Source organism: Micromonospora sp. NPDC048063 (genome assembly GCF_043202855.1).
Lineage (GTDB): Bacteria > Actinomycetota > Actinomycetes > Mycobacteriales > Micromonosporaceae > Micromonospora.
In genome coordinates, this window is sequence record NZ_JBIDBG010000002.1 from 431,892 (window position 1) to 487,689 (window position 55,798).

At 75.0% G+C, this 55,798-nt stretch carries 50 protein-coding genes and 3 pseudogenes (2 of these 53 only partly in view); 31 read left to right on the forward strand and 22 right to left on the reverse strand.

The features are described 5' to 3' along the window. From ACGFZ2_RS06780 to ACGFZ2_RS06840, 13 genes and pseudogenes are all read left to right on the forward strand, one after another. Window positions 1-631 (forward strand): annotated as a pseudogene (locus ACGFZ2_RS06780) (lysophospholipid acyltransferase family protein) (its annotated part extends 242 nt beyond the left edge of the window); the annotation flags it as partial. Between the two features lie 330 nt (window positions 632-961). After that, a complete protein-coding gene (locus ACGFZ2_RS06785) occupies window positions 962-1,792 on the forward strand; it encodes a DUF4097 domain-containing protein (protein ID WP_393450862.1) in 831 nt (276 codons plus the stop codon). Then, a complete protein-coding gene (locus tag ACGFZ2_RS06790) occupies window positions 1,789-2,406 on the forward strand; it encodes a PadR family transcriptional regulator (protein WP_393450865.1) in 618 nt (205 codons plus the stop codon). The genes ACGFZ2_RS06785 and ACGFZ2_RS06790 overlap by 4 nt, the downstream gene beginning before the upstream one ends. Before the next feature lie 75 nt (window positions 2,407-2,481). Next, entirely contained in the window at window positions 2,482-3,183 is a 702-nt protein-coding gene (locus tag ACGFZ2_RS06795; protein WP_091103329.1) for a response regulator transcription factor, read from the forward strand. Continuing rightward, a complete protein-coding gene (locus ACGFZ2_RS06800; RefSeq protein WP_393450868.1) occupies window positions 3,180-4,736 on the forward strand; it encodes an ATP-binding protein in 1,557 nt (518 codons plus the stop codon). The genes ACGFZ2_RS06795 and ACGFZ2_RS06800 overlap by 4 nt, the downstream gene beginning before the upstream one ends. Before the next feature lie 62 nt (window positions 4,737-4,798). After that, the gene (locus ACGFZ2_RS06805; protein ID WP_393450871.1) at window positions 4,799-6,466 is read left to right on the forward strand and encodes a S1C family serine protease; all 1,668 of its coding nucleotides are present in this window, start codon (window positions 4,799-4,801) and stop codon (window positions 6,464-6,466) included. 173 nt (window positions 6,467-6,639) lie between these two features. Then, the gene (locus ACGFZ2_RS06810; protein ID WP_393261166.1) at window positions 6,640-7,311 is read left to right on the forward strand and encodes a BON domain-containing protein; all 672 of its coding nucleotides are present in this window, start codon (window positions 6,640-6,642) and stop codon (window positions 7,309-7,311) included. 187 nt (window positions 7,312-7,498) lie between these two features. After that, window positions 7,499-8,560 carry a glycosyltransferase family 4 protein gene (locus tag ACGFZ2_RS06815; protein ID WP_393261675.1) on the forward strand — a complete coding sequence of 354 codons (1,062 nt, stop codon included), beginning with the start codon at window positions 7,499-7,501 and terminating at the stop codon, window positions 8,558-8,560. Between the two features lie 125 nt (window positions 8,561-8,685). Beyond that, entirely contained in the window at window positions 8,686-9,519 is an 834-nt protein-coding gene (locus ACGFZ2_RS06820; RefSeq protein WP_393261163.1) for a patatin-like phospholipase family protein, read from the forward strand. Next, entirely contained in the window at window positions 9,519-10,535 is a 1,017-nt protein-coding gene (locus ACGFZ2_RS06825; RefSeq protein WP_393261161.1) for a 1-acyl-sn-glycerol-3-phosphate acyltransferase, read from the forward strand. The genes ACGFZ2_RS06820 and ACGFZ2_RS06825 overlap by 1 nt, the downstream gene beginning before the upstream one ends. Before the next feature lie 9 nt (window positions 10,536-10,544). Then, on the forward strand, window positions 10,545-10,865 hold the full coding sequence (cutA, locus tag ACGFZ2_RS06830; protein ID WP_350703705.1) for a divalent-cation tolerance protein CutA: 321 nt from the start codon (window positions 10,545-10,547) through the stop codon (window positions 10,863-10,865). A gap of 47 nt (window positions 10,866-10,912) precedes the next feature. Then, entirely contained in the window at window positions 10,913-14,665 is a 3,753-nt protein-coding gene (locus ACGFZ2_RS06835) for an SCO7613 C-terminal domain-containing membrane protein (RefSeq protein ID WP_393450874.1), read from the forward strand. A 153-nt stretch (window positions 14,666-14,818) separates the two neighbouring features. Next, window positions 14,819-15,868 (forward strand): fatty acid desaturase family protein, encoded by a 1,050-nt coding sequence (locus tag ACGFZ2_RS06840; protein ID WP_393261156.1) that lies wholly within the window; start codon window positions 14,819-14,821, stop codon window positions 15,866-15,868. 56 nt (window positions 15,869-15,924) lie between these two features. Here ACGFZ2_RS06840 and ACGFZ2_RS06845 read toward each other — a convergent pair whose 3' ends face one another. Continuing rightward, window positions 15,925-16,692, reverse strand: coding sequence for a hypothetical protein (locus ACGFZ2_RS06845; protein ID WP_393261154.1), 768 nt, complete (start codon window positions 16,690-16,692; stop codon window positions 15,925-15,927). 186 nt (window positions 16,693-16,878) lie between these two features. Between ACGFZ2_RS06845 and ACGFZ2_RS06850 the strand changes: the two genes are divergently transcribed. Together ACGFZ2_RS06850 and ACGFZ2_RS06855 are read left to right on the forward strand one after the other, a co-directional pair. Beyond that, complete coding sequence (locus ACGFZ2_RS06850) at window positions 16,879-17,172, forward strand: 4a-hydroxytetrahydrobiopterin dehydratase (RefSeq protein ID WP_357459411.1); 294 nt, start codon at window positions 16,879-16,881, stop codon at window positions 17,170-17,172. After that, complete coding sequence (locus ACGFZ2_RS06855) at window positions 17,169-18,314, forward strand: FHA domain-containing protein (protein ID WP_393261151.1); 1,146 nt, start codon at window positions 17,169-17,171, stop codon at window positions 18,312-18,314. The genes ACGFZ2_RS06850 and ACGFZ2_RS06855 overlap by 4 nt, the downstream gene beginning before the upstream one ends. A 62-nt stretch (window positions 18,315-18,376) precedes the next feature. On the opposite strand, the gene rocD is transcribed toward ACGFZ2_RS06855, so the two are convergent. From rocD to ACGFZ2_RS06870, 3 genes are all read right to left on the reverse strand, one after another. Further along, window positions 18,377-19,591 (reverse strand): ornithine--oxo-acid transaminase, encoded by a 1,215-nt coding sequence (gene rocD, locus ACGFZ2_RS06860; protein WP_393450877.1) that lies wholly within the window; start codon window positions 19,589-19,591, stop codon window positions 18,377-18,379. After that, on the reverse strand, window positions 19,588-20,403 hold the full coding sequence (gene ddaH / locus ACGFZ2_RS06865) for a dimethylargininase (RefSeq protein WP_393261672.1): 816 nt from the start codon (window positions 20,401-20,403) through the stop codon (window positions 19,588-19,590). Before ddaH ends, rocD begins: the two co-directional genes overlap by 4 nt. 367 nt (window positions 20,404-20,770) lie before the next feature. Then, complete coding sequence (locus ACGFZ2_RS06870) at window positions 20,771-21,568, reverse strand: thrombospondin (protein WP_393450880.1); 798 nt, start codon at window positions 21,566-21,568, stop codon at window positions 20,771-20,773. A 138-nt stretch (window positions 21,569-21,706) separates the two neighbouring features. Here ACGFZ2_RS06870 and ACGFZ2_RS06875 point away from each other — a divergent pair, with 138 nt between their 5' ends. Continuing rightward, complete coding sequence (locus tag ACGFZ2_RS06875; RefSeq protein WP_393450883.1) at window positions 21,707-22,516, forward strand: Fpg/Nei family DNA glycosylase; 810 nt, start codon at window positions 21,707-21,709, stop codon at window positions 22,514-22,516. A 12-nt stretch (window positions 22,517-22,528) separates the two neighbouring features. Here ACGFZ2_RS06875 and ACGFZ2_RS06880 read toward each other — a convergent pair whose 3' ends face one another. Further along, the gene (locus ACGFZ2_RS06880; protein WP_393450886.1) at window positions 22,529-23,407 is read right to left on the reverse strand and encodes an aminoglycoside phosphotransferase family protein; all 879 of its coding nucleotides are present in this window, start codon (window positions 23,405-23,407) and stop codon (window positions 22,529-22,531) included. A gap of 89 nt (window positions 23,408-23,496) precedes the next feature. Here ACGFZ2_RS06880 and ACGFZ2_RS06885 point away from each other — a divergent pair, with 89 nt between their 5' ends. After that, window positions 23,497-24,018, forward strand: a complete 522-nt coding sequence (locus ACGFZ2_RS06885; protein WP_393450889.1) for a SigE family RNA polymerase sigma factor — start codon at window positions 23,497-23,499, stop codon at window positions 24,016-24,018. Beyond that, window positions 24,015-25,274 (forward strand): hypothetical protein, encoded by a 1,260-nt coding sequence (locus ACGFZ2_RS06890; RefSeq protein ID WP_393450892.1) that lies wholly within the window; start codon window positions 24,015-24,017, stop codon window positions 25,272-25,274. Before ACGFZ2_RS06885 ends, ACGFZ2_RS06890 begins: the two co-directional genes overlap by 4 nt. A 65-nt stretch (window positions 25,275-25,339) precedes the next feature. Here ACGFZ2_RS06890 and ACGFZ2_RS06895 read toward each other — a convergent pair whose 3' ends face one another. The 5 genes from ACGFZ2_RS06895 to ACGFZ2_RS06915 form a co-directional block, all read right to left on the reverse strand. Beyond that, a complete protein-coding gene (locus ACGFZ2_RS06895; RefSeq protein WP_393261136.1) occupies window positions 25,340-26,761 on the reverse strand; it encodes a WGR domain-containing protein in 1,422 nt (473 codons plus the stop codon). A 182-nt stretch (window positions 26,762-26,943) separates the two neighbouring features. After that, window positions 26,944-28,323, reverse strand: coding sequence for an FAD-dependent oxidoreductase (locus tag ACGFZ2_RS06900; RefSeq protein WP_393450895.1), 1,380 nt, complete (start codon window positions 28,321-28,323; stop codon window positions 26,944-26,946). A 13-nt stretch (window positions 28,324-28,336) separates the two neighbouring features. Then, the gene (locus ACGFZ2_RS06905; protein ID WP_393450898.1) at window positions 28,337-29,485 is read right to left on the reverse strand and encodes a glutamate--cysteine ligase; all 1,149 of its coding nucleotides are present in this window, start codon (window positions 29,483-29,485) and stop codon (window positions 28,337-28,339) included. Between the two features lie 332 nt (window positions 29,486-29,817). Further along, window positions 29,818-30,165, reverse strand: coding sequence for a hypothetical protein (locus ACGFZ2_RS06910; protein ID WP_357698929.1), 348 nt, complete (start codon window positions 30,163-30,165; stop codon window positions 29,818-29,820). 38 nt (window positions 30,166-30,203) lie between these two features. Next, window positions 30,204-30,671: a hypothetical protein gene (locus tag ACGFZ2_RS06915; RefSeq protein ID WP_393450901.1), complete on the reverse strand. Its 468-nt coding sequence runs from the start codon at window positions 30,669-30,671 to the stop codon at window positions 30,204-30,206. A 313-nt stretch (window positions 30,672-30,984) separates the two neighbouring features. Between ACGFZ2_RS06915 and ACGFZ2_RS06920 the strand changes: the two genes are divergently transcribed. From ACGFZ2_RS06920 to ACGFZ2_RS06935, 4 genes are all read left to right on the forward strand, one after another. Then, window positions 30,985-31,278 (forward strand): DUF6412 domain-containing protein, encoded by a 294-nt coding sequence (locus tag ACGFZ2_RS06920; RefSeq protein WP_393261128.1) that lies wholly within the window; start codon window positions 30,985-30,987, stop codon window positions 31,276-31,278. A gap of 95 nt (window positions 31,279-31,373) precedes the next feature. Further along, window positions 31,374-32,123, forward strand: a complete 750-nt coding sequence (locus ACGFZ2_RS06925) for a YidC/Oxa1 family membrane protein insertase (protein ID WP_393450904.1) — start codon at window positions 31,374-31,376, stop codon at window positions 32,121-32,123. 72 nt (window positions 32,124-32,195) lie between these two features. Further along, complete coding sequence (locus ACGFZ2_RS06930; protein ID WP_393450907.1) at window positions 32,196-33,608, forward strand: carbohydrate-binding protein; 1,413 nt, start codon at window positions 32,196-32,198, stop codon at window positions 33,606-33,608. 128 nt (window positions 33,609-33,736) lie between these two features. Continuing rightward, window positions 33,737-35,098: a chitinase gene (locus tag ACGFZ2_RS06935; RefSeq protein ID WP_393450910.1), complete on the forward strand. Its 1,362-nt coding sequence runs from the start codon at window positions 33,737-33,739 to the stop codon at window positions 35,096-35,098. Window positions 35,099-35,108: 10 nt separating this feature from the next. On the opposite strand, the gene ACGFZ2_RS06940 is transcribed toward ACGFZ2_RS06935, so the two are convergent. Then, complete coding sequence (locus ACGFZ2_RS06940) at window positions 35,109-35,780, reverse strand: DedA family protein (RefSeq protein WP_393450913.1); 672 nt, start codon at window positions 35,778-35,780, stop codon at window positions 35,109-35,111. A gap of 88 nt (window positions 35,781-35,868) precedes the next feature. Next, on the reverse strand, window positions 35,869-36,471 hold the full coding sequence (locus tag ACGFZ2_RS06945; protein ID WP_393450916.1) for a DUF1349 domain-containing protein: 603 nt from the start codon (window positions 36,469-36,471) through the stop codon (window positions 35,869-35,871). Between the two features lie 89 nt (window positions 36,472-36,560). Between ACGFZ2_RS06945 and ACGFZ2_RS06950 the strand changes: the two genes are divergently transcribed. Then, window positions 36,561-38,213: an alpha-amylase family protein gene (locus tag ACGFZ2_RS06950; RefSeq protein ID WP_393450919.1), complete on the forward strand. Its 1,653-nt coding sequence runs from the start codon at window positions 36,561-36,563 to the stop codon at window positions 38,211-38,213. 49 nt (window positions 38,214-38,262) lie between these two features. On the opposite strand, the gene ACGFZ2_RS06955 is transcribed toward ACGFZ2_RS06950, so the two are convergent. Then, complete coding sequence (locus tag ACGFZ2_RS06955; RefSeq protein ID WP_393450922.1) at window positions 38,263-39,852, reverse strand: DUF4139 domain-containing protein; 1,590 nt, start codon at window positions 39,850-39,852, stop codon at window positions 38,263-38,265. A gap of 143 nt (window positions 39,853-39,995) precedes the next feature. On the opposite strand from ACGFZ2_RS06955, the gene fabG reads away from it, so the two are divergent. Further along, window positions 39,996-40,754 (forward strand): 3-oxoacyl-ACP reductase FabG, encoded by a 759-nt coding sequence (fabG, locus tag ACGFZ2_RS06960; RefSeq protein WP_393450925.1) that lies wholly within the window; start codon window positions 39,996-39,998, stop codon window positions 40,752-40,754. Between the two features lie 72 nt (window positions 40,755-40,826). Here fabG and ACGFZ2_RS06965 read toward each other — a convergent pair whose 3' ends face one another. Both ACGFZ2_RS06965 and ACGFZ2_RS06970 read right to left on the reverse strand, forming a co-directional pair. Beyond that, on the reverse strand, window positions 40,827-41,246 hold the full coding sequence (locus tag ACGFZ2_RS06965) for a hypothetical protein (RefSeq protein WP_393450928.1): 420 nt from the start codon (window positions 41,244-41,246) through the stop codon (window positions 40,827-40,829). Beyond that, a complete protein-coding gene (locus ACGFZ2_RS06970; protein WP_393450931.1) occupies window positions 41,239-41,634 on the reverse strand; it encodes a hypothetical protein in 396 nt (131 codons plus the stop codon). Before ACGFZ2_RS06970 ends, ACGFZ2_RS06965 begins: the two co-directional genes overlap by 8 nt. Before the next feature lie 338 nt (window positions 41,635-41,972). Between ACGFZ2_RS06970 and ACGFZ2_RS06975 the strand changes: the two genes are divergently transcribed. The 4 genes and pseudogenes from ACGFZ2_RS06975 to erm all read left to right on the forward strand — a co-directional run bounded on the left by ACGFZ2_RS06975 (window position 41,973) and on the right by erm (window position 47,031). Next, window positions 41,973-43,343 (forward strand): glycosyltransferase family 2 protein, encoded by a 1,371-nt coding sequence (locus ACGFZ2_RS06975; RefSeq protein WP_393450934.1) that lies wholly within the window; start codon window positions 41,973-41,975, stop codon window positions 43,341-43,343. Window positions 43,344-43,474: 131 nt separating this feature from the next. After that, window positions 43,475-44,698 carry a glycosyltransferase gene (locus ACGFZ2_RS06980; protein ID WP_393450937.1) on the forward strand — a complete coding sequence of 408 codons (1,224 nt, stop codon included), beginning with the start codon at window positions 43,475-43,477 and terminating at the stop codon, window positions 44,696-44,698. Between the two features lie 103 nt (window positions 44,699-44,801). Continuing rightward, entirely contained in the window at window positions 44,802-45,707 is a 906-nt protein-coding gene (locus tag ACGFZ2_RS06985) for a Gfo/Idh/MocA family protein (RefSeq protein WP_393450940.1), read from the forward strand. A gap of 525 nt (window positions 45,708-46,232) precedes the next feature. Continuing rightward, window positions 46,233-47,031: pseudogene (gene erm, locus ACGFZ2_RS06990) on the forward strand (ErmE/ErmH/ErmO/ErmR family 23S rRNA (adenine(2058)-N(6))-methyltransferase). A 43-nt stretch (window positions 47,032-47,074) separates the two neighbouring features. Here erm and ACGFZ2_RS06995 read toward each other — a convergent pair. Beyond that, window positions 47,075-47,266: a DUF2795 domain-containing protein gene (locus ACGFZ2_RS06995; RefSeq protein ID WP_393261101.1), complete on the reverse strand. Its 192-nt coding sequence runs from the start codon at window positions 47,264-47,266 to the stop codon at window positions 47,075-47,077. Window positions 47,267-47,441: 175 nt separating this feature from the next. Here ACGFZ2_RS06995 and ACGFZ2_RS07000 point away from each other — a divergent pair, with 175 nt between their 5' ends. After that, a complete protein-coding gene (locus ACGFZ2_RS07000) occupies window positions 47,442-48,698 on the forward strand; it encodes an erythromycin esterase family protein (RefSeq protein ID WP_393450943.1) in 1,257 nt (418 codons plus the stop codon). Between the two features lie 24 nt (window positions 48,699-48,722). Here ACGFZ2_RS07000 and ACGFZ2_RS07005 read toward each other — a convergent pair whose 3' ends face one another. The 4 genes and pseudogenes from ACGFZ2_RS07005 to ACGFZ2_RS07020 all read right to left on the reverse strand — a co-directional run bounded on the left by ACGFZ2_RS07005 (window position 48,723) and on the right by ACGFZ2_RS07020 (window position 52,118). Further along, window positions 48,723-49,637: an MMPL family transporter gene (locus tag ACGFZ2_RS07005; RefSeq protein ID WP_393451452.1), complete on the reverse strand. Its 915-nt coding sequence runs from the start codon at window positions 49,635-49,637 to the stop codon at window positions 48,723-48,725. A 42-nt stretch (window positions 49,638-49,679) separates the two neighbouring features. Next, window positions 49,680-50,927, reverse strand: a pseudogene (locus ACGFZ2_RS07010) (MMPL family transporter); the annotation flags it as partial. Between the two features lie 37 nt (window positions 50,928-50,964). After that, a complete protein-coding gene (locus tag ACGFZ2_RS07015; RefSeq protein WP_393450946.1) occupies window positions 50,965-51,510 on the reverse strand; it encodes a TetR/AcrR family transcriptional regulator in 546 nt (181 codons plus the stop codon). Window positions 51,511-51,686: 176 nt separating this feature from the next. Further along, window positions 51,687-52,118: a winged helix-turn-helix transcriptional regulator gene (locus ACGFZ2_RS07020; protein WP_393261096.1), complete on the reverse strand. Its 432-nt coding sequence runs from the start codon at window positions 52,116-52,118 to the stop codon at window positions 51,687-51,689. 77 nt (window positions 52,119-52,195) lie between these two features. Here ACGFZ2_RS07020 and ACGFZ2_RS07025 point away from each other — a divergent pair, with 77 nt between their 5' ends. Both ACGFZ2_RS07025 and ACGFZ2_RS07030 read left to right on the forward strand, forming a co-directional pair. Beyond that, window positions 52,196-53,659: an MFS transporter gene (locus tag ACGFZ2_RS07025; RefSeq protein WP_393450949.1), complete on the forward strand. Its 1,464-nt coding sequence runs from the start codon at window positions 52,196-52,198 to the stop codon at window positions 53,657-53,659. Between the two features lie 262 nt (window positions 53,660-53,921). Then, complete coding sequence (locus ACGFZ2_RS07030; protein WP_393450952.1) at window positions 53,922-54,881, forward strand: DNA polymerase domain-containing protein; 960 nt, start codon at window positions 53,922-53,924, stop codon at window positions 54,879-54,881. A 147-nt stretch (window positions 54,882-55,028) separates the two neighbouring features. Here the strand turns inward: ACGFZ2_RS07030 and ACGFZ2_RS07035 are convergent, their stop codons facing one another. Together ACGFZ2_RS07035 and ACGFZ2_RS07040 are read right to left on the reverse strand one after the other, a co-directional pair. Then, window positions 55,029-55,691: a response regulator gene (locus ACGFZ2_RS07035; RefSeq protein ID WP_393450955.1), complete on the reverse strand. Its 663-nt coding sequence runs from the start codon at window positions 55,689-55,691 to the stop codon at window positions 55,029-55,031. Further along, window positions 55,688-55,798 carry the 3' portion of a sensor histidine kinase gene (locus ACGFZ2_RS07040; protein WP_393450959.1) on the reverse strand. 1,056 nt of this gene lie beyond the right edge of the window, so only the last 111 of its 1,167 coding nucleotides appear in the window; its start codon lies beyond the right edge, outside the window; its stop codon occupies window positions 55,688-55,690. The genes ACGFZ2_RS07035 and ACGFZ2_RS07040 overlap by 4 nt, the downstream gene beginning before the upstream one ends.

Consider the following 55,798-nt stretch of genomic DNA (forward strand, 5'->3'; position numbering starts at 1 on the left):
GGTGCGCGGCCGGGCACCGCGGCGGCCGGCGTTGCTGGTGGCCAACCACGTCTCCTGGCTGGACGTGCTGGCGCTGCTGGCCGTCGCACCGGCCCGGATGGTGGCCAAGCGGGAGGTGCGGTCCTGGCCGCTGGTCGGGCTGCTCGCGACCGCGGCCGGCACCGTCCTGGTCGACCGGGCCCGGCCGCGCGACCTGCCGGCGACGGTGGCCCGGGTCGCCGCCACCCTGCGCGCCGGCCGCCCGGTGGCGGTCTTCCCGGAGGGTACGACGTGGTGCGGGGCCGCCGACGCGGTCGGCTGCCGCCCCGGCCGGGGGTTCCGCCCGGCCCTGTTCCAGGCGGCGATCGACGCCGGGGCGCCGGTGGTGCCGCTACGGATCGGCTACGCGTGCGCGGCGACCGGCGTGCCGACCACGGCCGCCGCCTTCGTCGGTGACGACAACCTGCTCCGCTCGCTGGGTCGGGTGCTCGCCGCCCGCGACCTGGAGGTCCGGGTGACCGTCTCCGCCGCGCTGCACCCCGCGCGGGACGCCGACCGTCGGCTGCTTGCCCGGACGGCCGAGTCGGCCGTGCACCTCGTGCCGCCGCCGGCCGGGGCGGCGGCCCCGGGCGCGCCGGTCCCCGTGCCGGTGCTGTCCCCGCCGGTGCTGTCCGCGCCGGTCCCTGTGCCGGTGCTGTCCCCGCCGGTGCTGTCCGCGCCGGTCCCTGTGCCGGTGCTGTCCCCGCCGGTGCTGTCCGCGCCCGTCGCCGTGCCGGTGCCGTCCCCGCCGGTCGCCGCGCCGTCGGAACCGGGGCCGCCCGCCGGGCCGGCCGGACCGGAGCGGAGGCTCGACCTGGCCGCCTGACCCCCGCCGGCGAGGACCGTCCGCCGTCCGGCGGCCTCGCTTGCCATATCGCGATGTATCGCGTTACTGTCCTGCCGTGGTACGCGCCGGGCCGGCGCGTCACCGGAGGGAGGACCGATGACCGGCTGGACCGTGGACGCCCCGCAGCGGCTCACCCTGGACGGGCCGGTCACCCGGCTGGACGTCCACCTGCTCAGCGGCCGCCTCAACGTGGTGGCCGCCGACGGCCCGGCCCGGGTCGACGTCACCCGGGTCGGTCGCCGGCCGGTCCTGGTCGAGCACCGGGACGGTCGGCTCTCCGTACGCCAGCAGCGGCGCCGGCGGTGGTCGGAGTTCGTCTGGTGGGTGGGGCCGCTGGCCCGGCTGGCCCGGGTCGACGTCTCCGTCGCGGTCCCCGCCGACGTGCTGGCCGACCTCGAACTGGTCGAGGGCTCGCTGGTCGCGTCGGGCCTGCGCGGCCGGACCCGGGTGGAGGTGACGGCGGGGCGGATCACGCTGATGGGGCTGCGCGGCCCGACGTCGGCGAAGACCACGTCGGGCCCGGTCGAGGCGCTCGGCGTGTCCGGCGACCTCGACCTGGAGACGGTCTCGGGCGAGGTGACCGTCGCCGACAGCGCGGCCGGGCAGGTGCGCGCGACCACCGTCACCGGCGCCATCACCTGCGATCTGGACAACCCCCGACGCAGCGACATCCGGCTCAGCACGATCTCCGGCGGCATCACCGTCCGGGTCCGCGAGGACAGCGACCTCGCCGTGCGCCTGCACACCACGTCGGGCCGGATCACCAGCGGCTTCGCCCAGGTGCGGGGCAGCGCCGCCCCCGGGGCGGTGGTCGACAGCGAGGGAGTGCTCGGCGCGGGCGAGGGTAAGCTCTGGGCTTCCGCCACCTCGGGCAGCATCGCGCTGCTCGCCCGCCGGGTGGACGACCAGGAAGAGGAGCTGCCGTGACCGCCGTGTTCAGTCACGGGCGGCTCCGGCTCTACCTGCTCAAGCTCCTCGACGACGGCCCGAAGCACGGCTACGAGCTGATCCGCCTGCTGGAGGAGCGGTTCCTCGGCCACTACGCGCCCAGCGCCGGCACCATCTACCCCCGGCTGCAGCGGATGGAGGCCGACGGGCTCGTCACCCACACCGCCGTCGGCGGCCGCAAGGTCTACGAGATCACCGAGGCCGGCCGGGCCGAGCTGCGCCAGCGGGCCGGCGAGCTGGCCGCCCTGGAGTCGGACATCGCGGCCTCGGTCGAGGACCTGTCCGCGCTGGCCGGGGAGATCCGCGACGAGGTACGCGGCTCGGTCCGCGACCTGAAGCGGGAGCTGCGCGAGGCGGCGCGGCAGACCCGACGGGCCCGCTGGACGCCCCCGGCGCCCGGTCCGGCGCCCGCCCCCGGCCCCGCCCCAGGGCCGGGAACGACGCCGCTCGCCGAGTTCGACCAGCGGCTGGCGGCCTTCGCCGTCGAGGTGGGCGCCCTGGTGCGGGCCCGCAGGCTCACCGATTCGCAGCTGCGTACGGCGATCCGGCTGCTCGACGGCGCGTTGGACGGGCTGCGGCGGCTCCTGCGCTGATCACGACGGTCGGCTCACAGGCTTTTTCCAGGAAGTGCTCAGCGCGGACGCAGCGAGAGCGCGGATGATGGGCGCATGGCCGCTACCCAGACCGAGGCGCGACTGCTCGTCGTCGAGGATGACCCCAACATCCTCGAACTGCTCTCCGCGAGCCTGCGCTTCGCGGGCTTCGACGTGGCCACCGCGACGAGCGGCAGCGCCGCCCTGCACGCCGCCAAGGACCACCGGCCCGACCTGGTCGTGCTCGACGTGATGCTGCCCGACCTGGACGGCTTCGAGGTCATCCGGATGCTCCGCGAGGGCGGCACGCGCACGCCCGTGGTCTTCCTCACCGCGCGCGATGCCACCGACGACAAGATCCGCGGGCTGACCCTGGGCGGGGACGACTACGTCACCAAGCCGTTCAGCCTGGAGGAGCTGACCGCCCGGATCCGGGCGGTGCTGCGGCGGACCAGCACCGGCGAGCAGGCGCCCTCCCGGCTGACCTTCGCCGACCTGGAGCTGGACGAGGAGACCCACGAGGTGCACCGGGCCGGCCAGCGGGTGCAGCTCTCGCCGACGGAGTTCAAGCTGCTGCGCTACCTGATGCTGAACGCCAACCGGGTGCTGTCGAAGGCGCAGATCCTCGACCACGTGTGGAACTACGACTTCCGGGGCGACGACAACATCGTCGAGTCCTACATCTCCTACCTGCGCCGCAAGGTGGACAACACCCAGCCCCGGCTGATCCACACCCTGCGGGGCGTCGGGTACGTGCTACGCAAGCCGGCGGCGTGAACCCGGTCCACCAGGGGAAGGCATGGCTGCGCGGCGTCCCGCTGCGGGTGAAGCTGGTCGCCGCGGTGCTCGCCCTGGTCGCCGCCGCCCTCCTGGTGATCAGCGCACTGACTGCCTTCTTTCTCCGCGATTACCTGGTCGGCCAGGTCGACGCCCAGATCAAGTCGGCCAGCCAGGGGCTCGGGCAGGCGCTTCCCGGGCTGCGCACCGGTCAGGTCCAGGCGATGCTGCCCAGCAGCTACGTCGTCTCGCTCGCCGACGAGGAACGGGTGTACCGGCCGGTCTACGACGACATCAGCCTCGACCCCGAGCAGCTGCCGAACTTTCCCACCGACCTGAGCGGATTCGTCGCGCTCGAGGGCGAGCCTGTCTACGTCTTGTCCCGGGACGGTCACACCCGCTGGCGGGTGGTCTACGCGGGACAGGAGGACGGCTCGGTACTGGCCGTGGGGCAGCCGCTCACCCAGGTGGATCGCGCCGTCAAGCAGCTGATCTGGATTGACCTGCTGGTCGGCGGGTCGGTGCTGATCCTGCTCGCCTCGATCGGCGCGGCGATCGTCCGGACCAGCCTGAAACCGCTGGTGGAGATCGAGCGTACGGCCGCCGCCATCGCCGGCGGTGACCTCACCCGGCGGGTGCCCGACCCGGAGGAGGGGCAACCCGTACCGACCTCGGAGCTGGGCCGGCTCTCCCGGGCGCTGAACGCCATGCTGACGCAGATCGAGGCCGCCTTCACCGCCCGGGCCGCCTCGGAGACCGCCGCCCGGGCCGCCGAGACCACGGCGCGGGACGCGGCTGGCGCGGCGCGGGCGTCCGAGGCGCGGGCCCGGCGCTCGGAGGAGCGGATGCGGCAGTTCGTCGCGGACGCGTCGCACGAGCTGCGGACGCCGCTGACCACCATCCGGGGCTTCGCCGAGCTGTACCGGCAGGGCGCGGCGAGCGCGCCGGAGCAGACCGCCGACCTGCTGCGCCGCATCGAGCAGGAGGCGGCCCGGATGGGGCTGCTGGTGGAGGACCTGCTGCTGCTGGCCCGGCTGGACCGGGAACGGCCGCTCGCCCTCGCCCCGGTGGAGCTGCCCGTGCTGGCCAGCGACGCGGTCGAGGCCGCCCGGGTGGTAACGCCGGAGCGCCGGGTGGAGCTGGAGATCGAGCCCGGGTCCGGCCCGCTGGTGGTCTACGGCGACGACGCCCGGCTCCGTCAGGTGATCGGCAACCTGATGACCAACGCCCTCACGCACACCCCGCCGGACGCCTCGGTGACCCTGCGGCTGCGGGCCGAGCCGGGCAACCTGGCCGTGGTGGAGGTGGCGGACACCGGCCCCGGGCTCACCCCGGACCAGGCGGAGCGGGTCTTCGAGCGCTTCTACCGGGTGGACGCGGCACGTACCCGGCGGGCCGGCGGCAACACCGGCACCGGGCTCGGCCTGGCCATCGTGGCGGCGCTGGTGCGCGCGCACCACGGCACCGTCGAGGTGGCCGAAACCCCGGGCGGGGGCGCGACCTTCCGGGTCCGGCTGCCGCTCGTGCCCGACATCGAGGGTGATGGCGAGTGACTTTCAGCCAACATTCAGGCCGGTTCCAGGCTGGTCGCAGTGGCCCGAGCGAAGGTGGATCCATGACCGAGTACGAGTCCGACCCGCAGCGCCGGCCGGCCGCCACCGACGCCGAGCCGTCGCACCCCACCGCCGAGCTGCCGCGCGTCGAGCGCGCGCAGTCCGACTCCCGCCCCGACCCCGCCCCGGCCGCCCTCGGGGACACCGCCGCCCCGGCGTCGGCCGCATCCGCCGCCCCGGCGTCGGCCGCACCCGAAGCGACGGGCGGCGACGCCTTCCGTACCGCCGAGCCGGACCGGACCACCGACGCCCCGGTCGCGGGCGACGTCGCAGCGCGCGCCCCGGAGCCGGCCCGCGCCCCCGAGGGCGTCACCGCCCCGGACGCGGTCCGTGGCCCCGGCGTCCCGGCCGGGCAGCCCACCCCGGCGGGACCGTTCCCACCCGCCACGGCCGCCCCGCCCTACCCCGTGTCCGGTCAGGCGCCGGGCGGCCACCCGCACGCGGCCGGGCAGCCCGGCCAGCCGCAGGGCACGCCGTACCCGGGCGCGCCGTGGTACGGCCAGCAGTCCGGCTGGAGCGGGGGACAGCCGGGACAACTGGGTGCGGGCTACGGCCAGCACCCGCACCACCCGGGCCAGCCGGTGCCGCCCTGGGCCCCCGTGCCGGCGGTCGGCCCCCGGCCGGGCCGGATCGCCAAGCTCGCCGGCGCCGGCGTCGCGGTCTTCGCCCTGATGCTCGGCTCGGGCGTCGCCGGCGGGGCGCTCGCGCTCGCCGTGGACGGCGACTCCGGGATCACCCGCACCTACTCCGCCGCGCCGGTGATCAACAGCGCCGACCTGCCCCGGATCGCCGCCGCCGTGCAGCCCAGCGTCGTCTCCATCGCCACCGACAGCGGCGAGGGCTCCGGCGTGATCCTCACCGCCGACGGCTACGTGCTCACCAACAACCACGTCGTCGCCTCCGCCGGCCAGGACAGCGTCCGGGTGGTCTTCGCCGACGGCAAGACCGTCCAGGCCCGGATCGTCGGCACCGACCCGAAGACCGACCTGGCGGTGGTGAAGGCCGCCGGCGTCAGCGACCTGAAGCCGGCCACGTTCGGCGACAGCGACGCGATGCAGGTCGGCGACCAGGTGCTCGCCCTCGGCAGCCCGCTGGGCCTCCAGGGCTCGGTCACCGCCGGCATCCTCAGCGCCCGCGACCGCACCATCCAGGCCGGCAGCGGCCAGCAGCGGCAGGAGCCGGGCCAGGGCGCCAGCTCGATCGCCGGGCTGCTCCAGACCGACGCGCCGATCAACCCGGGCAACTCCGGTGGCGCGCTGGTCAACACCCGGGGCGAGGTGATCGGCATCAACACCGCGATCGCCACCGCCGGTCAGGGCAGCACCGGCAACATCGGCGTCGGCTTCGCGATCCCCAGCAACAAGGCCGAGGACGTGGCCGGCAAGCTCCAGCGGGGCGAGAAGGTCAGCCACCCGTCGCTCGGGGTCAGCGTGACGGCCGCCGAGGGCGGCGGGGCGCTGGTCGCCGCCGTCACCTCCGGCAGCGCCGCCGAGAAGGCCGGGCTCCAGCGCGGCGACGTGATCACCCGGTTCGGCGACACGGTGGTCAACGACTCGGACGACCTGGTCGGCGCCGTGCAGGCCGGCAAGGTCGGCGACCGGGTAGCGGTGACCTACAAGCGCAACGGCGCCGAATCCACCGCAACCGTGACGCTCGCCGAGACGTCGTAACCCGTAACCGAGACTTTCCTCCTCCCTCCGGCGGCGGGTGGCGGGGCCAAGGGGGTTGGCTCCGTCACCCGCCGCTTCCTCTGACGGCGGTTCGCCCGGTGCGGGTGAGCCGCCGTCACCCGTCGGGCCGGCATCGTCGGTGGCAGACCGGCGATGGCGTACGGAGGGATGCGATGACCACGGCAGCGGCCGTCCGGACCGACGATCGGATCCAACGGGACGTGCTCGACGAGCTGGCCTGGGACGCCCAGGTGCAGCCGAACGACATCGGGGTGACCGTCGCCGACGGCGTGGTCACGCTGACCGGTTGGGTGGACGGCTCTGCCCGCAAGTGGGCGGCGCAACGCTGCGCGCAGCGCGTACGCGGGGTGCGGGCGGTCGCCGACGACATCGAGGTGCGCCTGCCCGGCGAGGCGGGGCGTACGGACGCCGAGATCGCGATCGCGGTGAGCCGGGCGCTGGAGTGGGACAGCTTCGTCCCCGCCGAGCTGCTGGACGTCACGGTTGCCAACGGGTGGGTGATGCTGCGCGGCGAGGTGGAGTTCGGCTGGCAGCGGCGTACCGCCGAACGGGAGGTGCGCCGGCTGCGCGGCGTGCGCGGGGTGACGAACCTGGTCGAGGTGCGCCCCGCCGCCCGTCCGGACGCCGAGCGGATCCGGCGCGACCTGCAGCGGGCGCTGCTGCGGGGGATCGGCACCGAACGGGTGACCGTCGAGCTGGACGGGGACACGGTGATCCTCGGTGGCGTGGTCCGTTCCTGGTGGGAACGGGACGAGGCGGAGCGGCTGGCCTGGTCCGCCGCGGGAGTGCGGGCGGTGCGGGACCGCCTCCTCGTGGGCGGGTGAACGCCCGGCTTGTCCGGTTTAGCCGTGCCGTCACCGGGAAACCGCCCTCGATCCCGCCGTGTGGGGTGACCGGCCGGAGCGCATCCGGCGCCGGCTGCCCACCCGCACCACCGACCGACGGGGAGGACTCGTGGCCGTGAACCACCTGCCGACCGACCGGGCGGCGGAACGGCCGTTGCGGATCGCGATGGTGGTGCCGCCGTGGCTGTCGATGCCCCCGCCCGGCTACGGCGGGCTGGAACAGGTGGTGACCGGCCTGGTGGAGGCGTTGAGCGAGCGGGGACACGCGGTGACCGTGTTCGGGGCGGGTCAGGAGCACGGCACCCCCGCCGACTTCGTCTCCACCGTGCCGGAGCTGCAGTACGAGCGGCTCGGCGAGGCGCTGCCCGAGCTGGCCCACCTGGCCCGGGTCAACCACCTCGTCGACGCGGCCGACTTCGACGTCGTCCACGACCACACCACGATCGGCCCGCTGGTCGCCGGCCGCCGGGCGGTTCCCACCGTGGCCACCGTGCACGGCAACCCCGTGGGCGAGTACGGCGCCGTGCTCAGCGACACCGACCCGGGCGTCGGGCTGGTCGCCATCTCCCACGCCCAGCGCCGGCTCAACCCGCGACTGCCCTGGGTCGGCACGGTGCACAACGCGATGGACGTCCAGGGCATCCCGCACAAGACCGCGCCCAGTCACGGCCCGGTGCTCTGGCTGGCCCGGTTCAGCCCCGACAAGGGCCCGGACGTCGCCATCCGGGCGTGCCGGGTGGCCGGCCTGCCGCTGGTGCTCGCCGGCAAGTGCAACGAGCCGCCCGAACGCCGCTACTTCGAGGAGGCGGTCCGGCCCGTGCTCGGCGAGGACGTCCACGTGGTGCTCGACGCCGACCGGGCGGAGGCGCTGCGGCTGCTGGTCGAGGCCCGGTGCCTGATCATGCCGATCCAGTGGGAGGAGCCGTTCGGCATGGTGATGGTGGAGGCCATGGCGACGGGCACCCCGGTGGTGGCCCTGAACCGGGGGGCCGTGCCGGAACTCGTCCGGCCCGGGGTGACGGGCCTGATCTGCGAGGGCGTGGACGACCTGCCCAGCGCGCTGCGTGCCGTGCCCGGCCTCGACCCGGCGGACTGCGTCGCGCACGTGGCGCAGAACTTCTCCACCGCCCAGATGGCCGCCGGCTACGAGCAGGTGTACCGCCGCTTCATCGCCGACGCGGCCCGGTCCGCCGGGGTCCGGGAGCCGGCCCGGGTGGCCGGGCGTTGACCGTGGCCGGCCGTACCTGACCGGCCCGCTCCGGCGGCCCGCTCAGCCCGCGCCGTCCGGCGCACCGAGGCCCGGCCGGCACCGGCACCGGACGGCCGCTTTCCGGCCCGTGCCAGGATGAGGCCATGGCGCGGGGACCGGTGGCGTTCGTGCTCGGGGGCGGGGGAGTCCTCGGCGCGGTCGAGGTGGGCATGCTGCGGGCCCTGTTCCGGGCCGGGATCCGGCCCGACATGGTGCTCGGCACCTCGATCGGGGCGGTCAACGGCGCCCTGGTCGCCGCCGAACCGTCCGAGGCGGTCACCGACCGGCTGGTCCGGCTCTGGGCCTCGCCGGAGGCGAGCGAGGTGTACGGCGACTCGGTGGCCCGGCAACTGCGCCGGTTCGCCGCCCGGACCCACCTGCACTCGCCCCGCCCGCTGCGCAAGCTGCTGGAGAGCGAGCTGGGCGCGGAGACCACCTTCGCCGATCTCCGGGTGCCGTTCCGCTGTTGCGCCGCGAACATCGAGCGGGCCGCCGAGCACTGGTTCGACAGCGGTCCGCTGGTGCCGGCCGTGCTGGCCTCCGCCTCGGTGCCGGGGCTGCTGCCGCCCGCCCGGATCGACGACCAGCACTACGTCGACGGCGGGATCGTCAACTCCATCCCGATCGGCGAGGCCGTCGCCGCCGGCGCCGGGCGGATCTTCGTACTCCAGGTCGGGCGGATCGAGCGGGAGCTGAGCCCGCCCCGGCGGCCCTGGGAGATCGCCCAGGTCGCGTTCGAGATCGCCCGGCGGCACCGGTTCGCCCGGGAGATGGCGGCCCTGCCCGACGGGGTGGAGGTGCACGTGCTGCCCACCGGCGGGCTGAACCCGCGCGACGACACGCCGTGGGCGTACCGGGACATGGCGGCGGTGGGGCGGCGGATCAGCCGGGCCTACACGGCCTCGCGGCACTACCTGGCCACCCAGGTGGAGCGCTGATGCCTCTGCCGCCGCGGTGGGTACGCCGGGTGCTCCTGGCCCCCGGCGTGGTGCTGCTCGCCTTCCTGGTGGTGACCACCCTGCCGGTCTGGGCGCTGCTCGCGGCGGCCGCCTCGCCGCTGGTCCCGGGCCGGCTCCGGCCGCTGCGACTGCTCTGGATCGGCTGCGTCTACCTGGTCTGGGACGCGGCGGCGCTGCTCGCGCTCTTCGGGCTCTGGGTCGCCTCCGGCTTCGGCTGGCGGGCCCGCTCGCCGGCCTTCCAGCGGGCGCACTACGTGCTCGCCGGCTGGTTCCTGCGGGTGCTCTTCTGGCAGGCCCGCTGGACGCTGCACCTGAGCATCGACGTGGTGGGCACCGATCCCGACACGGCCCTGCCCGGCCGGCCTGAACTGGTGCTCTGCCGGCATGCCGGCCCCGGCGACTCGTTCATCCTGATCCACGCCCTGGTGAACTGGTTCAACCGGGAGCCGCGGATCGTGCTCAAGGACAGCCTCCAGTGGGATCCGGCGATCGACGTGCTGCTCAACCGGCTGCCCAACCGCTTCCTCGCGCCCGGTCCAGATGGGCGGGGCTCGGTGACCGAGCAGATCGGGCACCTGGCCGAGGGCCTGGACGACGACGACGCCTTCGTGATCTTCCCGGAGGGCGGCAACTTCACCCCGCGCCGCCGGCTGCGGGCCATCGCGCGGCTGCGCGCGCTGGGCCTGGAGCGCATGGCGCTGCGCGCGGAACGGATGCGGCACGTGCTCGCCCCGCAGCCCGGCGGGCTGCTCGCGGCCCTGGACGCCGCCCCCGACGCCGGGGTGATCTTCGTGGCGCACACCGGCCTGGACCGGATGCTCACCGTGACCGACGTGTGGCGGGAACTGCCGATGGACAAGCGGATCGTCATGCGCTTCTGGTCGGTGCCGCCCGAGGAGGTGCCGACCGGCCGGCAGGAGCGGATCGACTGGCTCTTCGACTGGTGGGCGCGGATCGACGAGTGGATCGCGGCCAATCGGGACGGCGCCGCGTAGGGTGCGCTGGTGGACCAGATCTGCGTGGTGACGACGGTGGTGGACGCGCGGTCGGTCGCCGACGTGCTGGCGGCCGCGGCCGTCGCCGGGCGGCTGGCGGCCTGCGCGCAGGTGGGCGGCCAGGTGGACAGCACCTACTGGTGGCGTTCCGGGGTGGAGACCAGCACCGAGTGGTCGGTGCAGTTCAAGACCGCGCCGGACCGGGCCGCCGCGCTGGTGGAGCAGATTCGCGCCAGCCATCCGTACGAGGTGCCGGAGATCCTGGTGACCCGGGTGGACAGCGGCGACCCCGCGTACGCCGCCTGGGTGCACGAGCACACCCGGCCCTGAGTACGCGCACTCTGGGGCGGTGACGGGAGCCGGCCGACAATGGCCGGGTGCAGAACACCGGTTACCCCTGTCCCGCCTGCGGCGCACCGGCCTCCCTCGGCTCCGGCTGCTCCGGTTGCGGGCGACCGCCGTACCCGGCCGCCGCCGAGGTGATCCGGCTCGACCGGGAGATCGTCGCGCTCGGCGGCGAGGTCGAGCGGGCCCGCGCGGCGTACCAGGGGCTCGTCGACCGGCTGGCGGCGAGCCGGCGGCGCCGGGCGGAGCTGGCCGCCGCGATCCGGGCGGAGTTCCCGGGCCCCGCCGCGCGTCCGGCTCCCGCCGCCGTCCCGGCGTTCGCGCCGGCCCGCCCGGCGCCGGCGTGGCCCGCCGGGGGGCCGGTCGCGCCCGTTCCCGCGCCGGCCGCCGTCGGCGGGGCGGAGACCTCGACCCGGACGGTCCAGAGCCTGCTCTTCGTCCTCGGCGGACTGCTGCTGGGCACCGCGGCGGTGGTCTTCACGGCGGTCGCCTGGGCGGCGGTCGGGGTCGCCGGCCGGGCCCTGATCCTGGCCGCGTTCACCGCGCTCGCCCTGGCCGCGCCGCTGGTGGCGGTGCGGCGGGGGCTGCGCGGCACGGCGGAGACCTTCGCCGCGGTGGGGCTGCTGCTGGTGCTCCTCGACGGGTATGCCGCCTGGACGGTGGACCTGTTCGGGGTGGCCGGCTGGCCCGGCACCCGCTACGCCGCGCTGGTCGGGGGGGCCGGCGCGGCGGTCGCGGCCGGCTACGCCCGGCTCAGCGGGCTGACCGTGCCGTGGTTCGCGGCCCTGGTGACCGCGCATCCGGTGCTGCCCCTGCTCGCCGTCGCGGCCCGGCCGGACGCCGCCGGCTGGGCGGTGGTCTTCGTCGGGGTGGCGCTGCTCGACCTGGCGGTGCTGGTCGCGCTGCGTCCTCGGGGCGGCCCGGCGGGCGGCGCCGCGACCCCGGCCGACGGGTCACCGACGGTCGCGGCACCCGGGCCCGGGGCGCCCACGCCGGCGGTGCCGGGGCCGGCGGTCGCGCCGCCCGGTCCGGCCGTCGCGCCACCCGGTGCGGGGGGCGGATCGGGGGAGCGTCCGGTGGTCATCGCCGGGCGCGTCGTCGCCTGGATCGGGTACGCCGGCGCGCTGGCCGTGGCCGCGAGCTGCGCGCTGGTGCCGCTGGCCCTCGGCCGGGCCGCCGGCACCCCGCTGCTGGCCGGGGGCCCGCTGCTGCTGGTGGCGCTGACGTTGCTCGGCGCGGCGGTGTTCACCGGCGGTCGGGTGTTCCGCGCCGTCGCCGCCGGGCTGCTGGTGCCGGTGCTGGCCGGGGCGGTCGTCCGCCCCGTCGCGGAGCTGGGGACGGCACCGGTGCTCACGGCGCTGGTCGTGGTGGCGCTGGCCGGCGCGGTGCGGCTGCTGCCCGCCGGCTGGCGGACCGGTCCCCGGGTCGGCGCGCTGCTGGTGGCCGGCGGGACCGCCCAGCTCGCCGTGCTGGGAGCCGTGGTGCTCGCCGGCGGTGCGGTCGGTCGGTCGCTGCCGCCGTGGCACGGCGCCGCCGCCGGGCCGGACATCGCCCGGGGCTGGCAGTTGCCGGTGGTGATCGCGCTGACCCTGGCGGCCCTGGGGCTGCTGCTGCCCCGGGCCGCCCGGCCGGCGCTGGCCGCGTTCGGCGTGGCGGCCACCGTGCTCGCCGTGCCCGCCGGCTGGCCGTCGCCGTGGCCCGCCGTGGTGGCCCTGGACCTGGCGGCGGGGGTGGGCCTGCTGGCCGTCGGGGTGGGGCGGCCCGGCACCCGGTCCTGGACGGCGGTGACGGCGGCGGCGTCCGGAGCCCTCCTGCTCGGGCACGGGCTGCTGGTGGGGCTCGCTGCCCCCGGCGGGGCGGGGGCGGCGCTCGCGGTGGTCCTGGCCGCCGGGCTCGCCGTGGCCGCCGCCGGGCGGCGCGGCACGGCCGTCCAGCGCGGGATCGCCGGGGTGTCCCTGGCCGTCGCGTCGCCCGCGGTGCCGGCCGTCGCGGCCGTCGCCCTGATCGCGGCCGGAGCGCCGGCCTGGTGGCAGGCGCGGGCGGCGCTGGCCGCCGTCGCGGTGCTGCCGGTCGGGCTGCTCGCGGTCCGCCGGCACTGGCCCGACCTGCGGACGTACGCCTCCGTCGGGCTCGCCGTGGCGGTCGCGCTGGTCGGGTTGGCGCCGGTGGTCGTACCGGCCGACGAATCGGTGGCGCTCTACGCCGCCGTGGCGGTCCTGCTGGCGACGCTGAGCGGTGCGGCGCGCTCCGACACCGTCCTGCGGGTGGCCGGCGTCGGGCTGCTGGTGATCTCCCTCGCCGCCGCCGCGCCAGCGGCGTTGACGGTGCTCCTCGCCCCGTACGGCGGGGTGTCGCCCTGGTCCGGGGCGCCCGCGGTCGAGCCCGTCCCGGGTGCGTTCCCGGCCGGCGTGGCGCTGGCCGCGCTGGCGGTGGCCGCGCTGCTGGCGGCGCGGCCCGACCGAGCTGTCCCGGGCGCGGTCGGGCCCGGTGCCGGCAGGTCCGGCGCCGCCGGGGGCGGTGCCGGCAGGTTCGGCGCCGCCGGGGCCGGTGCCGGTACGCCGGGTGCGTTCGGGTCCGGTGCCGGCATGCCAGGCGCCGGCGGAGCGTCGGCGCGCGGCGGGTGGTGGCCGGCCGCGCTCGTCGCGCTGCCGTTCGCGGCGACCGCCCTGCCGGTGCTGCTGGTCGCCGTCGGCGCGCCGTGGCCGGTGGCGCCGGCCGCCACGCTGGCCGTCGGGGTGGTCGCGGTGCTGGTCGCCGCGCTGGCCGCGCCGCGCCCGCTGCTCGCCCCGGTCGGGGCGCCGGTCGGGTTGGCGTTGACCGCCTCCGGGCTGCTCGGGCTGTTGGCCACCAGGGCGGGCACGCTCGCCGGCCTGGGCGTGCTGGTGGTGGCGGCGGCCGTGGTCGGTGTGGCCGCCCGCCGGGACGACGTCCGGCTCGTTGGTCGCCTGGTCGCGGTCGCCGCCGCGACCGGCCTCGCGGTCACCGCGCCGCTGGCCGGCGGGCTGCCGCTGCGGACGGCCGCGTTCAGCGTGCTCGCCGTCGCGGTGCTCACGCTGGCCGCCGCCGCGCTGCTCGGCGGCCAGCGGGCGCCGGTCGGGGCCGCCCCGGCCCGCCAAGCGTCCACCCCGGCGGCGGTGCTGGACGCGGCCGCCCAGGCGGTGGCGCTGGTCGCGCTGCTGCTCGCGGTCGGGGCGCTCCGGCACGCGGCGGCGGTCTGCGTGCTGTGGGGCGCCGCCGTCGCGCTGCGGGTGCTGCGCCCGGGCGAGCCGGCGGGCCGCCGCTGGGCGTTCGCGGGCATCGCCGGCGGCAGCGAGCTGCTCGGCGGCTGGCTGCTGCTGGCCGCCGGGGGAGTGGCGGTCCTGGAGGCGTACACGGTGCCGGCGGCGGCGCTGGCCCTCGGGGCGGGCGTGGCGGCGCTGCGCACCCGGCCTGGGCTGACCAGTTGGCTGGCGCTCGGCCCGGGGCTCGCGGCCGCGCTGCTGCCGAGCCTGGTGTCGGTGCTGGTGGCGCCGGATCCCCAGCCGTGGCGGCGGCTGCTGCTGGGGGCCGCCGCGCTCGGCACGGTGCTCGCCGGGGCGACCCGTCGCTGGCAGGCGCCGGTGCTGCTCGGCGGGGTGACCCTGGCGCTGCTCGCGCTGCACGAGTTGGTCCGCGGGTGGGACCTGCTGCCCCGGTGGATCTTCCTGGCCGTCGGCGGGTTCGCGCTGATCGGTCTCGCCGCCACGTACGAGCGCCGGCGACGGGACCTGGCCCGGCTCCGGGCCGCCGTCGGCCGGATGGGCTGACCGCCGGGGTCCGCGCCCGCCGGCCGGGGTAGGGCAGGCCCTACCCCCGGCCGGGGGGTGGACAGGGTTACTCAGCGCAACCGTTCTCGGGAGACTGGACGGCAGGGGCGCGCCGGCCGGCGCGGTATCCGGGATCGAGGAACGGGAGCCGCAATGGTGCTCGCAGCGGTGGCGGACCCGCCGGTACGGCGGGGCAGTGACTACTCGCAGTTGTCCCGACGGATCAGCGGGGCGGGGCTGCTGGAGCGGCGCCCGGGCCGGTACGTGACGCGGATCGTGCTCACCCTGGGCGTCTTCGCGGCGGGCTGGGCCGCGGTCGGGCTGGTCGGGGACTCGTGGGCGCAGCTCCTGGTCGCCGTGTTCCTGGCCGTCGCCACCACGCAGGTCGCGTTCCTCGGCCATGACGCCGGCCACCGGCAGATGTTCCGCCGGCGCGGGCCGAGCGAGGCGGTGGGCCTGCTCACCGGCAACCTGGCGGTGGGGCTCAGCTACGGCTGGTGGGTCGACAAGCACAACCGGCACCACGCCAACCCGAACCACGAGGACGAGGACCCGGACGTCGGGGCGGGCGCGCTGGTCTGGACGTACGAGCAGGCCGCCGCGACGCGCGGCGTCAACCGCTGGCTCGCCCGTCGGCAGGCGTGGCTGTTCTTCCCGATGCTGCTGCTGGAGGGGCTCGCCCTGCACGTGGCGAGCGTGCAGGCGGTCGTCGGGCGGGAGCCGGACGGCGGGTTCCGCACCCCGATGCGGCACCGGAGGGTGGAGGCGCTGCTGCTGGGCCTGCACGCGGTGGGCTACCTCGGCGGGCTGCTGCTGGCGATGTCCCCGGGCAAGGCGCTGCTGTTCGTCGCCGTCCACCAGGGGCTCTGGGGCCTCTACATGGGCTGCTCGTTCGCCCCCAACCACAAGGGGATGCCGATGCCGACCGCCGACGACGAGCTCGACTTCCTGCGCAAGCAGGTGCTGACCTCCCGCAACGTCCGGGGTGGCCGGTTCGTCGACGTCGCGCTCGGCGGGCTCAACTACCAGATCGAGCACCACCTGTTCCCGAACATGCCGCGGGCGAACCTGCGCCGGGCCCAGCCGATCGTGCGCGCGTACTGCGTCGAGCGGGGCATCCCGTACGCCGAGACGGGGCTGGTGGAGTCGTACCGCCAGGCGCTCGCGCACCTGCACGAGGTGGGCCGGCCGCTGCGCGGCTGAGACGCGCGGCGGGGGCGGCGCCGTCCGGCGCCGCCCCCGCCTCCGTGCGGTCGGGCTCAGGACCCCATGGACTCGATCAGCTCCTGCGGGGCCTCCTGCGTCTCGCTCGCGGCGGGCTTCTTCACGGTGACCGGGGCGCCGAAGTCCGAGTAGGTGGTGGTCATCATGCCCAGCGACTCGTGCAGCACGCTGGTGTCGATGGCGAACTCGACGAGCCGGCCCTGGTCGTCCACCTTGGCGGTGAACGGGACGGCCTTGGCCTTCTCGCCGAGGGCCTTGATGGACGGGTCGTCGGCCTTCGTGCGGGTGTAGTCGAGGGTGCCGGCGTAGCTGCCGGTGCCGGTCTTCTCGACGTCCACCACGCTCTCGATCATCTGCTTCGCGCCGCCCGGGTCGCCCTCGGGCATCAGGTTGAACTGGCCGCTCTTACCGAGCTTGGTGGTGTCCATGTGCAGCCACTTCTTCGGCATCCCCTGCATACCGGTGATCTTCAGGTAGGCGTCGTCGCCGAGCAGCAGGATCCGGAAGGTGCCCTCCGCGCCCAGCTTCATCGTCATGTCGCCGGTCTTGGTGGCCGGGTCCATCACGCCGCTGCCGTTGACGACCGCCGACTTCAGTACCATCCGGACGCTCTGCTGGTTGAGCTTCTGCGCGGCGGCGGTCAGCTCGGCGCGGGCGTCCGCCGGGGCCGAGCTGGCGGGTGCCGCGCCGGTGCCGTTGCCGGCCGGAGCGTCCGCGTCCGTCTTCGTGCCGCACCCGGTGAGACCGAGGCTGAGCGCGGCGACGATAGCGACCCCCGTGGTCGCCAGCCGTCGAGTGTTCATGCTGAGAATCTCCTCTGGCAGGGTGGGCCGGGGGCGACGCCGGTCGCGGCCCGGCCGGGCCGCCGGTCAGCCTAACGTCCGCCGGCCACAGCCGCGGATCTATGTCCCGTCCGGCCGCCCGCCGGGTGGGACACACCTCCCGCCGCTGGTCGGCGTCGTTCCGACCCCTCCCGGTAGGGTCTCCCCATGGCAGACGTGCTCACCGCCGAGGCGGTGCGAGACGAGCTGGGCGGGCTGACGGGCTGGTCGGGAGACCCGACCGGGATCACCCGCACCGTGGAGCTGGCCAGTTTCCCGGAGGCCATCGCGGTCGTCGACCGGGTCGCCGTGACGGCGGAGGAGCTGGACCACCACCCCGACATCGACATCCGCTGGCGCACCCTGACGTTCCGCTGCGTGACCCACTCGGCGCGCGGGGTCACCCGGCGTGATCTGGAACTGGCCCGGCGGATCGACGAGATCGTGGGGAGCGTCCGATGAGATTCGAGATCAGCAAGGTGCTCGACGCCATCGAGGGGCGGGTCTGCACCGACCCGTCGCTGGCCCGGGCCGTCCTCGACCTGGCCGAGGTGATCCGCTACCAGGACCTCGACGGCGGCCGGCCGGCCAGCCTGCTCCGCCTCGGCATGGTGATCGACGCCCTCGCCCGGGAGCTGGAGGAGGACAGCGTCCCCGTCTACGCGGTCGTCCACCGGGCGCTGCTCTCCGACGCCGACCTCACCTCCAACGAGCGGATGGTGGTCCGCCGGTGGGCCGACGACGGGCTGGTCGAGGTGCTCGACAACCCGGGCGACCGGATGCTGGAGGTGGCCGACCTGCTCGGGCTGCCGGTGCTCACCCGGGTGCGGACGGACGGCCTGCGCGGGCGCTACCCGTGGCTGGTCGAGCAGCCCGGCCGCGTGCTGGCCCCGGTGCCGGGCGCCGGCGGGCCGGCCTTCGTCGCCCACGTCGGCGGCGGGCACACCCCGGTCGCCGGCGACCGGTCGCCGGCCGGCGTGAAGCTGCTCTCCCGGCAGTGGCGCTGCCCGGAGCCGGGCTGCGCGCTCTTCGGCGGCGGGGGCGGCGGATCCTTCGCCGACCTGGCCCGGGTGGAGCGCAGCCCCGCCGCCCAGCCTCCGCCCTCCCTGCGCGGTGGCGCGCCCACCTGCCCGCGGCACGGCGCCCGGCTCGGCGACGCCGGTCCGCGACCGCGCAGCGAGGTCCTGGCCGTGCGCGTCGGCGGGCTGATCCGGCGCCGCTTCGTGCTCACCGAGGACCAGCCGGCGCTGGTCGGCCGGGCGCCCGACCAGGCCGGCGGGATCGTGCTCGGCCAGTGGCTCAACGACGAGGCGCGCCGTTGGATCAGCCGCAGCCACCTCCGGTTCGAGCTGCGGGTCGGCGAGGTGATCGTGACCGACGTGAGCACCAACGGCTCCGGCATCCGGCCGGGCGGGTCGATGGCGGAGAGCGACCGCGTCCCGCTGGCGCCGAAGCAGTCGCGGGTGGTGGCCGAGGGCGACATGGTCGAGCTCTACCCGGGGGTGCAGATCGGCCGGCCCGGCGAGCTTCCCGCCGGCGCGCCGTACACGCCGAACTCGGTGATGGCCGAGGCCCCCACGATGGCGATGCGCCTGCCCCGCTGACTGCCGGGAAACGACGGCGGGCGCCGGGACCGTGTCCCGACGCCCGCCGCTGTCGTACGGGGTCAGCCGGCCAGCACGGCGGCGAGCTGGGCCACCGCGTGGTCGATCTCCTCCTCGGTGATCACCAGCGGCGGGGCGAGCCGGATGGTGGAGCCGTGGGTGTCCTTGGCCAGCACGCCGCGCTCGGCGAGCCGCTCACACGCCTCCCGGCCGCTCATCAGCGCCGGGTCGATGTCCAGCCCCGCCCACAGCCCGCGGCCCCGCACGGCGACCAGGCCCTTGCCGACCAGCGACTGGAGGCCGGCGTGCAGCCGGGCGCCCAGCTCGGTCGAGCGGCGCTGGAACTCGCCGGTGGCCAGCAGCCTGACCACCTCGGTGGCGACCGCGCAGGCCAGCGGGTTGCCGCCGAAGGTCGAGCCGTGCTGGCCCGGCTTCAGCACACCCAGCACGTCGGAGTTCGCGGACACCGCGGAGACCGGCACGATGCCACCGCCCAGCGCCTTGCCGAGCAGGTACATGTCCGGCACGACGCCCTCGTGCTCGCAGGCGAAGGTGGCGCCGGTGCGGCCCAGGCCGGACTGGATCTCGTCGGCGACGAAGAGCACGTTCCGCTCGGTGCAGACCCGGCGTACGCCCGGCAGGTAGCCCTCCGGTGGCACGACGACGCCCTGCTCGCCCTGGATGGGCTCGAGCAGCACCGCGACGGTGTTCTCGTCGATGGCGGCGGTCAGCGCGTCCAGGTCGCCGTAGGGCACGACCGTGAAGCCCGGCGTGTACGGCCCGAAGTCGGCGCGGGCGTCCTCATCGGTGGAGAAGCTGACGATGGTGGTCGTGCGGCCGTGGAAGTTCCCCTCGGCGACCACGATGTTGGCTTGGCCCGGCGTCACGCCCTTGACCTGGTAGCCCCACTTCCGGGCCACCTTGATGCCGGTCTCCACCGCCTCGGCGCCGGTGTTCATCGGCAGTACGAGGTCCTTGCCGCAGAGCTCGGCCAGCTCCCGGCAGAAGTCGGCGAACTGGTCGTGGATGAACGCCCGGCTGGTGAGGGTCAGCTTGTCGAGCTGCGCGTGCGCGGCCGCGACGAGCTGCGGGTGCCGGTGCCCGAAGTTCAGTGCCGAGTAGCCGGCCAGGCAGTCGAGGTAGCGCCGGCCGTCCACGTCGGTCAGCCAGGAGCCCTCGGCGGAGGAAATGACCACCGGCAGCGGGTGGTAGTTGTGCGCGGTCCACCGCTCCGCGTCGCGGACCGCCTCCGGCGTCCGCAGCATGTCCTCGATCACTTGCTCGCCTTTCCCTGACGGAGTCGCAACGTGCAGCACTTCGGCCCGCCGCCGGCCTTCCGCAGCTCGGACAGGTCGACGCCGATGGTCTCGTAGCCCCGGTCGCGCAGCTTCGCGGCCAGGCCGATGGCCTGTGCGGGCAGCACCACGTGCCGGCCGTCGCTGACCGCGTTCAGCCCGAAGACCTCGGCGTCGGCCAGGGTGGCGTGCACCGCGTCCGGGAAGAGCCGGCGCAGCACGGCCCGGCTGCCGGGCGAGAACGCCTCCGGCAGGTAGGCCACGGTCCGCTCGTCGAGCACGGTGAGCGCGGTGTCCAGGTGGTAGAAGCGCGGGTCGACCAGTTGCATGGTGACCACCGGGTAGCCGAAGACCTCCTGGAGCTGCGCGTGCGAGGCGTGCGCGGTGCGGAAGCCGGTGCCGGCCAGCAGGAAGTCGCCGGCCAGGAGGATGTCGCCCTCGCCCTCGTTGACGTGCTTCGGGTCGTGCAGCTCGAAGCCGGCGGCCTCGAACCAGGCACGGTACGCGGGGGCCTCGTCGGCGCGCTGCGGGTCGCGGAACTGCACGGCCATCGCCTTGCCGTCGATCACCGTGCCGCCGTTGGCGGCGAAGACCATGTCGGGCAGCCCGGGCACCGGAGTGATCTCCTCGACGGTGTGGCCCAGGTCCCGGTAGATCTGGCGCAGCTGCTCCCACTGCCGGACGGCGAGGTCGGCGTCGACCGGGGCCGTCGGGTCCATCCACGGGTTGATCGCGTAGTCGACGGCGAAGTACGTCGGCCGGCACATCAGGAAGCGCTGGCTGGTGGCGTCCATCGTCATTGTCCTGCTCCCAGGGGGTCGGGCGCGCCCCGGCCATCTTCGACCCACGGGGCTGGCGCCGTCCGTCAACGCTATGCGGGCCGGGCCGACAGGATCCACCGGTGATGGTTGCGTGGGGCGGAGGATCGTTGCGTATGAGACCGCGCCGCCGTCGAATCGTTGCGTCCTGGCAGGAGAGGGTCGCGGTCGCCGCCCGTTCGTCCGTCGGCCGCCCGGATCCCCGACGCCGGACGCACTTCGGGGGCGGCGAACCGCCGCCCCCGAAAGGATGTGCCCGGCTGGTGAACCACCAGGCTGGTCGGGCGTCGCCGATGAACCACCGGCACTGCCGGCGCACCGCCGGCGAGCCCGACAGTGCCCGCTAGAAGCGGTCCGCAAACTGTGAGTCGAGCCACTCCCGCAGGCGCCCCACCCAGTCGCCGTCGGTGGTCGGCCAGTCGAACCGGCCGGTCATCGCGAGCACGCCCAGGACCACCGCGCCGAGGCCGAACGCGATGCCCAACAGGGCGTCGGTCTTGCCCGCGATGTGCCGGCGCCGGGTGGCCACGAGACCCAGCACGGCGAGGACCGCACCGACCGCACCGAGCCCGATGCCGTACCCGGCGAGGGTGCCGGTGAGCACGAAGAGGGCGCCGGCAACGCCGACGACCAGGCCGAGCGTGGCGAGCAGGCTGGCCCGGGGCTTCGGGCCGGCGACCACCGGCCGCTCCGGGGCGCGGTCGGCGACGCCGTCGCCGTCCCGGTCGACGGGGTGGTCCACCGGGAGATCCCGGTCCGGCCCGGCGGCCCGCGCCGCCGCAGCGTCCCGGTCCAGGTCGACCGTCCGGCCGTCGACGGTCCGTTCGAGGGCCGGGTCCGCGTCGATGATCCGGGGGTTGCGCCGGGTGTCGTCGTCGGCCGGCCGGGCGGTGGCCGCCCGCGCGACGGCGGCGCGCTCGGCCGCCCGCCGCTCGGCGTCGCCGCCCCGCCCGTCGGGTCCGGTCGCCCGACCGTCGGCTCCGGCCGCGGCGCTGCTGCGGTAGGTCGCCTGGTCGCTGTCCCGGTCGGTCACCACCGGGCGGTCGGCCCGGCCCGTGTCCTCGGCCCGGTCCCGGCCGATCGCGTCGTCGTCCGTCGGCGCCGGCTCCGTCCGGCGCGACAGGGAAGGAATCTTGACCACACCACACCTCCTGATGAATGCGCGGCGGCCGATGGAGCGGGTGGCGCCCGCGCGGTAACGAACCCGAGGTACCCAGCCGCGACCTCCGCGACACCCGGCCGCGTCGGCCCCGGCCCCGTCCCGGCTACCGTTGCCGTCGTGCCTGAGGGACACACCATCCACCGACTCGCCGCGCGGCACGCCGAGCTGTTCGCCGGCGACAAGCCGCACGCCGCCAGCCCGCAGGGCCGCTTCGCCGAGGGCGCGGCCCGGCTCACCGGCACCGTGCTGGAGGCCACCGAGGCGTACGGCAAGCACCTGCTGCACCATTACGCCGGCGAGCTGACGCTGCACGTCCATCTCGGGCTCTACGGCAGGTTCACCGACGGCGCGGGGGAACCGCCGGAGCCGGTCGGCCAGGTGCGACTGCGGCTGACCAGCGACCGGCACTGGCTCGACCTGCGCGGCCCGACCGCCTGCGAACTGCTCACCCCACCCGAGGTGGCGGCGCTGCGCGGCCGGCTCGGCCCCGACCCGTTGCGCGCCGACGCCGACCCCGACCGGGCGTACGCCCGGATCTCCCGCAGCCCCACGCCGCTGGCCGCGCTGCTGCTGGACCAGTCGGTGGTGGCCGGCACCGGGCTGATCTTCGTCACCGAGGCGTTGTTCCGGGCCGGGCTGCCGCCGACGCTGCCCGGGCGGCGGCTGCCCCGCGCCGGCTGGGACGCACTCTGGGCCGACCTGGTGACGCTGATGCGGCTCGCCGTCACGCGCGGCCGGATCGACACCGTCCGCGACGCGCACCTGCCCGAGGCGATGGGCCGCGCCGCCCGGGTCGACCGGCACGGCGGCGAGGTGTACGTCTACCGCCGCCCCGGCGCGCCCTGCCACGTCTGCGGCACGCCCGTGGGCCGGGGCGAGCTGGCCGGCCGCAACCTCTACTGGTGCCCCACCTGCCAACCGGCCTGACGCCCGCCGCGCTCACCCTGGGCCGAGCAGCCAGCGGACCACCTCGACCTGTCGCGGGAAGACCTGCCCCTCGCCGATGCTCCACGCCAGCGTCTGCCCGACCGTCCAGCCCCGCACCCGCTCCCGGTCCAGCCCCAGTTCCGCGCTCAGCCGGTCCAGCCGGTGCCGGACGGCGTCCGGCGAGTGCCCCAGCTCCGCCCCGCGCACCAGCGGCACGACGCCGAACTCCCGCTCGCCGGCCAGCGGCTTCGGGTCGATCACCAGCCACGGCTCCCGGGCCGCCCGCAGTACGTTGCCGGCGTGCAGGTCCTGGTTGACCAGCACCTGCTCGCCCTGACTGCCGACGAGGTCGCCGAGGAGCCCGAGCGCCGCGTCGAGGAGCCGCCGCTCGTACGGCCGGCCGGCCCGTTCCCAGTTCACCGGCAGCCGCTCGCACCACCCGGCGGCCTCCTCGGCGAGCGGGGTGAACGGTGGGCCGGCCGGTCGCCACAGCCGGGGCAGCAGCCCGACCGCCACGTCCAGCGCCGCGTCGGCGGGCAGCTCGTGCAGCGGCGTGCCGGGCACGCACCGCTCCACCAGCAGCGCCCGCCGGTCCGGGTCGTGCGCGAGCAGCCGGGCCGCCCCCGCCCCGGCCCAGTGTTCGAGCGCCGTCGCCTCGTGCACGCTGTCCGGGTCCGGGTACTGGAGCTTGAGCACCGCCGGCGTGCCGTCGGGCAGCGTGGCCGGCAGGGCCAGTGACGCGAAGGCGTACGGGAAGGGGCGTCCCACCCGCAGGTGCCAGCGTTCGACGCACTCCGCCAGCCGGGCCGGCAGCACCGCCCGCCACGCCCGGCCCGCCTCGACTTCCTCGGTCCAGCGCAGCCCGTCGGGGATTTCCAGGTCCACGGCCATCCGGTCATCCTCGGCCACGCCCGCGGGTCGCGTACAACCGTTTCCGGGCCGGGGCCGTCTGGAACAGGGAACCCCACGGAGGTGGCCGGATGCCGGACGCATCGGACCAGGAATACATCGAGTACGTCACCGCGCGCCTGCCCGCACTGCGCCGACTCGCGTACGCGCTCAGCGGCGACGCCGACCAGGCCGACGACCTGGTACAGGAGACCGCGACCCGGCTCTACTCGCGCTGGTCGCGGATCCGGGAGGTCGGGCAGCTCGACGCGTACGTCCGCGCGGTGCTGGTCCGACTCTTCCTGGACACCCGGCGGCGCGGCTGGTGGCGGGTGCACCTGTTCGGCGGGCCGCCCGACACGCGGTCCACCGAGGACCGGGGCGTCGAGGAGCGGACCGTGCTGCACCAGGCGCTGGCCGAGGTGCCGCCGCGCCAGCGGGCCGTGCTGGTGCTGCGGTTCGTGCACGACCTGCCGGTCGACGAGGTGGCCCGGACGCTGGGCTGCTCGGCCGGCACGGTGAAGAGCCAGACCTCGCACGGGCTGGCGGCGATGCGACGACTACTCGGCGGCCGGGAACTGGCCGGTCGGGCCGGAGGGGAGCGGAGATCATGACGATGGACGAGGAGCGCGTCACCGACCTGCTGCGTCGGCTCGACGACGAGCCCGACGGGCCGCCCCGGATCGATGTGCCGGGGGCGATCCGGGAGGCGCGCCGCCGCCGGCGCAACCGCCGGGTGGCGGTGGCTGGCGCAGCCGCGTTCGGCGTGCTGGCGGCTGCCGCCCTGCCGGCGGCCCTGCACGGCGGCGACGGGGCGACCCCTGCTCCGGCGGGAGTGAGCGTCAGCCCCGTGCCCCCCACCCCGAAGCCGTCGCCGCCCGGCCCGTGGCAGGGAAAGTGCGAAGCCGCGCTACTGCCGGCGCCGGACAGTGCCGCTCCCGGGAGCGAGGTCACCGGAGGTGACCCCGACGGCCGGTGGCTGGTCGGCCACCTGAGCCCGAACGGGTCGCCGGACCACCGCGTGCTGGTCTGGGACGCCGGCCGGGCCCGGGAGGTCGAGATCCCTGGCACGTACCAGGAGTTGCGCGACGTCAACCGGGCCGGCCTGGCGGTGGGCTCGACGAGGCGCATTGGCGGAGGGCTGGAGGCGTGGGCGGTACGTGACGGCCAGCCTGTACGCCTGTCCGTGGTCGGCCCCGGGGCGGCGAGGGCGGTCAGCGACGCCGGCCGGATCGTCGGCTACCGGACCGACGGGACCGGGCCCGGGGGCTTCCCGAGGTGGCGGCCGGTGGTCTGGGACTCGTACGAGAGTCGGGCGGTCGACCTACCGCTGCCCGGCCCGCAGTGGGAGGGAACAGCCGTCGGCATCGACGAGGACGGCACCATCTTGGCCACCATGACCAACGGAGATCTGCATCAGCCTCCGCGCGCCGTCGTGTGGCGGCCGGGCGCGACCCAGCCGGAGGTGCTGCCGCTGCCCCGGGTGCCTGGCGGGGTCGCCTTCCAGTTCCTGCCCGTCTCGCTGGCAGGGGGCTGGGTGACCGGGAGCGCCGGCCGGGAGACGAAACCGGGAGAGCCGGGCACCTCGACGGGGTACAAGGTGCGGATCAATCTGCGGACCGGGCAGTCGGAGGTGCTGTCGGCCGACGTGGGTATGGCAGCCGTAAACAGTCGGGGTTGGATAGCCGGTGTGCTGCCATCCCGGGTCCCCGCCGTGGCCACCGGTACGACAGTGGTGAAGCTGCCCGGGCCGGACGGTAAGACCGGTGCGCGGGGCTGGGTGCGGAGCATCAGCGATGACGGGCGCGTGGTCGGCGGGCAGCTCTACCTGAACAACAGGGGCTGGGCGGTGCGCTGGACCTGCCGCTGACGGGCCGCCGGCCTGCCGCTGACCGGTCCGGGGGCGGTCCCGCACCGCCCCCGGACCGGAGCATCTCAGCGCAGCCGGCGGATGTCGCCGTACGCCCGGTAGAAGCCGCCCCGGCCGGATTCGCGGACCTGGGTGACCAGGTAGCGCGCGCCCGGCTCGCGGATGCCCTTGGGGAACTGCACCGACCAGTCCGGGCGGTAGCCGGGGGAGAGCACGTGCACGCGCAGCCGGCCGCGGTCCTCGACGCACTGCACCACCACGCCGCCGTCGACGTCGCTGGTCACCTCGACCGTCGTCCACGCCGCCGGCTCCGGCAGCCGGGGCGGGGCCTTGACGTCGACCACCTCCGGCACGCTGCCGGCCTCCGCCGCCCGGATCGCCGGCTCGCTGGCATCGACGCAGGCCAGGTAGCCACCGGTGGTGACCACGTAGAGGCGCTCCTCGTGGTACTGCATCGAGTAGGCCGAGCCACAGCCGGTGCCGAGCTTCCACAGCCGGTTGCCGGCCGCGTCGAAGCAGTAGATCGAGGACTGGCTGTCACCGGCGAAGACGAACCGGCCGCCCTCGGCCGTGGCGCAGGAGAAGACCGGGGCGTCGCACCGGTAGGTGCGCTCGGTGCGGCCGTCCTTCGCCAGCCGCACCACCTCACGGGTGCCGGTGCCGGCGAACACCGCGCCGGGCTCCTGCCAGCCGAAGAGCACCGAGCCGGTGCGGGTGTGCCACAGCTCCTGCCCGGTGCGCCAGTCGTAGCCGGTCACCCCCTGCGAGTGGCCGTGGTAGACCGCGTCGGCGTCGCAGCGCACCATCCAGGCCGACCGGCCGCGCCCCGCCCGGCGCCAGAGGAACTCGTCCTCGTGGTCGACGGCGGCGATGCCGCCGTCCGCGTCGGAGACGCCGAGCACCCCGTCGTGGATGTCGAGCCAGTAGATGTCGATGTCGGGGGCGATCGCGTACGCCACCCGGGGCACCTTGCCGGACAGGTCGTAGACGTTGCCGTCGTCGCACCCCGCGTAGATCCAGGCGTCGTCGGCGACGATGCACTTCACTCCGTCGGGGAGGCGGACCTGGTCCAGCACCCGGGCGTCGTGACCGAGGGTCGTGATGACCCCGCGCTCGTTGCCGACCATGCAGGTCTGCCCGTCAACGAAGATGCCGAAGGCCGGGGCGCCGGAGTCGTAGCGCCAGAGCACCGGGGCGGTGCGGGCGGTGGATCGCGTGCTGACGATCTGTCGCCGGGAGACGGCGCGCTTCTGCCGTGCGCCGCGCACGGCCGGCGCGTATCCCTTGCGGACCTTCTCGCCGATCTTCTTGGCGGCGGCCGCGCGGGCCCGGGCGTTGTCCGGGTATGCCGTGGTCTTGACCTGGCCCTGGTCGCCGATCCGGCCGTAGCGGACGGTCAGCGCGGCGTCATCGACCACGACCTCGTAGAACTTGTGCGCGCCACCGTCCGCTTCGGACAGTTCGAGGTAGGTCGTCTCCTGCGACAAGGGGGCCTCCGAGGGGTCAGCGACCGGCCCGACGTGGCCGGCGCGGCGACAGCGGGCACACGGTAACCGCCACCCCCGACAAGGATCGACCGCTTGGTAAGGAAGGGCCCCTTCCTAACCTCAGGTGTTAGGAAGGGGCCCTTCCTCTACCTCAGGCGTTAACAAGGTGCCCTTCCTTACACCTAGCGGCGGGAGACGGTCAGGGCGTCGACGGCCTTGCGGGCGGCGATCAGCACCGGGTCCCAGACCGGGGCGTACGGCGGGGCGTAGCCGAGGTCGAGGGCGGTCATGTCGTCCACCGTCATGCCGTTCCACAGTGCCACCGCGAGCGTGTCGATCCGCTTCGCGGCCTCGGACCAGCCGACGATCTGCGCTCCGAGCAGCCGGCCGCTGGGCTTCTCCGCGATCAGCTTGACCGTCATCGGGCGGGAGCCCGGGTAGTAGCCGGCGCGGTTGGTGGACTGCGCGATCACGGAGACGAACTCGAAGCCGGCCGCCCTGGCGTCCCGCTCGCGCAGCCCGGTGCGCCCCACCTCCAGGTCGCAGACCTTGGTGACGGCCGTGCCGATCACGCCGAGGAAGGTGGCGTACCCGCCGCCGATGTTGATGCCGGCCACCCGACCCTGCTTGTTGGCGTGGGTGCCCAGCGGCACGTGCACCGGCATCCCGGTGACCCGGTGCACGGTCTCCACGCAGTCGCCGGCGGCCCAGACGCCCGGCGCGCCGGGCACCCGCATCCGGCGGTCCACCCGGACTCCGCCGGTGACGCCCAGCGGCAGGCCGGAGGCCTCCGCGAGCGCGGTGTTGGGGCGTACGCCGAGACCGAGGACGACCAGGTCGGCGGGGATCGGCCCCTCGACGGTGACCACTGCGGAGACCCGGCCGTCGGTCTCCTCCAGCCCGGTGACGGCGAGGCCGGTGCGGATGGTGATGCCGACTGCGCGCATCGCGTCCGTGACCAGTTCGGCCATGTCCGGGTCGACGGTGGACATCGGCTGCTCGGCCTGCTCCACCAGCGTGACGGAGAGCCCGCGCTGGATCAGCGCCTCGGCCATCTCCACGCCGATGTAGCCGCCACCGACCACGACCGCCCGGCGCGGCCGGGGCTCGGACTCCAGCCAGGCGCGCAGCGCCGCGCCGTCGTCGAGGGTCTGCACGCCGAACACCCCGCCGGTGTCGGTACGCGCCCAGTCCGGCTTCGTCGGCACCGCGCCGGTCGCGTACACCAGGGTGTCGAACCGCTCGCGGACCTCACCGCCGTTCCCGAGGTCCCGCGCGACCACCTCGCGCCGGTCGAGGTCGATGGCGGTGACCTCGTGCCGCATCCGGACGTCGATGGCGAACTTCTCCCGGAACGTCGCCGGGTCGCGGGCGATCAGCTCGTCCCGCTCGGGCACCAGCCCGCTGATCCAGTAGGGGATGCCGCAGGCCGAGTACGACGTGAAGTGCCCGCGCTCGAACGCGACGATCTCCAGATCGCCGCGGTCGCGGCGGCGGCGCGCCTGGGACGCCGCCGCCATGCCCGCCGCGTCTCCACCGATGACGATCAGCCGTTGCGCCACGGGGACCATCCTGTCACGGGCGACCCGCCCCGCGGGTCTGTCGCGCGACGTCGGAGACCACGTCCACGAGCGTGCCGCCGCGGGCGAGGACGGCGCGCTGCCGGGCCGCCCCGCTGCCGTGCCGGCGCAGCCCGCCGACCAGGTCGGTCACCTCGTCCAGGTCGCCGTGCCGCTCCAGCGCCGGGCGCAGCCGCTCGACGAGCTGGTCGAAAAGCTCCCACGCCGGGCGCAGCTCCCCGTCGGTGAGGTCGACGCCGTCGCCCTCCAGCCCGTCGTGCGCCGCCCGCCAGTGCGCGGCGACCAGCAGGTGGTGGTCGGTGCGGATGGCGGGCCGGCCGGTGGCCATGTCGTCCAGCGCGGTCGCCACCATGGCCCGTACCAGCGCGGCGACGAGCACCGCGTCGTCCACGGACGGGCAGACGTCGCCGATCCGGATCTCCACGGTCGGGTACCTGGCCGACAGCCGGGCGTACCAGTAGAGCATCCCCTCGTCGAGCATCACGCCGCTGGCGATGAGCTGCCGGATCAGCCGTTCGTAGTGCTCGTGCGACTCCAGGAACGGGGTCGGCGCCACCGACGGCCAGCGCTCCCACTCGACCGACCGCCAGCTCGCGTACCCGGTGTCCTCGCCCTTGGCGAAGGGGGAGTTGACGGTCACCGCGTGCAGCACCGGCAGCCAGGGCCGGACGTGGTTGAGTACCTGCACCCCGGTCTCCGGGTCGGGTACCCCGACGTGCACGTGCATGCCGTTGTTGCCGGGGCCGGGGACCAGCAGGCGGAACCGTTCGACCATCCGGTCGAAGCGCGGCTTGTCGACCACCGGGGGCACCGGCCCGTCCACCGGCCCGGTGCCGATGGCGAGCAGCCGTACGCCGGCCCGCTCGGCGGCGTCGGCGAGCGCGGCACGCAGCACCCCGAGGGAGTGCCGGATGGAGGAGAGTTCCAGGCTGGGCGGGCTGCCGATCTCGATCTGGCTGGTCTGGAACTCCCGCTCCACCTGGCCGCGCAGCTCGGGCGGCACCTGCTCCATGACGAGGTCGACGGCGGGCACCGCGGCCCCGGTGTGCGGGTCGACGAGCAGGAACTCCTCCTCGACACCCACCGTGAGCAGATCCGTCCCCTCGGCTGTCGCGCTCGGGGCCTCCGCCACCTGGCCGGTCATCGCCACCACCGTCCGATCGCGCCCGGTCGCGGTCCGTCCGTGCCGGGTCGGCCGGTGGTTACCCACCGTGCCGACGCCGGGAAACGCGGCCCGGCGTGTCGCCCGTCGCGGGCACCCCCGCCGCCGTCACCGCCGCCGCCGGCAGGCCGCGCGGGGCCGGTGCCACCGCCGCCGCCGGCAGGCCGCGCGGGGCCGGTGCCACCGCCGCCGCCGGCAGGCCGTGCGGGGCCGGTGCCACCGCTGCCGGTGGCAGGCCGCGCGGGGCCGGTGTCACCGCTGCCGGTGGCAGGCCGCGTGGAGCGGTCGCCGGCGGTCGTCCTCGCCGCCGGGCGTCACCGTCGGCGGTCGTCCTCGCCGTCCTGCACCATGGCGCGGACCCGGCGCAGGGTCGCGTCCTGGGCCAGGATGGCCTCCCGCCACCGGTCCAGCGTCCGGCGCAGGTCCCAGACCGTGGCCCGGAGCTGCTGCACCTGTTCGCGGGTCGCTTCGAGTTGCGCCCGGGTGACCAGGGCGGTCTCCTCCAGCTCGGCGACCCGGGTGCGCAGCGGCTGCACCAGCGTGAGGGCGGCGTCGGTGAGGGTGTCGGCGGCGTCCGCCTTGAACTTGCCGCGCTGCACCACGACGGTCGCGATGGCGGCGAGACCGCCGGCGCCGCCGAGGACCCCGAGGATGGAGAGCAGGACCTGTACCCACTGCGGTGCGCTCGGCGCGGACGCGTTCACGTCCCACCTCCGGTGGAAGCCACGCCGCCGTCCAGCCCGGCGGGCTGGGCCGCCTGGGCGGCCCGGGTGAGGGCGCGCAGGTCGCGCACGATCTGTGCGGCGCGCCAGCCCGAGCCGATGGACACCGCCCCGACGAAGGAGGTCGCGGCGACCCCCTGCTGCCCGGCGACCACCGCCACGGCGACGGCGTACATGCCGGTGATCGTGCCGAGCATCAGCACCGAGGCGAGCTCGGTGCCGAGGGCGGTGGAGAGCCGGCCGGGCCAGAAGATTCCGAGCAGCCCGGCGACGCCGGCGACGACGAGACCGAACTCCCACCCCACCTGGATGGGGCCCGGCATCGCCACCTCCACCGACTGCGGCCGGACGCCCAGGGCGATCAGGAGGACCCCGCACACGGGGGCGGTCACCATGACGGCGATCTCGAAGGGCTGGTGCCGCGGGCGGATGCGGGTGTGGGGCACGGTGGCTCCTTGGTGGTGGCCCACCACCTCGTCGAGGCGGCCCCGTCGGGCCGGGCGGGCGCCCGGCCGTGAGGGGGTGTGCCGGGAGGGCCCGCTCCCGCTGGCCCGGTCGGCTCGGCGGCCTGCCCGACGGATCGGGCGGCGCATCGGTGACCGGGAGTGACGGCAGGCCGACGTTGGCCCGTCGATGCCCCAAGTCGTACCACTCCCACGGCGGCTCCGTCCACCCCGGATCTGTCGTAAAACCGCAGGTCAGCGGTCGGAGTCGCCGATCGGGCCGGTCGGCGTGACAGCGGGCCCTAGGCTGGTCGGCGTGCCGGGAGCGTGGCGGGTCGTGCTGGGGACGTGGGCGTACGCGCTCACCCACCTGGCCCTGCTCGCCGACCGGCCGGCCGGCCTGCTCGCCGGGGCCGCACTGACCGCCGTCGTGCTGCTCGCCGCCGTGCTCGCGCTGCACGCGGCGGTCGGCGTCGGCGCTCCCCGGGCCGGCCGCGCCGCCGCCCTGCGGGCCCGGGCCCGCCGCCGCCGGGTGCCCCGGCAGGTCGATCCGGACGCCGCCGGGCGTCCCCGCCCCCGGGCGCCCGGGGCCGTTCCCTCGGCCGCGTAGCGCCGCCGCCGCGCGGCCGATTCCGCCGTCACCCGAGGCCCGGCGACGCCCTGTCGTCCCGCGGGCCCTCACCGGAATCGGACCGAGGGGTCACCATGCTCGCCTTCGCACCACTGCACGACGCCGTCGGCGCCGCCGGCAGCGCGCTCTCCTGGCTCACCGCCCTGCTCGAACCGCTGGCCGGCGGCGCGGCCACCGCCGCCGCGATCGTCGTCCTCACCGTGGCCGTCCGGCTGCTGATCTCGCCGCTGACCCTCGCGCAGGTTCGCGGGGAGCGGCGTCGCGCGGCCCTCGCCCCCGAGGTCCGCGACCTCCAGCGGCGGTACGCGAACGACCCCGCCCGGTTGCAGGGCGAGTTGTTCGCGCTCTACCGGGCCAACGGCGCCAGCCCGGTCTCCGGCTGCCTGCCGATGCTGCTCCAGGCGCCGGTCCTGCTGGTCATGTACCGGCTCTTCACGACCGCCGACGGCGGCACGGGGCTGCTCGACGGGCGGCTCGCCGGGGTGTCGCTGGGCCACCACCTCGGCGACGGCCTGGGCGGCGCGGTGCTGCCGCTGTTCGGCGTGCTGCTGGCAGCCCTGCTCGCCCTCGCGTGGTGGACGTCGCGGCGGATGCGGCGTGCCGCGGCCGCGACCGGCACGGTGGCCGGTACGCCGACGGAGGGGCCGGGGGCGGCGGTGCTCGGCCGGCTGCTGCCGCTGCTGCCGTACGCGACCGTGCTGGTGGCGCTGGTGCTGCCGCTGGCCGCGGTGATCTACCTGGTCACCACGACCGCCTGGTCGGCGCTGGAGCAGGCGGTGCTGCGCCGCCCGCAGGTCGCGCCGGCGGACATCGATCGACATTGACATCTGTCGGGTCGGCACGTACAACTCGTGAGAGAGCGCTCTCTCGACCCGTCCCCGCAGAGAGGCACGTCCATGACACCTGCCCCGGCGGCCCCCGCCGCCCCGCCCCCACGACGCCGGCCTGCCCTGGCGTCGGCCCTGCTCGCCGTTGTCGCCACCACCGCCCTGGCCGGGGTGACCGTGACCGCGAACGCCGCCGTGCCGGCGCCCGCGCCCGGCTGGAGTCTGGTGTGGAGCGACGACTTCACCGGCGCGGCCGGCACGCTGCCGTCCGCCGCGAACTGGATCATCGACACCGGCACCAGCTACCCCGGCGGCCCGCCCAACTGGGGCACCGGCGAGATCCAGACCTACACCAGCAGCACCGCGAACGTCAGCCACGACGGCGGCGGCAACCTGCGGATCACCCCGCTGCGCGACGCCTCCGGCCGCTGGACCTCCGCCCGCATCGAGACCGTACGCAGCAACTTCAAGCCCCCCTCCGGCGGCGTGCTCGCCATCGAGGGCCGGATCCAGATGCCGAACGTGACCGGGGCCCAGGCGGCCGGCTACTGGCCGGCGTTCTGGGCGCTCGGTTCGCCCTACCGGGGCAACTACCAGAACTGGCCGAGCATCGGCGAGTTCGACGTGATGGAGAACGTCAACGGGATCAACTCGGTCTGGGGCGTGCTGCACTGCGGCGTGGCCCCCGGCGGGCCGTGCGACGAGTTCAACGGCATCGGCGCGTCCCGGGCCTGTCCCGGCAGCACCTGCCAGTCCGCGTACCACACCTACCGCTTCGAGTGGGACGCCTCGGTCAGCCCCCAGCAACTGCGCTGGTACGTCGACGGCCAGCTCTACCACACGGTGAGCCAGTCCCGGGTCGGCGAGCCGTACTGGTCGCAGATGACCGGCCACGCCGGCTACTTCCTGCTGCTGAACGTGGCGATGGGCGGGGCCTTCCCGAACGGGGTCGCGGGTTCGGCCACGCCGACGGCCGCCACCGTCCCCGGCCGGCCGATGCTGGTCGACTACGTGGCGGTCTACAGCCGGGGCGGCGGCACCACCCCGCCGCCGACGACCCCGCCTCCCGGTGGCGTGCGGGACGCGTACGCGACGATCCAGGCGGAGTCGTTCAGCGCGCAGAACGGAGTGATCGTCGAGGCGTGCGCCGAGGGCGGCCAGAACATCGGCGCGCTGCGCAACGGCGACTGGGTGCGCTTCGACAACGTCGAGTTCGGCGCCACCCCGCCGCGCGACTTCGTCGCCCGGGTCGCCTCCGGCGCGGCGGGCGGGGTCAGCGGCCTGATGGAGGTCCGGCTGGACAGCCCGACCAGCCCGCCGATCGGCAGCTTCGCGATCGCGAACACGGGGGGCTGGCAGAGCTGGCGCTCGGTGCCCGGCAACGTCGCCGGCCCGACCGGCCGCCGGACGGTCTACCTGACCTTCACCAGCGGCCAGCCCGCCGACTTCGTCAACGTCAACTGGTTCACCTTCCGCCGCTGAGCCGCGGGGAACCCGGGCGGTCGCCGCCCGGGTTCCCCGCCGACCGCCCTGGACAGAAACAGTTAACAGTCCTAATAATAGGCGTCAATGTTGATGCCGATGGATGTTGTCCGGGTGTGGAGGGTGCTGTGAAACGGTCCAGGTCTCTGGTGTTGTCGCTGGTCACCGCCGTGGTCGCGGCGGTCGGGGCGGTGTGGGTGGCGATGCCGGCGTTCGCCGCCGGGGCCACCGCGAGCTTCGTGAAGACGTCCGACTGGGGGTCGGGCTGGGAGGGGAAGTACACGATCACCAACGGCGGCGGCACCACCGTCGACGGCTGGGCCGTCACCTTCGACCTGCCGGCCGGGACGACCGTCGGCTCGTACTGGGACGCCCTGCTGACCTCGTCGGGCCAGCGGTACACCTTCACCAACCGGTCCTGGAACGGCAGCATCGCCCCGGGCGCCTCCGTCTCGTTCGGCTTCCTGGGCAACGGGCCCGGCGCCCCGGCCAACTGCCAGCTCAACGGCGCGTCGTGCGGCGGCGGCACCGCCCCGCCCACCACCGCACCCCCGACCACGCCGCCGCCGACCAGCCCGCCGCCGAACACCGGGCTGCCGAAGCACATCCTCACCGGGTACTGGCACAACTTCGACAACCCCGCCGTGGAACTGCGGCTGCGCGACGTGCCGAACGAGTACGACGTGGTCGCGGTCGCGTTCGCCGAGGCCACCGCCACTCCCGGCGCCGTCACCTTCGCCGTCGACCCGGGGCTCTCCACCGCCCTCGGCGGCTACACCGACGCGGACTTCTCCGCCGACGTGCGCACCCTCCAGTCCCGGGGCAAGAAGGTGATCATCTCGGTGGGCGGCGAGACGGGCCGGGTGGCGGTCAACGACGCCGCCTCCGCCGCGACGTTCAGCGACAGCGTGCACGCCCTGATCCAGCGGTACGGCTTCGACGGCGTCGACATCGACCTGGAGAACGGGCTGAACCCGACCTACATGGCGCAGGCGCTGCGCTCGCTGCGGGCCAAGGTCGGCAGCCGGCTGATCATCGCGATGGCCCCGCAGACCATCGACATGCAGTCCCCGGGCAGCAGCTACTTCAAGCTCGCGCTCGACATCAAGGACATCCTCACCGTCGTGAACACCCAGTTCTACAACTCGGGGGCGATGCTCGGCTGCGACCGCAACGCCGCGTACGCCCAGGGGACGGTGAACTTCGTCGTCGCGCTGGCCTGCATCCAGTTGGAGGCCGGGCTGCGTCCCGACCAGGTCGGCCTCGGCCTGCCGGCCGGACCCGGCGCGGCCGGTGGCGGCGTCGTCGCGCCGAGCGTGGTGAACGCGGCGCTGGACTGCCTGGCCCGCGGCACCAACTGCGGCAGCTTCCGCCCACCGCGCACCTACCCGGGCATCCGCGGCGCGATGACCTGGTCGGTCAACTGGGACGTGACCAACGGCAACGCCTTCGCCCGCACGGTGGCCCCCCACCTCGCCACCCTGCCCTGACGGCCCCGGGTCAGCGGGTGGCGGCGCCGGCGCGGTCGCGGTGGCGGGCGCGCCGGCGGCGGGACTTCTTGACCGCCCACCAGACGATCATCACCACGAGGACGGCGACGATGCCGTAGTCGAACCAGTCGCTGTACCGCTCGATCCGCTGCCAGCGGGAGCCGAGGGCGTAGCCCAGGCCGACGAAGAGCGAGTTCCAGACGCCGCTGCCCAGCGTCGTGAAGGCGACGAACTCGGGCAGCGGCATGCGGTTGGCCCCGGCGGGGACGGAGACCAGGCTGCGCACCACCGGGATCAACCGGCCGAAGAGCACCGCCCACCGGCCGTGCCGCTCGAACCAGCGGTCCGCCCGCTCCAGGTCGTCCCGGTCGACCAGCGGCAGCCGGTCCAGCCAGCGCTTGAGCCGGTCCTCGCCGGCGACCGCGCCCAGCCAGTAGAGGACGAGCGCCCCCACCAGGGAGCCGGCGGTGGCGGCGAGGACCACCAGCACCACGTTGAACCGGCCCTCGCCGGCCAGGTAGCCGGCCATCGCCAGGACGATCTCGCTCGGGATCGGCGGGATGATGCTCTCCAGGGCGACCAGCAGCGCCACGCCGAACGCGCCGGCGGCATCGATGACCCCCGCCACCCAACCGGTCAGCCCGCCGAGCCGGGTCGGGTCGACGTTCTCGGCGAGTGCCATCGCGATCCTTTCGCCGGGGCCGGGGGATCAGAGTCCTCTACCCCGCGACCCGCCGGTCACACCTGCCCGTGTCCGGAGCCACGCCGGCTCAGCCCTCCGGGTGCAGCGCCGCGTCGGCGGGCCCCCGCCGCCACCCGGTGAACCGGACCCGCAGCCCCGCCCGGGTCGGGGAGCAGCAGTACGGCCCGGCCGTCGCCACCGCCTCCGGCGGCAGCGGGGCGAGCCGGACCAGCCGCCACGGCTCGCCGCCGGCCCGGGCCCGCACGGTGAGCGCGTCCCGGTCGCGGCTGACCCGGACGGTCACCTCCCGCCCGGCCCACTCCGGCACCGGGGCGACCGACCAGTCGGACACCTCCCGGGTCACCACGGCGCCGACCTGCGGCAGGCCGTCGCTGACCTCCACCCCGGCCTTCACCCAGTTCCGCTCGTCGACGCGGACCAGCACGCCCGCCTGGTCGAACTGCTCGCCGTAGTCGAGGTGGAAGGCCACCTCCACCGCGTCGCCGACGGGCAGCGGCGCGAGCAACGCCGGGGCGTCGTCGTGCACGAAGCCGTACGAGGTGTGCCGCCACAGGTCGCTGCCCCCGGCCGGCTCCACCAGCAGCCCGCCGGCCGGCCCGTGCTCGACCCGTACCGGCTCGTTCCACCACTCGCCCTCGGCCCAGTCGACTTCACGCGCTCCGTCTCCCATGCCGGCGACCGTACCGCCGCCCGGACCACGCGCCGCTGCCGCCCGGTCCCGCGTTTGCCGGACGCGGGGATCGGAGACATTAGGTCGGCATGGCTGACAGGTGGTATTCCGAGGCCGTCGTCTACTGCCTCGACATCGACACGTACGCGGACTCCGACGGCGACGGCGTCGGCGACATCAGGGGCCTGATCGGCCGACTCGACTACCTCGCCCGGCTGGGCGTCACCTGCCTCTGGCTGCACCCCATCCACCCGTCGCCCAACCGCGACGACGGCTACGACGCCACCGACTTCTACAACGTCGACCCCCGCTTCGGCACCCTCGGCGACTTCGCGGAGCTGCTGCACCAGGCGCAGAACCGCGGCATCCGGGTGATCATCGACCTGGTCGTGAACCACACCTCGGACGAGCACCCCTGGTTCCAGTCCGCCCGCTCCTCGCCGGACTCGCCGTACCGCGACTGGTACGTCTGGTCCGACCACGAGCCGGACGACCGCCACCAGGGCATGGTCTTCCCCGGCGAGCAGAACGAGACCTGGACCTACGACCGGACCGCCAAGGCGTGGTTCTACCACCGGTTCTACAAGTTCCAGCCGGACCTCAACTTCGCCAACCCGAAGGTGCGCGAGGAGGTCAAGAAGATCGTCTCGTTCTGGCTCCAGCTCGGCGTCTCCGGCTTCCGGATGGACGCCGTGCCGTTCATCATCGAACTGACCGAGGCGGGCAACCCGAACTCCCCGAAGGACTTCGACTTCCTCACCGAGCTGCGCCAGCACGTGCAGTGGCGCCGGGGCGACGCCGTCCTGCTCGCCGAGGCCAACGTGGAGCCCGACCAGCTACCGACCTTCTTCGCCGACGCCGGCGGCTCGGCGAACCGCCTGCACATGCTCTTCGACTTCATGCTCAACGGGCGGCTGATGCTGGCCCTGGCCCGGCAGGACCCGGAGCCGATCATCGAGGCGCTGCGGGACACCCCCGCGCTGCCCGAGGGTGGGCAGTGGGCCACCTTCCTGCGCAACCACGACGAGATCGACCTGTCCCGGCTCACCACCGAACAGCGCAACCAGGTGTACGCGGAGTTCGGCCCCGACGAGAACATGCGCATCTACGACCGGGGCATCCGCCGCCGGCTCGCCCCGATGCTCGGCAACGACCGCCGGCGCATCGAGCTGGCGTACTCGCTCCAGTTCTCGCTGCGCGGCACGCCGGTGCTGCGCTACGGCGAGGAGATCGGCATGGGGGAGGACCTGTCGCTGCCCGGCCGGGAGGCGATCCGGACCCCGATGCAGTGGTCGTACCAGCCGAACGCCGGATTCTCCACGGCCGACCCCGAGAAGCTGGTCCGGCCGGTGGTCGACAAGGGCGACTTCGGCTACGAGAAGGTCAACGTCACCGCCCAGCGCGGCGACCCCAGGTCGCTGCTCGCCTGGTTCGAGCGGATGATCCGTACGCTCCGCGAGGCCCCCGAGGTGGGCTCGGGCTCGACCACGCACATCGACGTGGCGATGCCGCCGGGCGTGCTGGCGCACCGGGCCGACGGGCGGACCGGGACGATGGTCTTCCTGCACAACCTCGGCACCTCCGACGCCGAGGTGGACCTGGGCACGCTGGAGCCGGAGGCGGACCTCCCCGTCGACGTCCTCGCCGACCGCAACTACGGCGGGGTCGGCAAGCTGGACCGCCTCAAGCTGGCCGGCCACGGCTACCGGTGGATCCGCCTCTGCCGAGGCCGCGGCCTCTAGCCCGGCTCCCTGTCGAACGGTCGTCCGCCCCACCTCGACGGACGACCGGTCACTCCCGCCAGCCGGCCAGTTCGACCCCCTTGGCGAGTTCGACCCGGAAGCCCATGGTGATCTCGCCGCTCTCGCCCGGCCCGAGCCGCAGCCGCCAGGTCAGCTCGCCCAGCTCGGTACGCTCGGCCGGCGGCGGGACGAGGGTGGCTTCCCGGACGACCACCGCCTCGTCGCGGGACACCGGAAGCTGGTCGCGCACCTCCACCGTCGCCGCCTGGGGCGTGTGGTTGGCGACGCTGATCCGGTACTCCACCTCCCGGCGCCGGGTCGAGCCGAGCGTGGCCCGGGTGTCGGCGCGCCGGCCCAGCTTCCGCTCCACCCGTACCCGGTCGTCCACCCCGAGCGCCAGTTCGGTCTCCTCGCCGGGCGCCCACGTCGGCAGCCGGGTGGCCGCGACGAAGTCGGCGCCGTGGAAGACCGCCGCCGGGCCGGGGAGCAGCGTGTGCGCCGAGGTGTTGCGGACCGTCGCACGCAGGTGCGCCTCGGCCGCGCGGACCGGCACGGTCACGTGGTCCAGCCGGGCCGGCAGCTCCAGCACGGCGATGGTGGCCCGGTGCGCGCTGCCGTCCGCCGGCACCGCGACCGGACGGGCCGGCCGGTAGGTGGCGGCGGTGACCCCCTGCTCGACCGTGGCCACGCTCTCCCGCACCTTGGGGCGCGGCGCGGCGGACCGGGCCGTACCACCCGCAGCGGCCGGCGCCGCGCCGGGCGCCGGGGGCGGCGGCAGCGCGCCGAAGCTCGCCGTCGACATGGGCATCGGCGGTGCCGGCCGGACCCGGTCGAGATACCAGGGCGACAGTTCGGGTACGCCGGCCGCCGCCGCCGGCCGGGCGGTCGAGAGCTGGAGCTCGCACTCCGGCCAGTCCTCGCCGGTGTCCTGGCTGACCAGGCCGAACCAGGTGACGGTCATGGTGTCGTCGACCAGCCGCAGGTCGTAGGAGGGCTGCCAGCGGGCCCCGTCGACCAGGTAGGTCAGCTCCAGGTCCAGCTCGGCGTCGTCGGCGTCCACCGCCACGGTCACCTCGGCGGCCAGCCGGTCCGGTTCCCGCTTGCCGTTCGCCGCCGCCAACTGCCGCTCGACGGCCGCCAGCTCCTCGGCCAGGTCGGCACGTCGCCGGGCCAACCCGCGCCGGCGGCTGCGGGAGTCGGCGAGCTGGCCGGCCACCGAGTCGGCGAAGCTGGCCACGTCGGTCGGGGCGGCGTCACCGGAGGCCAACGCGCGGGCGTACGTGCCGCCGGCCCGCTCGGCCAGCCGGCCGATGAACTGCCCCCGCTGCGCCTCGATCTCGTCCGTGTCGTCGACCTCGGCCAGCTCGTCGGCCAGCTCCCGGCTCCGCTGCTCCAGCTCGCGGACCTGCCCGTCGGTGCTGCGTGCCTGCCGCCACGTCGTCACGTCCACGCCGAGCACGGTGACCGCGCCCCGGCCGCCGACCCGTACCGAGTCCCGCCGCAGGCCCAGCGGCAACGGTGCGACGCGTACGCGGTGCTCACCGGCGGTCAACCGGGTGCTGCCCCGGCGGGTGACCCGGGCCCGGTCCGGGTAGACGGTGACACCGACGACGGGTGCTTCGATCTCCACTGCGTTCACGGCGGCGACGGTAGCCGAACCGTGCTCGTAACCCCGGCAGGCCGCGGCGGGGTGTCGGCAGGACCGCCGTCCCGCGCCCGGCCGGCACGCCGTACGCCTGGGTTAAGCTCCTCCGATCGAGCGGAAGTTACCGGGAGGTAGGCATGTCGGAGGAACAGCGGGTCGCCATCGTCACGGGGGCGGCGCGGGGGATCGGGGCGGCCACCGCCCGCCGGCTGGCCGCCGACGGCCTCGCGGTCGCGGTGGTCGACATCGACGAGTCGGCGACCAAGGACACGGTGGACGCGATCGCCGCCGCCGGTGGCCGGGCGCTTGGCGTCGGCGCCGACGTGTCCGACCGGGCCCAGGTCGAGGCGGCCGTGGAGCGGGTCGCCGCCGGGCTGGGCGCGCCGACCGTGCTGGTGAACAACGCCGGCGTGCTGCGCGACAACCTGCTGTTCAAGATGAGCGACACCGACTGGGACACGGTCATGGGCGTGCACCTGCGCGGCGCGTTCCTGTTCAGCCAGGTGGCCCAGAAGCACATGGTCGAGCAGAAGTGGGGCCGGATCGTCAACCTCTCCAGCACCTCCGCGCTGGGCAACCGGGGCCAGGCGAACTACTCCGCCGCGAAGGCCGGCCTCCAGGGCTTCACCAAGACGCTCGCCATCGAGCTGGGCCCGTTCGGGGTGACCGTCAACGCGGTCGCGCCCGGCTTCATCGTCACCGACATGACCGCCGCCACCGCCGCCCGGATGAAGGTCGACTTCGAGGCGCTCCAGAAGCACGCCGAGTCGGAGATCCCGGTCCGCCGGGTCGGCCGGCCGGAGGACGTGGCGCACACCATCTCGTTCCTGACCAGCGAGGGCGCGTCGTTCGTGTCGGGTCAGGTCATCTACGTCGCCGGCGGCCCCAAGGACTGACCTCCGCGCCCCGGCGGGCCACCGCCCGCCGGGGCGGGCCGGTCTCCCCGGGTGCCGCCGGGGTCGGACGGGTCAGGCGGGATCGCGCCGGGTGCGCCAGAGCCAGAGCAGGCCGAGCACCGGCAGGACCAGCGGGATGTAGCCGTACCCGCTGCCGAACCGCGACCAGACCGTCTCGTCCGGGAACAGTTCCGGGTCGGCCACGCTGAGGATGCCGACGCCGAGCACCCCGGCCAGCTCCACCGTGCAGCACGCCAGGGCGACGCGCCGGCCGGCGGCGCCGGCGCGGGCCAGCCCCACCGCCGCGACGATGTAGATGGCCGCGGCGAGCGCCGAGAGCAGGTACGCCACCGGGGCCTCGTCGAACCTCGTGGCGATCTGAAGGCCGGCGCGGCTGGTGGCGGCGATCGCAAAGAGCAGGTAGACCGCGATCAGCAGCCGCCCCGGGCCGGCGTTGGTCCGCTTCCGCTCCGGGGCCCACACCTCAGCCACCCAGCACCTCCCACGTCTGTTGCAGCCGCACGACGACCACGGGCGTGACCAGGCAGACCGCGCAGACGATGGCCGAGCCCCAGCGGGTCGGCTCCATCCGGGCCAGCACCCAGGCCAGGGGCGGCAGGCAGACCAGCGTCGCCAGGTAACCGAAGAAGGCACCCGGCTCGCCGGGCTGCTCGCCGCCGCCCAGGGCGACCCCCGCCACCACCGCGAGCGCCAGCAGCGCCACCTCCAGCGCGGCCAGGCCCCCGAACTGCACCTGGTCCGGCGCGCGGCGCCGCAGCGTCGCCACCAGGGCCCAGGCGGCGACGAGCAGCGAGAGCACGATCGAGGCGGTCGCGAGGAGCCCGTCCACCGGCGAACCGGCCGAGGCTGCGCTGGTCATCGGGGCCGTCCCGGGTGCGCTTCGGTCACCGGCACAGCCTACTAACCCGCGTAGTAAACCCCGCCACCCGCCGCCCCGCCTCGACGGCCCGTCGTCCGCCCCGCCTCGGCGGCCCGTCGTCCGCCCGGCCCGGCGCCCGGGGCGTCCGACGCCCGGCCGTGTCGTGCCGGCGGGCGCGGGAGTGAGCCTGGCCGAGGCGACGACTGTCGCGAGGGGACGGTGCCCCCCTATCGACCCCTATTTATGGGTGAGGGGAAGGTTACGAAAAGTATTCTCTTCTTCTCCGGCAATCGTCGCCTGACCTCCGATGGCAAGTTCGTCTGACGGAGAGGATCGCCATGTCGTTGCCCACCACCCGCCCGGCGCTGAGCGTGGTCATGCCGACCTACCAGGATCCGCAGTGCCTCGCGCTGACCCTCCAGGCGCTGACCCGACAGACGCTGCCGCCCGAACGCTTCGAAGTCATCGTGGTCCGGGACGGTGGCTCGTCCGACAGGTACGCCGAGGCTCTTGCCGAAGGTGCCGGTCTCCGCCTGCGCGTGGTGGAACTGCCCGGGCGGAAGGGCCGCTCCGTAGCCCGGAACGAGGGGGCACGGCGTGCCTCCGCGCCCCTGCTGGTCTTCCTCGACGCCGACTCGTGGGCCGCGCCCGACCTGTTGGAGAGGCACCTGGCGTGGCACAGCGCGCCCGGTAACGCGGCGGTGCTGATCGGCCGGCGGGACGAGATCGGCCTCGCGGACCTGCCCGCCGTGCTGGCCGGCGAGTCGCACACGATCTCGCGTTCCTTCCCGCACGGTGGGGACCTGCGGTTCGCGACGGGCCTACCGAGCGACGACGGCGACTGGCTCCGGGCCGGCTGGGTGGTCGCCTACACGCACAACATCTCGCTCGCCAGCTCGCTCTTCGCGCAGGTCGGCGGCTACCGCGAGGCGTTCGGTCTGCGCTACGGCGTGGAGGACGTCGAGCTGTTCTACCGCGTGGACCGGAGCCTGCCGGACGGCGTCAACTTCGGCTACGACGACGAGGCCCGGGTCTTCCACCTGCCGCACCACAAGAACATCACCCGCAACTGGATGGAGATGAAGGCCAACTTCCAGCAGGCCGCCAGGTTGTACCCCTGCCTCGAATGGGAGTTCCTCACCGCGGTCATGGGGTATGAGGCGATCCGGCGGATCATGCACTACCGGGCGCTCATCGACGAGTGCGTCGAGCGGTCGGCCTGCGCCATCGGGCCCGCCGCCGCGCGCCTCGCCGGCCAGTTGCGTGGGCCCAGGGTGCTCTGGATAGGCACCGGCCGCGCCGAGTCGGGGCTGCCCACCTCGGCGCTCACCTTCGACTACGCCGCACCCGTCGGGCCGACCAACTTCCACCTGCTCGGCGTCGCCCCACCCATGCCGCCGGGCAGTCTGGACGCGGTGGTCAGCGTCGACTTCTGGCGGTACCTGCTGTGGCCGGAGCTCTGCCAGTTCATCTCCGCCTCGCTGCTGCTGGCCGGCGAGGTGCACCTGGTCGCCACCGCCGACCCGACGCCGGGGATGTGCGCCGCCGACCCGCAGACGATGGACTACCTGCGCCAGACACAGGCCGCCGAGTGCGCGGCCGAGCTGCGCGCGGTCGAGGGGCTCGGCGACGTGTTGACGCTACGGGCCCGCCAGCCCGTGACCGGCGTCGCGCGCCGAGTGGCCGGCCAGGTCGCCGCCAAGGCGTGACATGCGGCACCGGCGCCGGGGCGCTCTCCCGGTGCCGGGTGGCAGATCGACCGTGCGGCCGGGCCCGACGTGGTGTCCCGGCTGGTTCCACCGCGCCCGGATCCGCCTCCAGCGACGGAAAGGCGAGTAATATGCGCGTATTGCTGTCGACCCTCGGGTCACGCGGCGACGTCCAACCCCTCGTGGCGCTGGCATCGCGGTTGAAGGCTCTCGACGTGCAGGTCCGCCTCTGCGCCCCACCGGACTTCGCCCGGTGGGTGGCCGCCTTCGGGATTCCCTTCGTGCCCATCGGCCCGCCCTGGCGCAGGTCGGCGGCGCCCGGGCCGCGCGCTGCCGTGCCTCGACCCTCGCCGGCACGGGTACGTCAGCTGGCCGAGTCCTCCATCGGCATCCAGTTCGAGGTGTTGTCGGGGGCGGCCCGGGACTGTGACGCCCTCGTCGCGTCGACCAGCCTTCAGGTCGCCGCCCGCTCCGTGGCGGAAAAGCGGGGCATACCGTACCTCTTCGCGGCGCTCTGCCCGGCGGTCTTTCCCTCACCGCACCATCCCCCGTTACCGCTGCCGCTGCTCGGGGAGGTGCCCGCGCCCCCGTCGGCCGACAACCGCGAACTGTGGGCCGCCAACCTGCGGCACGTCAACGACACCTTCCGCGCGCCGCTTAACGCGCTCCGGGCGGCGGTCGGACTGGTTCCGGTCGACGACGTCAGCGACCACATCCACACCGACCAGCCGTGGCTGGCCGCCGACGCGACAATGGCGCCCTGGCCGGACACCGCCGACACGGCTGTCTATCAACCGGGTGCCTGGCTCCTGCCGGACGAGCGGGCCCTGCCCACCGAGTTGGCGACCTTCCTGGACGCCGGTGGGCCGTGCGTCTACGTCGGATTCGGCAGTATCGCCGCACCCCCGGGCCTGCTGGAGACGGCCCTCCAGGCGGTGCGCGCGGTCGGTTGCCGTCTGGTCGTCTCCCGGGGATGGGCACCCCTTTCGCTGGTCGACCGGGCCCCCGACTGCATGGTCGTCGGCGAGGTGAACCAGCAGGCGCTGTTCAAGGGGGTGGCCGCGGTGGTCCACCACGGCGGCTCGGGCACCACCACCACGGCCGCGCTGGCCGGGACGCCGCAGGTCGTCATACCGCAGGTCTACGACCAGCACTACTTCGCGCGACGAGTGTCCGCGCTCGGCATCGGCAGCGAACATCCCGGCGCGGTACCGACCGTCGAGTCGCTGACCGCGGCTCTTGGCGGCGCACTGCGGCCCGAGGTGGCCGCCCGCGCCCGCGCGTTCGCCGCGGTCATACGCACCGACGGAGCGCAGGTCGCCGCGAAGCGGTTGGCCGCCACACTGCGGGCGTGAGCAGCCTGTATCGGAAATCGGGCGCGCCGACGACATCCGACACAGGCCCTGGCGCGGCTCATGGCCGCGGGTAACGTGGTGTGACGACGATGTGGAGGTTCTCGTGGTGCGGTTCGGGTTGTTCGGCACCGGTCACTGGGCGGCGCAGACGCACGGCGCGGCGCTGCACGCGCACCCGGGGGCCACGATCGCCGGGGTGTGGGGCCGCGACCCGCGCAAGGCCGCCAGCCTGGCCGACCGCTACGGGGCGCCGGCGTTCACCGACGTCGACGCACTGCTCGACGCCTGCGACGCGGTCGCGGTGGCCCTCCCGCCGGACGTCCAGGCCGACATCGCGACCCGCGCGGCGGCCGCCGGCCGGCACCTGCTGCTGGACAAGCCGCTCGCGTTGAGCGTCGCCGACGCCGACCGGGTGGTCGACGCCGCGCAGGCGGCCGGCGTCGCCTCGGTGGTCTTCTTCACCGGCCGCTACCAGCCGGACATCGCCGCCTTCCTGGCCTCGACCGCCGCCGTCGGCGGGTGGCACACCGCGAAGGCGGTCCGGTTCGGCTCGATCTTCCAGCCGAGCAGCCCGTACGGCGCCTCGCCCTGGCGGCGGCAGCACGGCGCGCTCTGGGACATCGGCCCGCACGCGCTGTCGGTCATCCTGCCGGTGCTCGGCCGGGTCACCCGGGTCGCCGCGATGGACGGGCCGCGCGGGCTCGTCCACCTGCTGCTCACCCACGACGGGGGAGCGACGAGCACGATCTCGCTGACCCTGGACGCCCCGCCCGAGGCGGTGAGCCGGGAGTTCGTCTTCTACGGCGAGAACGGCGTCGAGACCGTCCCGGCCGGCGAGGGCGACTCGGCCACCGCGTTGGGGGTGGCGATCGACCAGTTGCTGGAGGAGATCGGGTCGGGCACCCGGGACCACCGCTGCGACGTGCGCTTCGGCCGCGAGGTCGTCGCCGTGCTCGCCGCCGCCGAGACCGCCCGCGCCGAGGGCCGCACCGTCGACCTGCCGGCTTGAGGGCCGCACCGTCGACCTGCCGACCTGAGGCGGAAAAGCGGTCGCCGGTCGGCGACGACGGAGCTAGGGTCGCGGGCATGTCCGCGCACGCTCTGATCGAGGGGGTCGGCACGCCGGCCGCCTTCGGGCCACTGCTGGCCCGCCTGCGAGTCCGGCGTCCGGCCCTGGCCGGCGCGACCCGCGACTGATCCCGCACCGCACGCACGGCGCCCTCCGCCCGGTCCTGGCCGGGCCCTCGGCGCCGCCCCACCGCCGCCCCGGGTGACACCCCGGGGTGGTGCCGCCGTCGGCGCCACCCCGGTCACCCGCCCGGGTGACGTGCCGCGCGCCACCCCCGTCTCCGGCCGGGCGGTGGCGTGCCGCACCGACCCCGGTCTCCGGCCGGGCGGTGGGTGCCGCCGTGCGCCGACCCGCAGTCCCCGCGCCACGCCCAGGGCCGTCCGAGTCCACTCTTCCCTCGGACAGGCCCCCTTCCGGCTGCCTGTCCGCACCGTCGCCGCACGGCGACAGACAGGACGACGACCCGTGGCGCCCCGCCGTACCCGAGCAACCGAACGCGACCGCTCCCGGCGCGTACTCTCCCAGAACTTCCTCGTCGACCCGGCCGCGATCGCCCGGCTGGTGCACGCCGCCCGACCCCGGCCCGACCGGCTCCTGCTGGAGGTGGGCGCCGGCCGGGGCCAGCTCACCCGGCCGCTCGCCGCCCGCTGCCGGCACCTGATGGCGTACGAGGTGGACCCCGCCGCCGGCGCCGAGTTGGCCAGGGTCTGCGCCGGCCTGCCGAACGTCACCCACCGCCAGGCCGACTTCCTGACCGCGACGCCCCCCGCCGGAGGAGTTCGACGTGGTCGGCAACATCCCCTGGTCGCTCACCTCGGCCGTGGTGCGGTGGTGCCTGGCCGCGCCCGGGCTGCGCGCGGCGACCCTGCTCACCCAACTCGAGTACGCCCGACGGCGCAGCGGCGACTACGGCCGGTGGACCCGGCTCACCGTCCTGACCTGGCCGGAGTTCGGCTGGCGGCTCGCCGGGCGGGTGCCCCGCACCGCGTTCCGCCCGGTGCCCGGGGTGGACGCCGGCATCCTGCGCGTCGAGCGGCGGCCGGAGCCGCTGCTGGCCGAGTCGGCGCTGCCCGCGTACCGGCGGATGGTGGAGATCGGCTTCGGCGGGGTCGGCGGCTCGCTCGCGGCCTCGCTGGGCCGGCACCACCCGCGGGCGCGGCTGTCGGCGGCGCTGCGGGCGACGCGGCTCGACCCGGCCACCCCGGTCGGGCACGTCTGGCCGGAGCAGTGGCTGGTGCTGTTCCGGCTGCTGCACGCCAGGTGAGCCGGCCAGCCGCTGGAGTGTGGCGTGCAGGTCGTGCCGCGGGTCAGGCCAGCGTGTTCAGGGCCTCGCTCAGCTCGGCGGGGGAGCCGAACTCCTCCGTCGGCAGGGACCGGAGCATCTGGAGCATCTCCGTGCTGACCCCGTTCTCCTGGCCCCAGCGGACCAGGTCCTCCCGGGAGACCGGGTAGTCGAGCCCGGCCAGGTACTCCTGCAACTGCACGCCGGTGACGGTCATGCCGACGGGCTACCCGCTCAGCCCGACGGCACACCGCCCGTGCCTCCCGGGTCCCGGCCCCCACGCCCCGCTCAGGTCCGGTCCCGCGCGGCCCACGTCGCGCGGGACCGGCGGGGGTGCCGCCCCGCTCGCCGGCCGGCGGTTTGCCCGGCGACACGCCGGGTAGCCGCCCGCCATGCTGGTTCAGCGGCTCGGCGCGCCGAGCGACTTCGACCCGTTGCTGGAGCGCGTCCGGGACGCCAGGATCGTGATGATCGGTGAGGCGACGCACGGCAGCTACGACTACTACCGGCTGCGCGAACAGCTCACCCGCCGGCTGATCGCCGAGTGTGGCTTCTCCTTCGTCGCCGTGGAGGGGGACTGGCCCGACTGCGACCGGGTGCACCGGTCCGTGACGGGCGCCCCGGGCGCGGCCACCGAGCCGCGCATGGCGCTGGAACGCTTCGAGCGGTGGCCGACCTGGATGTGGGCGAACGCCGAGGTCTCCCGGTTCTGCAGTTGGCTGCGGGCGTGGAACGTCGAACGGCCAGCGGACGCCCGGGCCGGCTTCCACGGCCTGGACGTCTACAGCCTGTGGGAGTCGATGCAGGCGATCTTCGACTACCTCGGCGAGGAGGACCCGGCGTCGCTGGAGGCGGCGCAGGACGCGTACCGCTGCTTCGAGCCGTACGGCAAGCGGGTCGAGGAGTACGGCGCGGCCAGCCGGTTCGTCTCGGCGCGCTGCGAGGAGGAGGTCGTCCGGCTGCTGGCGCGTACCCGCGAACAGGCCGCCGCGGACGGCCCGGACAGCTTCTCGGCCTGGCAGAACGCGGAGGTGGTGGCCGGCGCGGAGCGCTACTACCGGGCCATGGTCCGGGGCGGCCCGGAGTCGTGGAACGTCCGGGACACCCACATGGCGGACACGCTGGACCGGCTGCTGGACCGCTACGGCCCGGGCTCGCGGGGGATCGTCTGGGCGCACAACACACACATCGGGGACGCCCGGGCCACCGACATGGCCGCCGACGGGCTGATCAACATCGGTCAGTTGGCCCGTGAGCGGCACGGGGCCGACGACGTGGTCCTGGTCGGCTTCGGCGGCTACCGGGGCACGGTGATCGCCGCGCCGCGCTGGGGCTCGCCGGCCGAGGCGATGGTGGTGCCGCCGGCCCGCCAAGGCTCGGTCGAGGGCCGGCTGCACGAGCTGATGCCGGAGCGGGCGGTGCTCGTCTTCGGCGGCGCCGACCAGCCGGGCTGGGTCACCGACACCGTCGACCACCGGGCGATCGGGGTGGTCTACGACCCGTCGTTCGAGTCCTGGGGCAACTACGTGCCGACCCGGCTGGGGGAGCGGTACGACGCCTTCGTCTGGTGCGACGAGACCACCACCCTGCACCCGCTGCCCGCCCTGACCACGCCCGGCGAGATGGAGACCTACCCGGCCGGCGTCTGACCGGCCGGGTAGGCGTCGGGCGGGTCAGGCGCGGGGGGTCACCGGGATCTTCTCGTCGAGGTGGGCGCGCAGGCCCTCGCCCTCGATGTCGACGTTCGGCAGGGCCCTGTCCAGCCAGCGCGGCAGCCACCAGGCTGCCCGGCCGAGCAGTGACATCACCGCCGGGACGATCGTCATCCGCACCACGAACGCGTCGATGGCGACGCCGATCGCGAGCGCGAAGCCCATCGACTTGATCACCGGGTCGTCGAGGAACACGAAGCCGCCGAACACCGAGATCATGATCAGGGCGGCGGCGGTGACCACCCGGGCCCCGTGCCCCATCCCGTTGATGGTCGCCTGCTGCGCGGTGTCGCCGTGCACGAAGTCCTCCCGCATCCGGGAGACCAGGAAGACCTCGTAGTCCATCGCCAGCCCGAACAGGATGCCGATCAGCAGGATCGGCAGGAAGCTGACCAGCGGGCCGGGCGTGTCCAGGCCGACCAGGTCGGCGAGGTGGCCCTGCTGGAACACCGCCACGGTGATGCCGAACGTCGCGGCGACGGTGAGCAGGAAGCCCAGCGCGGCCTTGACCGGCACCAGCAGCGAGCGGAAGACCAGCATCAGCAGCAGCACCGAGAGCCCGACCACCAGCAGCAGGTAGACCGGCAGGGCGTCGGCGAGCTTCTCGGAGACGTCGATGCCGATCGCGGTCGCGCCGGTCAGCAGCACGTCCACGTCGCGGAACCCGCCGACCGCGGCCCGGACGTCGTTGACCAGCGTCTCCGTGGCCTCGTCGGTCGGCCCCGTCTTCGGCACCACGCCGAGCAGCGCGGTGCGGCCGTCCGGGCTGAGCTGCGGCGGGGCCACCGCGAGGACGTTCTCGGTGCGCTGGATCAGCGCGGTGACCTGCGGGACGGCGGCCGAGGTGGCCTGCGGGGTGTCCCCGGCGACCACCACCGCGAGGCGGCCGGTGAAGCCCGGCCCGAAGCCCTCGGTGATCAGGTCGTTGGACGCCCGGGCGGGCGAGCCGACGGGCGCGGTGCCCGCGTCGGGCAGCGCCAGCCGCATGTCCGGCGTGGGCAGCGCGAGCAGGCCCAGCCCGAGCAGCCCGACCAGGATGACGGGGATCCGGAACCGGGTGACGGCGCGCGCCCAGCGGAACCCGAGCCCGGACCGGTTCTTGGCCGCTGACGCCGCGGCGCCGTCGACCGCCCCGTCCCCGGCCGGCACGGACGAGCGCAGCCTGCGGGAAAGCACCCGGCGGCCGGCGAATCCGAGCAGGGCGGGCTGGAGCGTGATCGCGACGAGCACCGCGACGGTGACCGTGGCGGCGGCGGCCAGACCCATCACGGTCAGGAACGGGATGTTGACCACGGCCAGGCCGGCCAGCGCGATGACCACGGTGGCCCCGGCGAAGAGCACGGCCGAGCCGGCGGTGCCCACCGCGCGGCCCACCGCCTCGTCCGGCGGCAGCCCCTCGATCAGGTTCTGCCGGTAGCGGGAGGTGATGAACAGCGAGTAGTCGATGCCGACCGCGAGGCCGAGCATCAGGGCGAGGATCGGCGCGGTGCTGGTCAGGTCGACCACGCTGCTCAGCGCGAAGAGGCCGGCCATGCCGACGCCCACGCCGATCAGGGCGTTCAGCATGGTCATTCCGGCCGCCACCAGCGACCCGAACGTGACCACCAGGACGATCGCGGCGATCGCGACGCCGATCGCCTCGGTCGAGCCGACCTCCGGCACGGCGCTGAGCACCTCGCCGCCGGGCGCGACCTCCCAGCCCTGGGCCTCGGCCCGCGCGCCGACCTGCTCGTACGCGTCGCGTTGGGCGTCGGTCACCTCGTCGGCTCCGGTGGCGAACTGGACCTGGACCAGCGCGTACCGGCCGTCGGGGGAGACCGCCCCCACCTGGAACGGGTCGACGGCGCCGACCACCCCGGGCAGCGTCGCGGCCTCCTGGGCGAGTTCCTTCACCACGGCCTGCCCCTGTGGGCTGCCGAGCGCGCCGTCGGCCGGTGCCTTGACCGCGATGGTGCCGGTCGCGCCGCTGGCCGCCGGGAACTGCTCGGCGAGCAGGTCCAGGGCGCGCTGGGACTCCGTGCCGGGCATGGTGAAGTTGTCCGCCATCGGGCCGCGCAGGGTCGCGGCGGCGAGGCCGAGTCCGACGAGTACGACGAGCCAGATCGCCGCGACGAGTCGCCGCCGGCGCATCGAGCCCCGGCCGAGCCGGTAGAGCAGGGTCGCCATGAGTTCCTTGTCCTCGGTCGTGGTGGTTGGGAACGAGTCAGTCGACGGGCTCCAGCGCCCGTCGTACGAGTGCCAGCAGGGCGGCGCGCAGTTCCTCGTCGGGTACGTCGACGAACTCGCCGCACGTCTCGGCGATGCCGGCGAGCAGCACCAGCGCGGTGATCCGGGCGGAGGGGCGCTCCGGGTGCCCGGCGAACGCGTCGATCAGCTGCTCGGAGATCCGCTGGACGTGCGCGAAGGCGGGCTGCTGGAGCAGCTCCGGGAACTCGCCCCGGATCAGGGCGATCTCGCGCCGGAACCGGACCGCGAGGTCGACGAAGCCCTCGGCGGCGACCCGCTGGGCGTCCGCCCCCCGGTGCGCGGCGATCCGCTCGCCGAGCGCCTGGAGGACCTTCATGGGCCGGGCCATCAGCTCGGTGAGGATGGCCTCCTTGTTGGCGAAGTGGTAGAGCACCGCCGCCTTGGAGCAGCCCACCTCCCGGGCGATGTCCTGCAACGAGGTGCCCCGGTAGCCGGTCACCGCGAAGCGTCGCGCCGCCGCCGCCAGGATGTCGTCGTGTGTCTCCGGTACCGCCCGCACCATGCCGGTCCACCTCCCCGAACCAGCATGCCTGACCGATCGGTCAGAGCCTGACCGATCGGTCAGATCGAAGGCGTGGCGTTCCCCACAGGCCGTCGGGGTGTGCCGCGGGCCGACACCCTCCGGCGCCGGTCCGGCCGAGGTTCAGCGGGGCGCCGGACCCGAACCGGGGTCGTCGCCTAGTCCGCCTCGCCGTGCGCCCGGTCGTACGCGTCCCGCGCGTCGGCGATCGCGGTGCGGTGCCGCTCGGCCCAGCTGGTCAGAGCGACCAGCGAGTCGTAGAGCTCCAGCGCGATCGGGGTGGCGGTGTACTCCACCTTCGGCGGCACGGTCGGATAGACCGTCCGGCGCAGCAGGCCGTCGCGTTCCAGGTTGCGCAGGGTCAGGGTGAGCATCCGGCGGCTGATCCCCTCCACCGTGCGCTCCAGTTCGGTGAAGCGCACCGGCCCCTGGGAGGCGGCGACCAGGATGCCGATGCTCCACTTGCCACCCACCCGGTCGAGCACCTCGCGGACGGTGCACGCCCTGGCCTGGCCGGGGGTGAAAGGCGCGTCGCCGGCCGCGCATTTCTGGACCCCGTCCACGGACACATCGGTGTTCCCCTGGGACATGAAAGTGCCTCCTTACGCTCCGCCTCATGGTCACAGAAGATGTCTCTGGTAACAAACCGTGCACCTAGGAGGCGTCCGTGTCCACCCGTACCGCCGAATCCCGCTGGCCGGCGCTGCTCGTGCTCTGCGCCGGCAGCCTGATGATCATCCTGGACGGCAGCATCGTCGCGGTGGCGCTGCCCGCCATCCAGCGGGACCTGGGCTTCACCGCGACCGGCCTGGCCTGGGTGGTCAACGCGTACCTCGTCGCCTTCGGCGGGCTGCTGCTCCTCGCCGGACGCCTCGGCGACCTGCTCGGCCGGCGGGCGGTCTTCCTGGCCGGCGTCGCGCTGTTCACCGTGGCCTCGCTGTTCTGCGCGGTGGCGACCGGCCCGGAGGCGCTGGGCGTGGCCCGCTTCCTCCAGGGCGTCGGCGGGGCGCTCACCATGGCGGTGAGTCTCGGCATGATCGTCCGGCTCTTCCCGGAGCCCGCCGAGCGGGCACGCGCGATCGCGGTCTTCAGCTTCACCGGAGCCGCCGGGGCGTCGATCGGCATGCTGGCCGGGGGCGTGCTCACCGACCTGGCCGGCTGGCCCGCCATCTTCGCGGTCAACCTGCCGATCGGGCTGCTGATCCTGCTGGCCGCCGTACGCCTGCTCGACGCCGACCGCGGCATCGGCCTGCGCGCCGGCCTGGACCTGCTCGGCGCGGCGCTGGTCACCGGGGGCCTGATGCTCGCCGTGCTGGCGATCGTCGGCACCGGCGAGCACGGCTGGGCCTCGGCCCGGACGCTCGGCGCCGCCGCGCTCGCGGTGGCCCTGCTCGTGGCGTTCGGGCTGCGGCAGCGGTCGACCGGGACCCCGCTGCTGCCGCCGCGGGTGCTGCGCACCCCCGACCTGGTCGCCGCCAACGTCGTGCAGTTCCTCATGGTCGCCGCGTTCTTCGGCTTCCAGTTCCTCCTCGCGCTGGAACTCCAGCTCGTCCTGGATCTCGACCCGACGGCCACCGGGCTGGCCTTCCTGCCCACGCCGGTGACGATCGCGGTGGTCTCGCTCGGCCTCGCGGGCCGGCTGATCGCCCGGTACGGCGCGCGGGCGCTGCTGGTCACCGGGCTCGCGCTGGCGGTGGCCGCGTTCCTGCTGCTCGCCCGGCTCCCGGTCGACGGCGGCTACCTGCCCGACGTGCTCCCGTCGATGCTCCTCTTCGGCGTCGCCGGCGGGCTCGCCCTGCCGGCGGTCACCACGCTGGCGATGGCCGGCGCCGACCCGGCCGACGCCGGGCTGGCCTCCGGGCTGGTCAACACCACCCAGCAGGTCGGCGGCGCGCTCGGGCTGGCCGTGCTCGCCACGCTGGCCGCCAGCCGCGCCGACGGCCTGCGGAACGTCGGCTGGGCCGAGGCCGAAGCGCTCGCCGCCGGCTACCGGACCGCGTTCACCGTGGCCGCCGCCCTCGTCGCGGCCGCCCTCCTGGTCGCCGTGGCCACCCTCCGCCCCCGGCCCGCCCCGGCCGCCGAGCTGGCCCCGGCCGCCGCCCCGGCCCCGGCCCGCCGGTCGGCCGCCTGACCGGCGACGACGGCGTGCGCGACGAGAAGCAGGCCGGACCGGGGCGGAAGCGCCAGACCGAGCCGAAGGAGCCAGCCCACGGCCTCTTCCTCGCGTCGACGATCTTGCACTTACGGCCCTTGAGATGCGTGACCTGTCCCCATTTGTGGGGGCAGGAAGTGCAAGATCGCGCACCACGGGAGCGGCGGCGATCCGCTCGTCGGGGGAGGGCACAACGTCGTGTCCGGTTGACCGTCGGTCGCCGGGCCGGGAAGGTGGTCGGATGAGTCGTGCTGACGAGACCCGGGACGGGGTGTCGCTGACCAACCTCGACCAGCCGCTGTCCGACGGCGACGACGCGACCAAGCGGGACCTGGTCGACTACCTCGACGCCGTCCACGAGCGGATCCTGCCGCCGCTGCGCGGCCGGCCGCTGTCGGTGATCCGGGTCCGACCCGGGCAGCCGGCGTTCATGCAGAAGAACCTGCCGAAGTACACCCCGGACTGGGTACGCCGCACCTCCGTCTGGGCCGAGGCGTCCCACCGCGAGGTCTCGTACGCGCTCTGCGACGACCGGCGCACCCTGCTCTGGTTCGCCAACCAGCGCGCCGTGGAGTACCACCCCACCCTGGCCACGGTGGACGACCTGCACCGCCCGACCCACCTGGTGCTCGACCTCGACCCGCCCGAGGGGGACTCGTTCGGGCTGGCGGTGGCCGCCGCCCTGCTGGTCCGGCAGGCGCTCGCCGACGCCGGGCTCACCGGCGCGGTCAAGACCAGCGGTGCCAAGGGCGTGCACGTCTTCGTGCCGGTCGCGGCGGGCGCCGCCGTGGAGGACATGGCCGCCGCCACCCGGGCGATCGCCGCCCGCGCCGAACGGCTGGACCCGGCGCTGGCCACCACCGCCTTCATCCGGGAGGACCGGGGCGGCAAGGTGTTCGTGGACTCGACGCGGGCCGGCGGGGCGACCGTGGTGGCCGCCTACAGCCCGCGGCTGCGGCCGGGCGTGCCGGTGTCCTTCCCGGTGGACTGGACCGACCTGGGCGACGTCGCTCCGGCGGACTTCACGATCCGCACCGTCCCGGCGCTGGTCGCCGACCGCGACCCGTGGGCCGAGCGGATGCCCGCGCCGCAGCAGCTCCCGGCGGACCTGGTCGCGGAGGGGCACACCATCCCGATCGCGCGGGTGCAGGCCATGCACGAGGGCAAGCGCCGGGCCCGCGCCCGCCGCGCCGCCGGCTGACGTACGCGCCGCACCGCCGGTGACCGCCGGCCGGCCGAAGCTCCGTCGCCGGCCGGAGCCCGGCGGCGGCTGGAGCCCGGCGGGCCGGCCGGAGGTTCGTCGCCGGCCGGAACCCGGCGGCCGGCTGGAGGTGTCGTCGGCGTGGCGCTACCGCTCGCCGGGTCGGACGAGCCCGCTCTCGTAGGCGATCACGACGAGCTGGGACCGGTCGCGGGCGTGCAGCTTGGCGAGCAGGCGACTGACGTAGGTGCGGGCGGTGTCCGGGCTGAGGTGCAGGGCGGCGCCGATCTCCGCGTTGGACCGCCCGGCGCCGACCTGGGCGAGGACGTCGCGTTCCCGCTCGGTGAGCCCGGCGAGCCGGGTGCCGTCGGGCACGGGGGAGCGGGCGGCGGCGGCGAGGACCCGGCGGGTGACGGCGGGCGACAGCAGCGCGTCCCCGCCGGCCACGGTGCGTACGGCGGCGCGCAGGGCGTCGGGCGCGGTGTCCTTGAGCAGGAACCCGGCCGCCCCGGCGCGGATGGCGTCGAAGAGGTAGTCGTCGTCGTCGAAGGTGGTCAGCATGACCACCTGGACGTCGGCGAGGCCGGGGTCGGTCAGGATGCGCCGGGTGGCCTCGATGCCGTCGGTGCCCGGCATGCGGACATCCATGAGGACGACGTGCGGCCGGTAGGCCCGGACGGCGGCCAGGCCGGCGGCGCCGTCGGTGGCCTCGGCGACGACGGTGATGTCCGGGTCGCGTTCGAGCAACGCGCGGAGCCCGGCGCGGATGAGGTGCTGGTCGTCGACGAGGACGACGCGGAGGGTCGTCACGGCCGGGGCCCGGACAGCGGCAGTCGGACGGACACCCGGAAGCCGCCCGTCCCGGCGGTGCCGGTGTGGATGGTCCCGCCGAGCAGGGCGACCCGCTCGGACATCCC

What these genes read in the sequence shown, in the direction of transcription:
- ACGFZ2_RS06815 (WP_393261675.1), top strand. Translation starts at nt 7,499, where the DNA reads ATGGTGGTGCCGCCGTGGCTGTCGATGCCCCCGCCCGGCTACGGCGGG.
- fabG (WP_393450925.1), top strand. Translation starts at nt 39,996, where the DNA reads ATGTCGGAGGAACAGCGGGTCGCCATCGTCACGGGGGCGGCGCGGGGG.
- ACGFZ2_RS07030 (WP_393450952.1), top strand. Translation starts at nt 53,922, where the DNA reads ATGAGTCGTGCTGACGAGACCCGGGACGGGGTGTCGCTGACCAACCTC.
- ACGFZ2_RS06825 (WP_393261161.1), top strand. Translation starts at nt 9,519, where the DNA reads ATGCCTCTGCCGCCGCGGTGGGTACGCCGGGTGCTCCTGGCCCCCGGC.
- ACGFZ2_RS06840 (WP_393261156.1), top strand. Translation starts at nt 14,819, where the DNA reads ATGGTGCTCGCAGCGGTGGCGGACCCGCCGGTACGGCGGGGCAGTGAC.
- ACGFZ2_RS06950 (WP_393450919.1), top strand. Translation starts at nt 36,561, where the DNA reads ATGGCTGACAGGTGGTATTCCGAGGCCGTCGTCTACTGCCTCGACATC.
- ACGFZ2_RS06885 (WP_393450889.1), top strand. Translation starts at nt 23,497, where the DNA reads ATGCCGGACGCATCGGACCAGGAATACATCGAGTACGTCACCGCGCGC.
- ACGFZ2_RS06970 (WP_393450931.1), bottom strand. Translation starts at nt 41,634, where the DNA reads ATGACCAGCGCAGCCTCGGCCGGTTCGCCGGTGGACGGGCTCCTCGCG.
- ACGFZ2_RS06980 (WP_393450937.1), top strand. Translation starts at nt 43,475, where the DNA reads ATGCGCGTATTGCTGTCGACCCTCGGGTCACGCGGCGACGTCCAACCC.
- ACGFZ2_RS06905 (WP_393450898.1), bottom strand. Translation starts at nt 29,485, where the DNA reads ATGACCGGCCAGGTGGCGGAGGCCCCGAGCGCGACAGCCGAGGGGACG.
- ACGFZ2_RS06810 (WP_393261166.1), top strand. Translation starts at nt 6,640, where the DNA reads ATGACCACGGCAGCGGCCGTCCGGACCGACGATCGGATCCAACGGGAC.
- ACGFZ2_RS06995 (WP_393261101.1), bottom strand. Translation starts at nt 47,266, where the DNA reads ATGACCGTCACCGGCGTGCAGTTGCAGGAGTACCTGGCCGGGCTCGAC.
- ACGFZ2_RS06890 (WP_393450892.1), top strand. Translation starts at nt 24,015, where the DNA reads ATGACGATGGACGAGGAGCGCGTCACCGACCTGCTGCGTCGGCTCGAC.
- ACGFZ2_RS06880 (WP_393450886.1), bottom strand. Translation starts at nt 23,407, where the DNA reads ATGGCCGTGGACCTGGAAATCCCCGACGGGCTGCGCTGGACCGAGGAA.
- ACGFZ2_RS06850 (WP_357459411.1), top strand. Translation starts at nt 16,879, where the DNA reads ATGGCAGACGTGCTCACCGCCGAGGCGGTGCGAGACGAGCTGGGCGGG.
- ACGFZ2_RS06925 (WP_393450904.1), top strand. Translation starts at nt 31,374, where the DNA reads ATGCTCGCCTTCGCACCACTGCACGACGCCGTCGGCGCCGCCGGCAGC.
- ACGFZ2_RS06795 (WP_091103329.1), top strand. Translation starts at nt 2,482, where the DNA reads ATGGCCGCTACCCAGACCGAGGCGCGACTGCTCGTCGTCGAGGATGAC.
- ACGFZ2_RS06820 (WP_393261163.1), top strand. Translation starts at nt 8,686, where the DNA reads ATGGCGCGGGGACCGGTGGCGTTCGTGCTCGGGGGCGGGGGAGTCCTC.
- ACGFZ2_RS07000 (WP_393450943.1), top strand. Translation starts at nt 47,442, where the DNA reads ATGCTGGTTCAGCGGCTCGGCGCGCCGAGCGACTTCGACCCGTTGCTG.
- ddaH (WP_393261672.1), bottom strand. Translation starts at nt 20,403, where the DNA reads ATGGACGCCACCAGCCAGCGCTTCCTGATGTGCCGGCCGACGTACTTC.
- ACGFZ2_RS06785 (WP_393450862.1), top strand. Translation starts at nt 962, where the DNA reads ATGACCGGCTGGACCGTGGACGCCCCGCAGCGGCTCACCCTGGACGGG.
- ACGFZ2_RS06930 (WP_393450907.1), top strand. Translation starts at nt 32,196, where the DNA reads ATGACACCTGCCCCGGCGGCCCCCGCCGCCCCGCCCCCACGACGCCGG.
- ACGFZ2_RS07015 (WP_393450946.1), bottom strand. Translation starts at nt 51,510, where the DNA reads ATGGTGCGGGCGGTACCGGAGACACACGACGACATCCTGGCGGCGGCG.
- ACGFZ2_RS06945 (WP_393450916.1), bottom strand. Translation starts at nt 36,471, where the DNA reads ATGGGAGACGGAGCGCGTGAAGTCGACTGGGCCGAGGGCGAGTGGTGG.
- ACGFZ2_RS06855 (WP_393261151.1), top strand. Translation starts at nt 17,169, where the DNA reads ATGAGATTCGAGATCAGCAAGGTGCTCGACGCCATCGAGGGGCGGGTC.
- ACGFZ2_RS06845 (WP_393261154.1), bottom strand. Translation starts at nt 16,692, where the DNA reads ATGAACACTCGACGGCTGGCGACCACGGGGGTCGCTATCGTCGCCGCG.
- ACGFZ2_RS07020 (WP_393261096.1), bottom strand. Translation starts at nt 52,118, where the DNA reads ATGTCCCAGGGGAACACCGATGTGTCCGTGGACGGGGTCCAGAAATGC.
- ACGFZ2_RS06975 (WP_393450934.1), top strand. Translation starts at nt 41,973, where the DNA reads ATGTCGTTGCCCACCACCCGCCCGGCGCTGAGCGTGGTCATGCCGACC.
- ACGFZ2_RS06940 (WP_393450913.1), bottom strand. Translation starts at nt 35,780, where the DNA reads ATGGCACTCGCCGAGAACGTCGACCCGACCCGGCTCGGCGGGCTGACC.
- ACGFZ2_RS06805 (WP_393450871.1), top strand. Translation starts at nt 4,799, where the DNA reads ATGACCGAGTACGAGTCCGACCCGCAGCGCCGGCCGGCCGCCACCGAC.